The sequence below is a fragment of the Bacillus methanolicus genome (genome assembly GCF_028888695.1).
Lineage (GTDB): Bacteria > Bacillota > Bacilli > Bacillales > Cytobacillaceae > Bacillus_Z > Bacillus_Z methanolicus_B.
Genome location: NZ_PNFF01000001.1, coordinates 603,529 through 661,199 on the forward strand (window position 1 = coordinate 603,529; position 57,671 = coordinate 661,199).

Here is a 57,671-nt window from a genome sequence, read left to right on the forward strand (position 1 = left end):
TTGTGCTTCTTTTTCAGTATCCCCTGGAGTAACAATGCAAAGAATATTGTATAAATCTGATAATTCAACTTCAATATTAAATTTTTCCCTTAACCATTTTTCAGCATCATATCCGGTTATTCCTAAATCTTTAACAGAAATAGTCAATTTTGTCGGATCATAATCAAATGTTGCTTTTGAACCAAGGATTTCATCGCCTACACAATATAAGTGTTCAATTTCATTTATTTTTTTTCGCATTGATTGTGCAAGCTCAATCGTCTTATCCAACAATTGTTTTCCCTCTGTGGCAAGTCTCTTTCTCGCTACATCTAAGGAAGCAAGGAGTAAATAAGAAGTCGATGTTGTTGTCAACATGCTCAAAATCGATTGAACTCTTTTCGGAGAAATAAGACCTTCACGTACGTTCAGGATGGAACTTTGAGTCATTGAACCTCCAAGTTTATGAACGCTTGACGCTGCCATGTCTGCACCTGCCTGCATAGCCGAGAGAGGCAGATCATCATGGAAATGGATATGAGTACCATGGGCCTCATCAACAAGAACAGGAACATTATATTCATGCGCAATCGAAACGATTTCTTTTAAATCGGCAACCATACCGAAATAAGTAGGATTAATCACAAGTACGCCTTTTGCATCCGGATGCTGCTCGAGAGCCTTTGCTACTGCTTCTGTTGTAATTCCGTGCGAAATTCCGAGGTTTTCATCAATTTCCGGGTGAATAAAAATAGGGACAGCTCCTGAGAAAACAATCGCAGACATTACAGATTTATGGACGTTTCTAGGAACGATAATTTTATCGCCGGGTCCGCAAACCGACATAACCATTGTCATAATTACACCACTAGTTCCTTGCACAGAGAAAAATGTATGATCCGCTCCAAATGCTTCAGCGGCAAGATCCTGGGCTTCCTTTATAATTCCTTTAGGCTGATGGAGATCATCAAGAGGCCCGATATTTATTAAATCAATTGATAATGCATTATCTCCTATAAAATTCCGAAATTCCGGGTCGATTCCGGCACCTTTTTTATGTCCGGGAATATGAAATTGAACCGGATTTTTTTTGGCATGTTGTATTAAACCGCTAAATAACGGTGTATGAGATTGATGCAATGTTGTCACACCTCTTTATTTATAATCAATGAAGAAAAAGTCATAAAACATATGAATTATAGCATCTATCACTTTCTTTGCAAAGGGAGAAAGTTGTAAAATCAGCTGTTATTTTTCACCTTTAAAGAAAGGTCGTTTTAGTTTTTGAAATAGACAGGAAAATAACACGAAAGTATCGAATAACTTCACTAAGAATTGATTGGAGGATAAAGAATGAATTGGAATACTAGAGTTACTGACTTATTGAACATTCAATATCCAATTATACAGGGTGGATTAGCTTATTTAGCTTATTCAGAGTTGGCTGCGGCAGTTTCAAATGCCGGAGGATTAGGGCAAATTACTGCTATGTCACTCGGAAGCCCACAAGCTTTAAAAGAAGAAATTCAAAAGGTAAGAGCTTTAACAGATAAACCTTTTGGTGTAAACTTTGCAATCGGGCAGCATGGCAGACCGTTTTCTGATATGCTCGAAGTTGCAATACAAGAACAGGTTCCGGTTATCTCCATGACAGGCGGAAATCCGGCACCTATTTTTGAACAATTGAAAGGAACGAATATAAAAAAACTTGTACTTGTTGCTGCAAAGAGACAGGCACAGAAAGCAGAAGAGCTGGGTGCTGATGCCATTATGGTAGTTGGACATGAAGGAGGCGGCCACCTCGGCAGAAATGATATTGGAACGATGGTTCTCGTTCCTCAAGTTGTCGATGCAGTCAGTATTCCAGTCATTGCATCTGGTGGAATTGGCGACGGAAGAGGACTTATGGCTGCACTCAGTCTTGGGGCAGAAGGAATTGAAATGGGCACAAGATTTATTGCAACAAAAGAATGTGTCCATGCACATGTAAAATATAAAAAACAGCTGGTAGACGGTACGGAAAATGATACGGTTGTTATTAAGAGGTCTTTAGGTGCTCCTGCAAGAGCCATCTTAAATTCATGGACTGAAAAGATTTTAGAAATTGAAAAAGAAAACGGAGGCTATGAAGCATTAAAGGACTATATAAGCGGAACAGCGAACAAACGATTTATATATGAAGGAAATATAGATGAAGGTTTTGCATGGGCAGGTCAAGTTATGGGGCTGATTAAAGACATTCCATCAGTTAAGGAGCTTATTGATCGGATGATTCGGGAAGGAGAAGAAATCCGTAAACGGTGGATTGATTAAACCGATTTAAAAAAGGTTCTTTTCGAGCAATATAAATATAGATTTACAAAATGCCTGACAACAGGAGTGTTGAAATTGGAATATCATTATCCGATTGATTATGATTGGTCCACGCAAGAAATTGTGGATGTAATTAAGTTTTATGAAGCTGTGGAGAAAGCCTATGAAAAAGGGATAAACCGCGACGAACTGCTTAATGCTTACCGACGTTTTAAAGAAATAGTTCCAGGAAAGGCCCAAGAAAAAAAGCTTTGCGGTAAATTTGAGGAATTGAGTGGCTACTCACCTTACAAAACTGTGAAAACTGTCAGAGAGGCGAATTCAGGGGAAATGATAAGAATGAGATAATTGAATAAACAAAGACAAGCGGGGAAAATACTCCATCACGGTTTACGCTAATGAATAGAGGGGTATTAGTATTATATAATCAACTTGTTGAAATCAAAAAAATTACCCGCTTGTAATTTTTTTAATTGGTAAAAAAGAAAAAATTGTTGCAACTAAAATGGATAGCTCATAATATAATAGTAAAAATAATCAGAAAAATTATTTCTTGAAAAAATGGAAGGGGTGTTTTTTCATGAAGCAATTAATAAATTCGTCAAGGAAGAAAAATAGAGATATGGAAAGAACAGCCGTTTTAAGGCTGGAAATGGATTATGAACTGGCAACGCTTTTTGAAGCTATAAATGAGAAAAATGAAGAAAAGAAGAATGAATGCAAGAAAAATCTGGAAAATATTAGACGGGAATTGCTCAAACTTAAGGCTTTATAAATACTGTCCGAAAAAGGAGTACATGTAAAGGGAAATGAGACAACAAAATAAGCGGCTGAAGTGTTAAAAACGAACTCCAGAATGAATATGGGGGTTCGTTTTTGTTTTCATGAATAATGTACAGGATGAAAGAAAAACAAATGATTATTTGGTTAGCCGGAAAATATAAAACTTGAAAGGTTCAATTATTTCCATTAAGCTTTTAGTAAATTTATGTGTCAATAATGATAAAGTTCTGACTTAATATGGAGCAGTTTCGTGTGACAGTTTTCTTTATTGGAGGATTAATATGACGAATTGGAAAGAAATTGATGCAAATGCAAAAACATGGATAAAAGAAGCAGGAGAAAGAATAAAGAACTCTTTTCCAAAAACATTAGATATTCAGGCAAAATCAAATCCTAATGACCTTGTTACTAATATTGATAAGGAGACAGAACAATTCTTTATTACAAAGATAAAAGAAACATATCCTGACCATTACATATTAGGAGAAGAAGGATTTGGCGATAAGCTGAATAATGAATCGGGAATCGTTTGGATTATTGATCCGATAGACGGAACGATGAACTTTATTCATCAACAGAGAAATTTTGCTATTTCTGTTGGAATTTATGAAAACGGCTCCGGCAAAATCGGATTAATTTACGATGTTGTCCATGATGAACTGTACCATGCATTTAAAGGCGAAGGTGCTTATATGAACGGAAAACCCCTTCCCCGCCTCGAGGAAGTATCTGTTTCTGAAGCGATTATTGGAATAAACGCCACATGGATTACGCCAAACAAAAGAATCGATCCTAAATATCTCGCAGCACTTGTTAAAGATGTGAGGGGAACGAGGTCGTATGGATCGGCTGCACTGGAAATTACATATGTTGCTACGGGAAGGTTGGACGCTTATATTTCTTTACGCCTTGCTCCCTGGGATTTTGCAGCAGGCATCGTGATTATTGAAGAACTTGGTGGAGTTGTGTCTTCATTGAGAGGCGAACCGATTAATATTATGGAAAAAAGCTCCTTGTTTGTCTCTAAACCCGGACTCCATGGCACGATTATGAAAAAATATTTGCGGAACGGGAATTGGTAAATAACAGAAAAAGACACAGTGAACACAAATTGAATATGTGCCGCCCTTTACAATCAAAGAGGCTGAGGGTCAGACCCCTCCAATGAAATAAAACCATCCTATAATTTTGTCTTTGTTGGAAGGTGTCAGACCTCAAAGAGTCAGCCTCTTTTCATTTTACAGCTCTCCTTTTTCTCTCATTTTCCGTTTCGTTTTAAAACCGAACCCCATGACAAACACCAGCAGCACGAACGAAGCGCTGGCCCCAGCCACGCTTCGTTCTGCAATGGAAATCCCGATCCCCATAATGCAAAAAGCTGCCGCAAAAGCAAACATTAAGAAAATCCATTTAATCTCTTTCAAAAAAGTTTCCTCCTCTGGAAAATACGAATCCATTTCTTGTTATTTTACATAAAATCTCTTTTAGTTTCTAGTAATTCTTGTGTTATAATATGTTAGTTATAATAATAATAAAAACACTTAATTATGTAATTACAGGCAGGAGTGACCTATTTGAAAATACGTGAAGATATAAGAAACATTGCGATTATTGCCCACGTTGATCATGGAAAAACAACGCTTGTTGACCAGTTGTTAAAGCAAGCCGGTACATTTCGTTCAAATGAGCATGTTGAAGAGCGTGCGATGGATTCAAATGACCTCGAAAGAGAAAGAGGCATAACGATACTTGCGAAAAATACAGCGATCCAATATAAAAACACGAAAATTAATATTCTTGATACGCCGGGGCATGCCGATTTTGGCGGTGAAGTTGAACGGATCATGAAAATGGTTGACGGAGTTCTACTGGTCGTTGATGCATACGAGGGATGTATGCCGCAAACTCGATTCGTATTAAAAAAGGCGTTAGAACAAAATTTGACCCCGATTGTCGTCGTGAATAAGATTGACAGGGCCTTTGCCCGTCCGGAAGAAGTAGTAGATGAAGTGTTAGATTTATTTATCGAACTAGATGCAAATGAAGAACAGTTAGAATTTCCAGTGATTTACGCTTCAGCAATAAACGGAACTGCGAGCACGGATCCAACAAAGCAAGATGAAAACATGCAAGCATTGTATGATGCGATTATTGAACATATTCCTGCACCGGTCGATAATCGAGAAGAACCGTTACAGTTTCAAGTATCGCTTCTTGATTACAATGACTATGTTGGAAGAATCGGAATTGGACGAATTTTCCGTGGAACGATGAAAGTGGGTCAACAAGTTGCACTAATGAAGCTTGATGGTTCAGTAAAACAATTCCGTGTGACGAAAATGTTTGGCTTCTTTGGGTTAAAGCGTCAAGAAATTCAAGAAGCATATGCCGGAGATTTAGTTGCTGTTTCCGGGATGGAAGATATCTATGTCGGAGAAACAGTTTGTCCGGTTGATTACCAAGAAGCACTTCCATTATTGAGGATTGATGAACCAACATTGCAAATGACATTTCTTGTAAACAACAGTCCGTTTGCAGGCAGAGAAGGAAAATATTTAACAGCAAGAAAAATTGAAGAAAGACTTCGTTCACAATTACAAACGGATGTTAGTTTACGAGTTGAAAATACCGACTCACCGGATGAATGGATCGTTTCCGGAAGGGGAGAGCTTCATTTATCGATTTTAATTGAAAACATGCGGCGTGAAGGTTACGAACTTCAAGTATCAAAGCCTGAAGTCATTGTAAAAGAAATTGACGGTGTACGTTGTGAACCAATTGAACGTGTACAAATCGATATTCCTGAAGAGCATACTGGAGCTGTAATGGAATCAATTGGCGCCCGAAAAGGGGAAATGCTTGATATGATTAATAACGGGAATGGTCAGGTCCGGCTGTACTTTAATGTTCCGGCCCGCGGTTTGATCGGCTACACAACAGAGTTTTTAACGCTTACGCGCGGTTACGGAATTATCAATCATACATTTGACAGTTATCAGCCAATGCAGCCCGGACAAGTCGGCGGCAGACGCCAGGGAGTGCTCGTATCTATGGAGACAGGCAAGGCCACGACATATGGTATTATGCAAGTTGAAGACCGCGGCACCATTTTTGTTGAGCCTGGTACTGAGATCTACGAAGGCATGATCGTCGGAGAACATACTCGTGAAAACGATATTACGGTTAACATTACAAAAGTTAAACAGGCGACCAATATTCGTTCTGCGACGAAAGACCAAACGGCTACGCTTAAAAAGCCAAGAATTATGACACTTGAGGAAGCTTTGGAATACTTGAATGATGACGAGTATTGTGAAGTCACTCCTAAATCAATCCGCTTGCGCAAAAAGATTCTTGATAAAAATGAACGTGAAAGAATTGCCAAGAAAAAGAAATACGCCGAATTGGGTTAAAACCAAGGGAGGTGATGAGTAATGGATGTGACGGAGCGTTTGTCCTTTTTCGCCGCTTTATTTAAGGTAAATGAAAATCCCAAGACCGGTATGTGGATGTTGTATTTAACAATTGTCTTTTTATCCATCATTGTGTATAAGCTTGGTTTTGCAAAAAAACTTCCAATATTAAAATCATTCATTATTTATCTGTTTTTAATTTTAGGATGTACGATATTGACCTTCCTAGGAGCATTCCTCCCAGTTGCTGAAGGGCTTGTTGTTGCTGCCTTAATTTTGATTATTTATAAAATTCGTCTTCGTCAGGAAAAAAAACAGGAAACGAATTCAAACTAGGAGAAACAAATGAGGTCATTACAGGATGCTTTATATAATTGGCTGACAATCAAAATTGTAAGTGATGAAAGGCCTGATGATACGGCAGCAGCAGAAACGAAGGATCTTTTTGAACGAATATTAAAAGAGGAACATGGGATAGAGGAAATCGAAATTAAGAAAGATGAAGTGATGTATGTTTTGCATTATCGTAAAGATGAAGAACGGAAAAAAGCATCGTTTCCCTGTGAGCTTATTGAAGCAATGATTAACCAGATGAATGAAGAACCGGAAAAATACCCGAATTACCCTAAATAAGAACCATCCGCCTATTATAGACGAGGCGGATGGTTTTTCTTCATTTAAGTATAAGAAAGTAAATATTTCTGGACTTTGAAAACTGTCCAGCTCCAGCGCCTAGGCCCTCGAGGTCGCCTCACGCCTGCCAATGAAGTCAAAAAACGACTTCACCGGCAGGACCTCCAGCGCTTGTCGGGCCTGAGCGAGGCGCTTGCGCTTTTCTTATTACCACTCTTCATCTTGAGAACGAGGTTTATTAAGGCGGAATTTGCCTGAAGCAATTCTTGCTTTCGTTTTCTCTTCAATTCTCTTATCGCACTGATGGCACATGTACGTATGAATCGGACGATTTCTAAGCCGTTTTGCTAAATGAGATTCATCTTCAATAGTTTCAATTTTATCGCATAAAACACATTTTACTTTCATTTCAATTACACCTCTTATTGGCTCTATTTTCGATCAAATGCACTGTATTGCTGAGAAAAAAAAGATCATTAAACCCAGAAAACGCATTATAACTAAGAGGCTGGACAAAGTGATAGCGCTTATTTATTATATTATAGAACATCATAACGTTTCGAGGGAACAATGATCAGATATACTAAGTTTAAATTCTTGGATAACAGGTAAAGTAGGAATATGTCCAAAATTCAAGGAGGATTACAATAATGGCAAATCAAGTTGAACCTAAGTTAATAAAACCTCTATACGATGAATTGCAAAAAGAGCGCTTTGTTCTTCTCGCGACTATTGATTTTGAAACAGGAGGTCCGAATGTAAGTGCCATCTCCTGGGTATTTGCAAAAGATGATGAAACGATCTATTTTGCAGTTGATAACAGATCAAGAATTGTTCAAAACATAAATAATAACAACAAAGTCGTTATCAATATTATTGCGAATGAATCTACATATTCAATTAGTGGAGAAGCAAGTGTAAAACAGGAAAAAATGGAAGGGGTTCCGCTTAAACTCGCTCTCATTGAAGTAAAGATCAAGGAAGTAAGAGATGTTATGTTTTATGGCTCAAAAATTGTAAAAGAACCTGAATATGATAAAACATATGACAAAAATGCCGCTTCCCGTTTAGACAAACAGGTAATGGATGCAATGAGAAATGCTTAGTCGCAGAGACTAAGCATTTCTCATTGCAAAAAAAGAATATATTCAATCCAGATCTTATTCTTTCTGATAATTTGATTGTTTTTGTTGTTCTTTATCCAATTCTTTTTCTTGTGACTTTTTCAATTTGTTTTTCGGTTCTTCCGTTGCGTTTTTTGGTTTTGGATCAACCATATCAGCCGGCACTTCAGGCATAAGCCGCCCGGTAATATCAGAAAGTTCGTTCATGATTCCTTGTATTGGCTCCCCATTTTCAATATCCTGAGAAATTTCCCTCAGCCGTGCATTCATATCCGGGTCAGCAACTACAACTGCTCTTGCACCATAAGGATCGTGTTTCAGGCTTTCAGCGACTGAATATTTGATGGTGCCTACTTCAGATCTCTCGATATTAGATTGAACATCAATACCGACAATTGCAAACTTTCCAAAAACAACTGCCGTGGCGTCATTTACATCCGGGTTACTTGTGGCCAGTTCAACTAAGCGGCGGGATATTTCCTGCCCGGTTTTTCTATCAACTTCTTCGATAGCAGTGTTTTTCACACTTACTAAATTTTGCTTTTCTTCTGCTCCTTCGTTTTGTGTATTACAGGCTGCAATAGTTAAAAGTAAAAAAACTAAAAGCAAACATCTGTTCATATAGAACACCTCCGTCTTCATTAAAAAACCTATTAATAAACCGATCAAAAACAATATTTAAATAAAGGATTTACTAACAATTATTGTGCAAATTTTCGTCTATCTTTATTCGGGCAAACATATATTTTACAAAAGCACAATCCCACCCAGAAAATTTATTTTAGAAATAGAAGAGCGGGAGGCATCAGTTTGAGTAAAATATACGTGTTAGATACGAATGTCTTGTTACAAGAACCGTTTTCGATTTTCTCGTTTGAAGATAACGATGTGGTTATACCTGCTGTTGTTCTCGAGGAAGTGGATTCAAAAAAGAGATATATGGACGAGATAGGCAGAAATGCAAGGCAGGTTTCAAGACTGATCGACAGTTTTAGAGAAACTGGAAAACTGCATGAAAAGATTCCCCTTGAAAATGGAGGCACTTTAAGAATCGAACTGAATCATCGCTCTTTTCATCAGCTCCAAGAAATCTTTGTAGAAAAAACAAACGATAACCGCATATTGGCTGTAGCAAAAAATTTGTCTCTGGAAGAACAGACGAAAGAAAATGGGAAAACGGTCATACTAGTAAGCAAGGATGCACTTGTCAGAGTAAAAGCGGATGCCATCGGTCTAATAGCAGAGGATTTTTTGAGTGACAGGGTAGTCGAAGTTGATCATCTTTATACGGGTTTCTTAAATGTGTTTATTGATGCGGCTCTTTTAGTAAAATTCTATGAAAATGGAGAATTGCTTTTATCGGAAATTGCTAATCACCCTTTTTTTCCAAATCAATTTTTGATTATGAAAGATTCCCTCGGAAGTTCGTCATCTGCACTTGGGATTGTTGACCAGACAGGCAAAAAGGTGAAAAGGCTTGTTTTTGACCATGAACAAATATGGGGAATTCGCCCGAGGAATGTACAGCAGACTATGGCAATTGAGCTTCTCTTGCGAAGGGATCTGCCCCTTGTGACTTTAACAGGGAAGGCGGGAACTGGAAAAACGTTACTCGCTCTTGCTTCAGGATTATTGCAAACGGAGGATTTGCAGCAATATAAAAAACTTCTAGTTGCAAGGCCTATCGTGCCTGTTGGAAAAGATCTTGGATTTTTGCCGGGAGAAAAGCAGGAAAAACTAAGGCCTTGGATGCAGCCTATTTTTGATAATCTTGAATTTTTGTTCAACACAAAAAAGCCCGGCGAATTGGATGCAATTTTAGCAGGAATGGGCTCCATTGAAGTGGAAGCGTTAACTTATATCAGAGGCAGAAGCATACCTGATCAATATATTATTATTGATGAAGCCCAAAACTTGACAAAACATGAAGTAAAGACCATTTTAACAAGAGTAGGGGAAGGAAGCAAAATTGTTTTGATGGGGGATCCGGAGCAAATTGATCATCCTTATTTAGATGCGTATAACAATGGTCTTACATATGTTGTAGAAAAATTCAAAGACCAAACGATATCTGGACATGTGAAGCTTATAAAAGGAGAACGGTCAGGTCTTGCTCAACTGGCGGCGGACTTGCTGTAAGTTTTAAGGAAAGCCCCTTTCCGGCCATCTTTTGAATGATGGACAAGAAAAGGGTCGAAGGATCATCATAAAAATGAAAGAAATACAAGAAACGATTGGTTTCTTTACAGTACTGTAAATCCCTTAACGTTTTTAATCGGTGCATCTTTATTTGAACCATCGCCATAGTAAACGTGAACGGGTCCGTCTTCTTTCAATGGTTTTCCATCTTTCGAAAAACCAAGTATTAATTCAAAGCCCTTCTCAAGCGGCAATTTTACATCCGATGAATCTGTTTCAATGACAAGCCACTCAGCGTCATCTGCAGGTTCGGCATTGTTTAAAAATGATTTAAATGGAATTCCAAATGTGCCGGTTAAGATTTTTTCTTTCTCAAATTTTTTTTCTGATTTTAATGTGGGTGGATAGACTGCTCCTTCCATTATTTCTCTGTCCCAGTGCTTTGAGATGGATTTCGTATATTCTTCGAGGTCATCATCTTCTTGATTTTGAGAAATAAAGTATGTATTTAAGTCAACGCGCCTATCGTCAAAAATCCATACGCCCGGATCCATTGTGATATTGAATTTTACTTTCCCTTTTATTGTAATGATATTTTCCATTTTCTCCACCTCTATTTGAGTTTCATTCTTTTAAGTATACATAGATTTTCATCAATTGTCATATTACACAATAACAGATAAAAGGGTCAGTAATATGCTTAATGAAACATATCTTTTATTGCCGTTAAAAGAAAAAATGGCACCTTATTATTCTTGCTTTTTTGGACGTTAAACGGTAAACTTAAAAGATAGGATCGGGTAATGGCTCGGAAACGGGGGGATCAATGTTGGCGTTTGAAATGATGGTTAATCATCAAGAAAAGGCACTTGCCCTATTAAAGGCTGACGCTGATAAAATCTTAAAGCTGATAAAGGTGCAAATGGATAACCTTACAATGCCTCAATGCCCTCTTTATGAAGAGGTGCTGGATACGCAAATGTTTGGATTATCCAGAGAAATAGACTTTGCTGTCCGGCTTGGTTTGGTGGATGAAAAAGAAGGAAAAGCGATCCTCGATCAACTCGAAAGAGAGCTTTCCATTCTTCATGAGGCATCACAAAGAAAATAACATTGAAAAACTCAAACATATTCATTAGAATTTGTTTGAGTTTTTTTATAATTGCATTCATAATTAATCGAAAATAGTATATTTAGTAGTCTGGAAGAATTTACTTTTCTTTTGTGTCATATTATTTTATTTATAGTATAACATTATTGTGGAAAAATAATAATTAATATGTTACATTTAATGTGACTCTTCTCATTTCACGTAATATATCTAATCATATCGTTAGAAATACTTTATGCATTTAAGGAAAGAGGCTTAATGTTTAAAAAAATTTTAAAATCTTATGATTACTCTTTGATTATTGTCATGGTACTTTTATCTTTATTTGGATTAGTGATGGTTTATAGTGCTAGTATGGTTTGGGCTGTACAAAGATATGGCCTGCCAAGTGACTATTTTTATCAAAAACAAAAGTTGTTTTTGATCGGAGCATTTATTGTTTTTTTGATTGTTGCCCTGTTTCCTTATAAGGCGATGAAAAGCAATAAAATACTTGGTTTTATTGTATTGATGTCTTTATTTGGCTTAGGAGCACTCTTTGTTTTTGGACATATCGCAGGCAACGCACAAAGCTGGTTCAAAATCGGGCAATTGAGCCTGCAGCCGTCTGAATTTACGAAAATAGCTGTAATTATTTATTTGTCTGCAGTTTATGCTAAGAAACAATCATACATAAATGAATTTAACAAAGGGGTCGTACCCCCGTTAGTTTACCTTGTTCTCGTTTGTATTTTAGTAGCTATTCAACCTGATTTTGGTACAGCTGTTATCATTTTTTTAATCGCTGCAGCCATTATTTTATCATCGGGTATGAATTGGAAAAATATTTTTAAACTAATTCTGATAGGAATATTGGTAGTATCTCCAGTTGCTTTAGTCATGAAAGATAATCTTTTTACAAAAGAACAGCTGGAAAGATTTGAAGCCGTGAAAAATCCATTTGAAGATGAACTTGACACAGGATTTCATCTTTCCAACTCTTTTCTCGCGATCGGTTCAGGAGGAATAAACGGTCTTGGATTGGGAAAAAGCATTCAAAAGCTGGGCTATTTGCCGGAATCCCATACAGATTTTATCATGGCGGTCATTGCTGAAGAACTGGGAGTATGGGGTGTCAGCTTTGTTATATTATCTTTAGGATATATAGTTTTAAGAGGTATTTATATAGGCCTTAAATGCAGAGACCCTTTTGGCAGCTTGCTTGCTATCGGAATCTCAAGCATGATAGGCATCCAATCCTTTATTAATCTTGCCGGGATATCTGGTTTGATTCCTCTTACGGGTGTTCCTCTGCCGTTTATCAGCTATGGAGGGTCGTCATTGTTGCAGTTGTCGATTGCGATGGGGATTTTAGTAAATGTCTCAATGTTTGTGAATTATGAAAGAAAATATAAAAAGAATAATGAAAAAAAGATAGTTGCATAAAAGACAACTCCAATCAAATCTGCTTTCAATCAATTCCACAGGCTCTCGTGCCTTAAATGGTTTTGAATAAATATAAAAATACATAAAAGAAGAGGTGTTCTAATGAAAAGACGCATTAACAAGGTATTAGTTGCGAACAGAGGTGAAATCGCCATCCGGGTGTTTAGAGCTTGTACGGAGCTCAACATTCGGACAGTAGCCATCTATTCGAAAGAAGACTCCGGTTCATATCATAGGTACAAAGCTGATGAAGCGTATCTGGTAGGAGAAGGAAAAAAACCGATTGATGCCTACCTTGATATAGAAGGTATTATCGAAATTGCCAAAGCTTGCGGAGCCGATGCCATCCACCCCGGATATGGATTCCTTTCCGAGAATATTGAGTTTGCCAAGCGATGTGCTGAAGAAGGAATCATTTTTATCGGTCCTGAAGCAAAACATCTTGATATGTTTGGAGATAAAGTCAAAGCTAGGGAGCAGGCACAGCTTGCCGAAATCCCGGTTATTCCTGGCAGCAACGGGCCGGTAAAAGGGCTGGAAGAAGTGATTCAATTTGGAAAAACATATGGTTTTCCAATTATCATTAAAGCTGCCCTAGGAGGCGGCGGCCGAGGAATGAGAATCGTAAGAAGCCTTGAAGAAGTTAGAGAGGCTTATGAACGTGCAAAATCTGAGGCAAAGGCCGCTTTTGGCAGCGACCAAGTTTATGTAGAGAAATTTATTGAAAAACCGAAGCATATTGAAGTTCAAATCATCGGTGATGAACATGGAAATATCGTACATTTGTATGAACGTGACTGTTCGGTCCAGCGCCGCCATCAAAAAGTGGTCGAAGTAGCGCCATGTGTTTCTATTTCAAACGAACTTCGAGAAAGAATATGTGAAGCTGCCGTCAGGTTAATGAAAAATGTAAATTATGTCAATGCAGGAACAGTCGAATTCCTATTGTCAGGTGATGATTTTTACTTTATTGAAGTGAATCCGCGCATCCAAGTAGAACATACAATTACCGAAATGGTAACCGGAGTCGATATTGTCCAAACACAAATTCTAGTTGCGGAAGGACATGAACTGCACGGAGAAAAAATAGGGATTCCAGAACAAAAAGATATTCACATTAATGGTTATGCAATTCAAGCTCGCGTCACAACAGAAGATCCGCTTAATAACTTTATGCCTGATACCGGAAAAATCATGGCTTACCGTTCAGGCGGCGGTTTTGGTGTCCGCCTTGATGCAGGAAATGGGTTTCAGGGTGCGGTTATTACGCCATACTATGACTCATTGCTTGTAAAACTATCGACTCATGCAATGACATTTGAAAAAGCTGCGGCAAAAATGGTCCGAAACTTAAGAGAATTTAGAATCCGCGGAATAAAGACAAATATTCCTTTTCTTGAGAATGTTGTGAAACATGAAAAATTCCGTACCGGACAATACGATACTTCGTTTATCGACACAACACCGGAGCTATTCTTGTTCCCTAAAAGTAAAGACCGGGGTACAAAAATGCTGACTTACATCGGTAATGTAACAGTAAACGGGTTTCCGGGCATTGAAAAAAGGAAAAAGCCGGTATTTGATAAACCTAGAATTCCTAAGCTGAAATATAGTACAGAATATAAAAATGGAACAAAGCAAATTCTTGATGAACATGGGGCGGACGGTCTAGTCAAATGGGTGAAAGAACAAAAAGAAGTTCTGCTAACTGATACGACATTCCGTGATGCTCATCAATCTCTATTAGCAACTAGAATCCGAACAACAGATATAAGCCATATCGCAGAGCCTGCTGCAAAATTATTGCCTGAACTTTTCTCATTCGAAATGTGGGGAGGGGCTACTTTTGACGTCGCCTATCGGTTCTTAAAGGAGGATCCGTGGGAAAGGCTGATAAAATTAAGAAAGCAAATTCCAAACGTTCTTTTACAAATGTTATTAAGGGCGTCAAATGCAGTTGGCTATAAAAACTATCCTGACAATGTCATTAGGGAATTTGTAGAGAAATCTGCCCATGCCGGAATCGATGTATTCCGAATTTTTGATAGCTTAAACTGGGTTAAAGGAATGGAAGTTGCCATTGATGCAGTAAGGCAGTCTGGAAAAATTGCAGAAGCGGCAATTTGCTACACAGGGGATATTTCAGATCCGACAAGAACAAAGTATGATTTGAATTATTATAAAGAATTGGCGGTTGAACTTGAAAAACAAGGCGCACATATTTTGGGAATTAAAGATATGGCGGGACTTTTAAAACCTCAGGCAGCCTATCGCTTAATATCAGAATTAAAAGAAACTGTAAGCATTCCAATCCATCTTCATACTCATGATACAAGTGGAAACGGAATTTACATGTATGCGAAAGCAATTGAAGCCGGGGTTGATATTGTCGATGTTGCACTAAGTTCCATGGCCGGTTTAACTTCTCAGCCTAGTGCAAATACTCTTTATTATGCATTAGAAGGTACTGAAAGAAAACCGAACGTCAAAATTGAAGCACTGGAACAGCTTTCTCATTACTGGGAAGATGTACGGAAATATTACCATGATTTTGAAAGCGGGATGATGTCACCACATACAGAAGTGTATCAGCATGAAATGCCGGGAGGACAATACAGCAACTTGCAGCAGCAAGCAAAAGCAGTCGGGCTCGGGGACAAATGGGACCAAGTGAAAGAAATGTATTCTCGCGTGAACCAAATGTTCGGAGATATTGTCAAAGTTACTCCTTCCTCAAAAGTGGTTGGGGATATGGCATTATTTATGGTGCAAAACGAGTTGACAGAAGAAGATATTTTAACTAGAGGAGAATCTCTTGATTTTCCTGACTCAGTGGTAGAACTATTTGAAGGGTATTTAGGACAACCTCACGGCGGATTTCCGAAAGAACTTCAAAAAATCATTCTCAAAGGCAAAGAGCCGATCACAGTCCGTCCGGGCGAATTGCTTGAAGATGTTGATTTTGAGGCGCTCAAAGAAGAGTTATTTAAAGAAATTGGAAGACCGGTTACAAGCTTTGAAGTAATTGCCTATGCCTTATATCCGAAAGTCTTTTTGGAATATATTCAAACGGTAGAAAAATTTGGGGATGTCTCTGTCCTCGATACACCAACGTTCTTATATGGAATGAGACTGGGTGAGGAAATTGAAGTTGAAATTGAAACAGGTAAAACACTTATTGTTAAGCTTGTTTCAATTGGACAAGCACAAGCAGACGGCACAAGGGTTGTCTACTTCGAACTAAACGGTCAGCCAAGGGAAGTTATTATTAAAGATGAAAGCATTAAAACGGCAGTAGCTTCGAAGGTTAAAGCAGATCCAAAGAATGAATCACACATCGGCGCTACGATGCCTGGAACAGTTATCAAAGTTCTAGTCAATAAAGGAGAAAAAGTTGAAAGAGGAGATCATCTCGTAATAACGGAAGCGATGAAAATGGAAACGACCGTTCAAGCGCCATTTTCCGGAATTGTAAAGGATATATTCGTCAACAATGGCGATGCAATTCAAACAGGAGATTTATTAATTGAACTGGCAAAATCATAAATTTATGCGAATCATCCTTACTTATTATATAAAAGTAAGGTAAGGACAAAAGAAAAAGACCTGTTCCCGTTCATAGCGGGAGCAGGTCTTATTTAATTTCGACCGAAAACGGGGAGATGGAAACAGGCTTTGTTTGACTTTCCGTCTGCGTATTTTTTATTTCTAATGCGTTTTTTTTGCTTCTTGAAGTTAACAGAATAAAATAACTTAAGACACCAAATAAGCAGGAAATAAAGAATGCGTGTGCCAGTGCAATATAAAGATTTAGCCTTGTTAAGACAATAAGTGCTCCAGATGCTACCTGGAGGGTTACAAGAATAAAAGAGATAATCCAGCCCCAATAAACAACTTTTTGGTGTTTATAATTTCTAACAGCCAATAAGGTGACATAGCCAATCCATATAAAAATAATTCCTGCTGCTACTCTGTGTCCCATTTGGACCCATTCATAAAAATTAGCAGGCAATGATAGTGATGTATTCAAGCAAAGCGGCCAATCCCTGCAAACAAGACTGGCGTTAACATGTCTGACCAGAGCTCCTGAATAAACGACAATAATACTGTACGTTGTAATGCCGATCATATGCCTTATCATTCTTTTATCAAGTACAAGTTTCTCGGCTTTAAATTTATGATCTACCTCAAAGATCAGCAAAGTTAATAGAAATACTGCTGCAAAGGAAACAAGAGATATGCCGAAATGAAGGGCAAGAACAAAATCGGATTGACCCCAAATGACGGCTGCTGCCCCAATAAGGCCTTGAAGGATAAGAAAGAAAACTGACAAAAATGAAAGAAACTTTGTCTCCCGTATATGCCCGATTGACCGCCATGACCAAATAGACAAGATCAACACCATTATGCCTACAATTCCTGATACTAGCCGATGGGCAAGTTCAATGATAAGTTCAATTGTAATATTACTCGGAATAAATTCACCGTTGCAGAGCGGCCATGATCTCCCGCACCCCATGCCTGAGTCCGTTTTTGTTACAAGGGCACCGCCCAGCAAAATAAGCAGCATTCCGACAGTAGTTAGAACGGCGAACCATTTAATGGATTTTCTCACTGTATTTCCACCTTCTTAACTTTAATAAGTACGTGCATTTATTTTAGCCATTTATTCAATGATTTTTGTAATCAGAATGATAGTAGCATACACTTTTCAGATAGTACATAATAAATCATATTTTTACAACTGTATATAGCTTCAAATATCACTGTAATTATAGTAAAAACGGTTGAAAATTGAAAGAGAGTTTGTTAGTAATATTAAAAGAGGGAATCTGTGGGCAGTCTACCTTTTCTTATAATCCCGACACTTAGGATGTAAAAGTACATATTCGAACCGAAGCGGCCGTATTAAATTATTTAGTTACTTTAAATTACGGTGGAAAAATGACATTTTTAACAATCGAAAGAGATGTTTGACACAATTTAGTCATAATTTATTCGAAAAATATTCACAAAAACCTACAAAAATATGATTTAATATACATTGAACGTCATTATTTTCTATACAAATATTTAACAATATTTTTACGGTATTAATAGTGAAAGCAATTTTATTCTTGTTTCTCAAGTTGTTTTATATTTCCCAAGTTTTTATGGCAAATATAGCAATAAGCATAAAAATCCTTTATAGTAGGGGTAGTGCCTAATAAAAAAAAGCTATATTTGCAATGCGGGAAAAGGAGGAAAAGCTATGACTGACCCAAAGGCTTTTCGCGAAGCTGCGATTGATCCCAGCGAGCGAAGCCTGGAACCTGATATCCCTGAAACAACTGCTTGGAGGGATTTCCTTTCTTTAATTAAAATCGGAATTGTTAATTCTAACATGATCACGACCTTTACTGGTCTGTGGCTTGCTCTTTATTTTACGAACCAAAGTTTTTTAAACAATCTTGATCTTGTTCTGTTTACACTGATTGGTTCCTCGCTGATTATCGCCGGTTCCTGTGCCATTAATAACTATATCGACCGCGATATCGATCATTTGATGGAACGAACGAAGGGAAGACCGACTGTAACAGGAAAGGTTGCTCCGGCAAAGGTCGTTTTTCTCGGAGTTTTGCTTATCAGCCTCGGAACAATATTCTTGTTAATGACAACATTAACTGCGGCTATTATAGGTTTGATAGGTGTTTTCAGTTATGTTTATTTATATACGATATGGTCTAAACGACAATATGTATCAAACACGGTTATTGGCAGCATTTCAGGTGCAGTTCCGCCTCTGATCGGTTGGGCGGCGATCGATGCGAATCTTGATCCTGTAGCTTGGTATTTGTTTTTGATTATGTTTATTTGGCAGCCGCCGCATTTTTATGCTCTTGCAATGAGAAGAGTAGAAGAATACAGAGCAGCCGGAATTCCAATGCTGCCAGTTGTCAGAGGTTTTGATGTTACGAAGAAACATATTATGTTGTGGGTTGCTGCACTTTTGCCGCTGCCGTTCTTACTGACATCACTTGGAATACCGTTTTTAGTTCTTGCAACAGCTTTGAATATTGGCTGGCTTGCATTGGGATTTTTCGGGTATAAGAAAAAAGATGATGTAAAATGGGCAACATCAATGTTTGTATACTCACTCCAATATTTGACAATTATGTTTGTAGCAATGGTAATAGTCACACTAATATAAATTGACTTTGTTAGGAAATTCTTTCTGTACATTTTTTACCGGAGAGAATTTTTCCATATATTATTGATCAAACAATTCAAAAGAAATTTTTCACGAAAGAGGGGTTTGATTAAGCTATGAAAAGGCTTGCAAAATGGCGCCTGCTGTCAATATTTGCACTAATGGCGCTCGTTCTGGCCGGCTGTGGTGAACCGTATTTATCAGCACTAAAGCCTGCCGGAGAAGTTGCGAAAACGCAATTTAATTTAATGATTTTAGCCACATCAATTATGGTAGGGGTCATACTCGTAGTTACAATAATTTTTATTATTGTAATGATCCGCTTCCGTCGTAAAGATGACAGAATACCAAAACAAGTTGAGGGAAGCCATAAACTTGAAATTATTTGGACTGTTATTCCGATTATCTTGCTTCTTATCCTTGCAGTTCCAACGGTTGCTGCAACATTTAAGCTTGCTGATGTATCGCCGATGGAGAAAAAAAATAAGGAAGGCAAAACGGATGCACTTGTTGTTAATGTCCGTGCAAGTTTATACTGGTGGGAATTTGAATATCCAAATGAAGGGATCATTACAAGCCAGGATTTAGTTGTTCCTACCGGTGAAAGAGTTTACTTTAATCTGAAAGCTTCAGATGTTAAGCACTCTTTCTGGATTCCTGCTGTTGGAGGAAAATTGGACAATAACACAGAAAACATCAATAAGTTCTGGTTAGAGTTTGATCCTGAAAAATCAAACGAAGCAGGCAACTTATTTTATGGAAAATGTGCTGAGCTCTGCGGACCTTCGCATGCTCTGATGGACTTTAAAGTAAAAGCAGTTTCCCGTGCAGAATTTGATCAGTGGGTAAAAGATATGCAGTCTGTAAAAGAGCCTGAAAAAGCACAGACCGACTTAGCGAGTGAAGGTCAGGAAATCTTTAACAAAAGTTGTATAGGTTGCCACGCAGTAACTCCGGCAAATACGACTCCTGAGGCGGCCCGTCAGGCTCCAAACTTGACTAACTTCGGTGAACGTTCACGTATTGCGGGAGTACTTGAACATAATAAAGAACAATTAAAAAATTGGTTAAGAGATCCTGAGGCTTACAAGCCTGGAAACAAAATGACTGGTACATACGGCCAGTTAAATGAACATCAGATTGATGCACTTGCAGAATACTTAATGAATTTGAAAGTACAGGACTAATGGGGATTAGTTAAAGAGGGAGGTAAAACTGTGAGTACCTATGCTCAGAAAAGAGGATTCGGAGCAGTCTTATGGGACTATCTGACAACTGTCGACCATAAGAAAATCGCAATCCTTTATCTAATAGCTGGTGGATTTTTCTTTCTGCTTGGCGGTATTGAAGCCTTGATTGTCCGTATTCAGCTTGCAGTGCCAAATAACGACTTTGTAAGTGCCGGTTTATTTAATGAAATTATGACCATGCACGGTACAACAATGATTTTCTTGGCTGCTATGCCGCTCGTATTTGCTTTCATTAACGCGATCATGCCTTTACAAATTGGGGCCCGCGATGTTGCGTTCCCATTTATTAACGCGTTAGGTTTTTGGCTGTTTGTTTTTGGAGGTATTTTCTTAAACCTTTCTTGGTTCTTGGGAGGAGCTCCTGATGCCGGATGGACTTCATATGCTTCTTTGTCACTTGCATCTGAAGGACACGGAATTGATTTCTATACATTAGGTTTGCAGATTTCAGGTTTTGGTACATTAATGGGCGGAATTAACTTCCTTGTTACCATTATCAATATGCGTGCTCCTGGTATGACTTTTATGCGCATGCCGTTGTTTACATGGTCGTCATTTGTCGCGTCTGCCTTAATCTTATTTGCATTTCCGCCGTTAACTATCGGAATATTCTTATTAATGTTTGACCGTTTGTTCGGTTCCAACTTCTTTGACCCGGCTGCAGGGGGGAATACGATTATCTATGAACATTTCTTCTGGATTTTCGGGCACCCTGAAGTTTATGTTTTAATATTGCCTGCATTCGGAATTTTCTCTGAAATCATTTCTACGTTTTCGAGAAAACGTTTATTCGGATATTCGTCAATGGTCTTTGCGCTAGTTCTAATCGGATTTTTAGGATTTATGGTTTGGGCCCATCATATGTTTACAACAGGTATGGGGCCGATTGCCAATGCCATCTTCGCTGTTGCAACAATGGCCATTGCCGTTCCTACAGGTATTAAGATTTTTAACTGGTTATTTACGATGTGGGGCGGAAGCATTAAATTTACAACCCCAATGATATGGGCTGTTGCATTTATTCCGTCATTCGTTATGGGCGGGGTAACAGGAGTTATGTTAGCTTCAGCTGCTGCTGACTACCAATATCATGACACTTACTTTGTTGTTGCCCACTTCCACTATGTAATTGTTGGCGGTGTTGTATTCTCATTATTTGCCGGAGCACATTTTTATTGGCCTAAAATGTTTGGCAAAATGTTAAATGAGTTCTTAGGAAAAATTACTTTTGTCTTGTTCTTTGTCGGTTTCCATTTAACATTCTTTGTCCAACACTTCCTTGGATTAATGGGAATGCCTCGACGTGTCTTTACGTTCTTGCCTGGACAAGGATTGGACACAGGGAACTTTATCAGTTCAATTGGTGCATTGCTTATGGGTGCAGCCGTTATTGTAATGCTAATTAACATCGTTATCACAAGTGTTAAAAAGCAAACAGTCGGCAATGACCCTTGGGAAGACGGACGTACATTAGAATGGGCGATCCCTTCTCCACCGCCATTTTATAACTTTAAACAATTGCCGCTTATTCGCGGTTTGGATGCTTATTGGCTGGAAAAAATGGAAGGAAAAAAAGGCATGATTCCGGCTGAACCGCTTGGAGATATTCATATGCCAAATTCATCCTTTGTTCCATTTATGATTTCGCTCGGTTTATTTATTGCCGCATTTGGGGCAATGTACCGTTCTGATTATTCTTGGGGACTTCCAGTGCTTATTATCGGCTTGGTCGTTACGTTTGGATCTATGGCGTTCCGATCTATTAAGGATGATCATGGTTTCCATATTCATAAAGAAGATTTAATTGATGATGATAAGAAGGGGGTTAAGGCATAATGCAAGCTGAAGAAAAATTTACAGTTGAAACGTGGCCTGCTTCGCCTGAAAGGGCTACCCTCGAAGGAAGAAACAAATTTTTAGGATTTTGGTTTTTCTTAGGAGGAGAGACGGTCCTCTTTGCGTCTCTCTTCGCTACCTATCTTGCATTAAAGGATAAAGTTCCTAATGGAGATCACGCGTTAGCGAAAGACATGTTTGAATTACCGCTGACATTCGTGATGACAATGCTGTTGTTAACTAGCTCATTAACAAGCGTTTACGCGATGTATCACATGAAGAACTTCCAATTCAAAAAAATGCTCCTTTGGCTTGGAATTACCGTTCTTCTTGGCGCAGGCTTCCTTGGTCTGGAAGTTTATGAATTTAATCATTATGTACATGAATATCATCACACTTTTACAAGCAGTGCATTTGGTTCAGCATTCTATACATTGGTCGGTTTCCATGGAGCTCACGTTTTATTCGGATTAGGGTGGATCCTTACATTAATGATCCGCAATGCGAATCGGGGATTAAACTTGTACAACGCACCAAAGTTTTATGTAGCAAGCCTTTACTGGCACTTTATTGACGTTGTGTGGGTATTTATCTTCACAGTAGTATATCTAATGGGAATGGTGGGATAAACTGATGACGAACCAGCAACTCAATTCAGGTAACCCAAGAGTAGACATTGAATATCGCCGTAAAAAAAATGCAGAAGAGATGAGAGATCAAATTATCTCTTTCACCATAATGATATTTTTAACTCTTATCGCATTTGCAGCAGTTGCCTATGAAAAATTTTCCGGATGGTTTACAGTACCGTTTATCATTCTTTTAGCAGTAGTTCAAGTTATTTTCCAGCTCTATTATTTCATGCATATGAAAGAAAGAGGCCATGAATCACCTGCACTTTTCCTGTACTCAGGGGTATTGGTTGCGGCAATAACTGTACTAGCTTTAATGACTGTCGTTTGGTGGTAAAAAAAGAAAATCGGCTATTTAGCCGATTTTCTTTTTAAGGGAATAATAACATTATGGTAACTTCTTCTTTCATTGCGGAAATACTTTTCTAAGGGTAAAATATACTTGAACTTTTCATATGAATGGGGTGATTCTACCTTGCCATTAAGCTTATTTGGTTTTCGGGCATTATGGAGCCCATATTTTTTTATCGCATTATCGCTCGTCGTTGCAGCCTTTTTTCTGATAACAGTGAAATATCGGGATCGTTTTGTTGGGAGCGAACCTTTGACAAAAAAAGAAGGAACGTTATTTGTTACTTCGATTGTTCTTTTGTATATTATTAAAGGTTCACCTATTGATCTTTTGGGGCATCTTACTTTTTCTGCACATATGATTCAAATGGCTGTAGTAAATATTGTCATTCCTCCAATTCTAATGATTTCGATACCAAAATGGCTATGGAAAAAAGTTATAAACTTAAAAGGAATTAAACCGTTATTTCGCTTTTTTTCGAAGCCATTGATTGCCGTAGTTTTATTTAATGGAATATTCTCATTCTACCATATCCCGCTTATTTTTGATGCGGTAAAAACAAATATGTGGCTGCATGCCGGATATAATACGTTGTTGTTTATTTTGGCAGTCTTGATGTGGTGGCCTTTATTAAATAAGCTCGAAGAATACCAGATATTAAATGGATTAAGAAAAGTTGGATATATTTTTGCTAATGGTGCATTGCTGCTACCTTCATGCGCACTGATCATTTTTGCTGATTCACCATTGTATGCGACATTTTCAGATCCAAGCATGTGGGCGAAGTCGCTTTCATTATGCGTGCCGTCAACAACATTGTCAGGACTGAATTTAAGTGGTCCTGAAATGTTCACCTCATTATCTTTGCTTAATGATCAGCGCCTTGGCGGCATTTTAATGAAAATTACTCAAGAAATTGTATTTAGTGTTGTGCTTGCGAAAGTATTCATTGACTGGTATCGAAAAGAACAGTATGAACCAGACCCGGAGTCAAACGAGTATTTACCACCTCATCCAATTAAACAATAACAGGGGCTGACTCTTTATTTTAGAGTCAGCTTTTTTACAGTGAGATACCATAATATGTAAGATTTTTTACAATATTTTTAAAACTCAGCCTCTATGATTGAAAAAAGGATCATGTTTATTAGAATGATTATGTACGCAAATAAGACAATCACTGCAGTTCGACTTTGTAAAAAACATGAAAAGGTATATTAATTTTAACAAAGGACAGAGAGGACAACGCTATGGAATCATTGCCGATATTACCTACCATAAGTACTTTGTTTATTGTATTAAGTGCAGTTGCGATTGCAATAGGGTGGATTCAAATTAAGCAGAGGAGAATTGAAGCTCATAAGAAAACAATGTTTTTGGCAGCTGTATTTGCTCTTCTCTTTTTTCTGATTTATGCTGCAAGAACAATCTTCATCGGAAATACTGCTTTCGGCGGGCCGGAGGACATTAAAATCTACTATACATTGTTCCTCATTTTTCATATTATTTTGGCAACAGCAGGAGCTGTATTTGGAATTGTAACCCTTCTGACAGGCTATAACAACAAATTAGCTAAGCACAGAAAACTAGGACCTGTAACAAGCATTATTTGGTTTTTTACGGCCATAACGGGAGTAGCGGTTTACTTATTGCTTTACGTTATTTACAGAGGCGGGGAAACGACCTCAGTGATTAAAGCAATTCTGGGATTCTAATTAAGTTGGAATGGCGGGATATGAATAGACCCGCCATTCTTAGATTAAATTTTAAAATTAAGTTTGATAATCCCTGCTTCTCTTGCGGAATTAAACGCAATAAGCAAAAGAGGTCCAATAAACAATCCAAGGACGCCCAGCAGTTTTAATCCCAAATACATAGCAATTAATGTAGCTAATGGTGATAAGCTGATTTGGCTGCCCATAACCTTTGGTTCTAAAGTACGTCTGATGATCAGCAAAATCACTGCAAGTACAGCCAGTTTCATACCAAGTGCAACATTATCAGTTAGAATATGAAATAGTGCCCATGGCCCGAGAACGGTTATGGAACCGATAACCGGGATGAAATCAATCAACCAAATAATGAGTGCCATGATGAGTGCAATTTTAGGTGTAATCATCATTAAACCGAGAAGAGAGATAATAAAAACGATCACACTTACGAGAAACTGGGCTTTCAGAAATCCGAAAACAACGTAGGAAAGGCGAGATGTCATAAAATGAACTTTATCGGCAGTTTTTTCTGTTAAATGATTATTGATTCCTTCACGCAACCGCGGCAAATCGATCAGAAAGAGAAAAAGTGCAACTAAGTATACTAGAAAACTGATAAAAAAGTTCGGAATATTCGCAAGAAATGTCTTTATATTATTGATATTTACATATGCCAAGAGGTCGTTTTTTAGGTTGTTTAAAAAATTCTGAACTCTCTTGCTGGTTTCATTCACAAATTCACTTGGAAGATCTTGCGCAGCATTTATAATGTTTGCTTCAACTCTGAGCCATGCTTTAGATATTTCATTTACATAAAACGGAGCATTTTCTGCAATTTTTATAGCTTCGGTAATTACTTTTGTGGTAATAAAATATCCGATCATGCCTAGAAAAAGAAGAAATAGAAAAAACACAACAATAACCGAAAAGCGGCGGTTTAACCTTAAGCGTATTTGAAAAAGCCTTACTAGCGGTTCTAATAACAATGCGGTTATCAATGCTGTGATAAGCGGTACTGATACTGGCATGATGAAATAAAAAAAGATGATAGAAATTACGAGCCCTAGGATAATAAGCAAATTACGTTTCTTAAAAAATCCGGACAAGACAGAACTCCTTTCAGATCATGGTCTTCATTCAGGTCAAAATCATTTTTTATATCAATTAAATTATATTATGTATGTCATATTTAAAACAATTATCAACATTGGAAAAATGGATCAAAAAATATTTTTTTGGGAGAACGGATTTTGATGGAAAACTGCTACAGCTCAGAATAAGAAAAACCGGGGAAAGATACCCGGTTTTTCTTATTGTTTAGCGAATTTTTCAATTTCGACTTTTACACCTGCAAGAATTTTTTCACATTGACTTACAAGTGTTTTAGGGAAATTTTCGCCTTCTCCGTATTCTACACCATGAGGATAATAATATTTGCCAAGTAGCGGTGTCATTAGTTGGATCGTTGCTTTATGGGTGTCTACGTCCCCTTCAACAGCAAAACCAAATACTCGAAGGTAGAAAGTGCCTTCTTTAAGCTCAAATTTGCGGTCATATGTAACACGTTCATAATCCCACTGGCCTTCGCGCACAAAATTGAAATTTGACATAACATCATCTAAATAGTTTAAATCTGCTTTTAAACCTTCTAAGCCAGTATTTTCAAATTTCATGAATGTCCCTCCTAGAAAACAATCCGTCAATAACGAATATTTAAACAACATTATCTCAAATTTAATAATAGTAGAAAATTGAAGAAGTTGCAATGAATACATAACATAAAAGATAACATAGTTCTTTCACAAATAGAGAGCGACCCCGATAAAAGCAAAAAATGGAAAGTATAAAACTGAATTGATTAAAAACATGACAACGAAGTGTCAGAAATAAGCAATAAAAAGTAAACGAGTATATTGCGCATAATTTTTTCTACATATAGAAATGCTAAATGAGTGTAAAGCAACTATAAAAAGAATAAAGGAGGAAAACAGATGGAAAAAATACGCGATTTGATGACAACCGATGTTGAAACTTGTTCTTTGTTAGATAATGTTTATGAAGTGGCTGTAAAAATGAAAGATTTGAATGTGGGAGCAATTCCGGTTGTGGATAATGGAAAGCTAGTTGGTATGATTACAGACCGTGATATCGTCGTAAGATGTATTGCGGAAAAAAATCCGCCATCATCAAAAGTAGAAGACGTTATGAGCAGGCAATTGGTGACTGTTACTCCGGAATCTTCTACAAGAGAAGCGGCACAGCTCATGGCAAAAAATCAAATTCGCCGTTTGCCAGTTGTTGAAGGAGATAAACTTGCAGGGATCGTTTCACTCGGAGATTTTGCTGTCAGACAATTAACAGATGACCAAGCTAAAGAAGCTCTCTCTGAAATATCTGAACAACACGGCCAACAGCCTCATTAAGAAAAAGGCACCTTAAGGTGTCTTTTTCTTTCTTTTAAAATATAATGCCATTATTCCAATGAATTCACAATCGTTCTATGAAAAATAAAAATTATACATGATATAATATTTCTAGATGTTCAACATAAATAGCTTATATAGATGGAGAAATTATGGAAAGGAGGTATACTTCTGCGCATTTTATTTCGTATCTTAATTTTAGTATCCATGTTTCTGATTTTCAATATTTATTTTGAGTTTTCGAAAGAAGAAGGCAATGAAGGATTGGTTAATAAAGGCAAAATATCTCCGAATTTAGTTTCTCCCAATTTTCAAACTGAAGGAGATGAGAAAAACTCTCCAGCGTTAAAATCTCCAAAAGAGGGCCTTTTAACATTGATAGGAAAAGATGCTGAATCATTAAAGACAGTTCTTGGGGAACCTAACAGGATTGACCCATCATATTATGATTATGAATGGTGGATTTACAACAAAAATCCAAATAAATATGTTCAGGCCGGCGTTGAAAACGGTAAAGTGGTTACGATCTATGCCATTGGTTCCGAAACGAATGTAGCTCCCTTTACGATCGGGCAGCCAATTGAACAAATTCATAATTCCGTATTAATTGAACCGAGTGTAAACTTGGAATATGAAAATAATTCTTACCGATTTGAACTTTCTGAAGAGGATATTAATACACGGCCGCTTGTTCAAATTGGCGGGCATTTTGCAGAGCTTTATATTGATCGATTTACAGGTATCCTTTCAAGTGTTAGATTTTTGGACGCTAAGACATTGATTAAGCACCGTCCATATGAACTTGTATACCGAGGCAAATTAATTGAGTCAAGTCCTGATGATGGAATGGAAAAAATAGAGCGGGGAATGGAACAACAAATATTTGATATTACTAATATCATTCGTTTAAGGTATGACTTGAACACATTGAAATGGGATGAAAAAACGGCTGAAGTGGCATATTCGCATAGCAAGGATATGTATGAAAGCGGAGAATTCTCCCATACTTCCGAAAAATATGGGGATTTATCAAACAGATTAAAGGCAGCTGACGTTTTTTATCAGCTTGCAGGAGAGAATATTGCAGCCAATTATGTCGATGGCCCGGCAGTTGTCGAAGGATGGCTGAACAGCAAAGACCATCGGGAAACATTATTAAACAGTGAATTTACCCATCTTGGGGTAGGTGTGTATCAAAAACATTATACGCAAAACTTTATTCAAGTTTGGAAAAAGTAACACCGGCATTATTTCGATCATACTTAATGATACAGTTTTTTGATCTGGTCTCAAGCTTTTTCTTGCGAACCATTTTTTTAGTTTTTTCATATCGTATTTATAGGCATATGCAACGATAAGAGGTGAATATATTGGCTAAGAAAAAGCTTGATCCATCTGTCGAAAAGTTTAAAGCGTTTGTACAATCTAATCCAAAAATCATATTAAAAGTTCGAAAAGGTGAAGCCACTTGGCAAGAACTATTTGAAGATTGGTATCTGCTAGGTGAAGATGACCCCCGCTGGGATTCGTACCGATCAGAACAAAATGAACCGAAAGAATCTGTAACGGACAAGAAGGATGATTGGAAGGCACATTTAATAGGATTGTTCAAAAAGATGGACGCTAATCAAATCGAGCAGCATATTCATCATTTAAGCCAAGCGCTTGGAGCAATCCAAGGAGTTATTGGACAATTTCAGGAAGGCTCCAAAACAAAAAGCACTTCCGAAAAGGTGCAGCCCCCCCATCCTTTCCAATTTAGAAAAGATTGATAAAAGGAGCCAAGTCAAATGCGGAATGAAATTGTTGATCTTTTAGACAGCAATCAGGAACTGAAACAATTTATCCGTGAACAGCCTCAGTGGTACCGGACATTATCAAGAAATCCTGAAAAAATACAGACAATGCAAATTGCCTCCATGCATTACTATAGAAAGACAATTCCCCATAAGGTAGAAATGATTACGAACGGAGTTCAAATGGCTTCAATGATGATGCACATGTTCCAAATGATGAATTCAAATTCATAAAACGAGCTTTCTCAAAAGAATGAGAGAGCTCTTTTTTTATTGAGTAAAGAGAAACAGGAATGTAAACAATACAAACAAAAAGGAGTGAAGACATATGCGGTATATGAAGAACGCCTTATTCATAATAATATTTTCAAGTTTATTGCCCGCTTGCCATAAAGATATACCTGAACCGGAAACAAATATCTCAATATTGCCAATTGAATATGTAAATGCGGCCGGTGATCAGCCCGTATCGGTTCTTGAAGATGGAGGGGACAAGACTTTTTTTGTCCGCCATCATATAAGAGGCGAGAATCTCTATATTGAATGTATGGTTTCCGGCATATCCTTTAGGAGTAATCATACTGGTAATACGGGGAAAATTATTTTGTCTATTGATGGAAAAAAGACGAAAGAAATTTCTTCAGCAGCTTTTATTGTTAAAGGCTTAAACCCGGGAACACATCGAGTCAGATTGGAAGTAGTAAAAACAAACAATGAGCCTTATCATCTAATAAAAGAGTTTTATGCAACCATTCCATAAGGTGTAATGTTTCGTTATTTTGCTGTTTCATGATAAAATAGGATTCGGAGGTGAGCGTTTTTGCTTGCTACAAGTGAACGAGTAATTCTATTAGAAGAGGCAGAAGAGCTGGCAAAGATGGTGTTGCAATCAGAAGCAGCTGAAGAGTATCGCTTGCGTTTAAATAAATTAAAAACAGATAAGGAAACTCAGAGAAAGATCCGTGCTTTTGTCAAATTGAAAGAATTGTACGAAGAGGTACAGCGGTTTGGCAAGTATCATCCCGATTATAAAAAAGTGACGGAAGAAATCCGGGATGCGAAGCGAACAATGGATCTTGATGAAAACGTATATTTATTTAAAAAAGCAGAAAATGAACTTCAAGGTTTGTTGGACGAAATAGCTGTTATCATCGGTCATTCCGTTTCCGAACATATAAAAGTACCGACTGGGAATCCTTTTTTCGACAGCCTTTCCGGCTGCGGCGGCGGCTGCGGAACCGGCAGCAGCTGCGGCTGTTCAGCTTAAAGGGGCTGACTCATAAGGGTCTGATCCCTCCGGCAATGGCAATATATAGAATGGCTTTTTAAGAGTTTAACTATATGTTGTATTGGGGAGGGGTCTGACCCTTTTTATAAGTTTCTGTCCAGTCATTGATTAACAGCATTTTCGTATGCTAGACTAATAAAAACAAACGCTTTGCTGAAGGGGAAAAATGATATGTTTGTTCAAAGGCAAGGAATTATTGTTTGGCTGTATTCACTCAAACATGCAAAAATGTTAAGAAGATTCGGAAATGTTCATTACGTTTCCAAACGGTTAAAATATGTTGTCTTATATTGTAATCAAGAAGAAACAGAGATGCTTATAGAAAAACTGCAATCTTTTCCATTTGTGAAAAAGGTTGAACCATCATATAAACCATTTTTAAAGATGGAATATGAAAATTCAAAGCCTGATAAGGCAAAAGAATATGATTATAAAATGGGTATTTAAAAAAGGGCTGACTCCCACCGGAAATGACAACATATAGAAAAATTTTTTAGTGGAGGGTCTGCCCTTTTTTATGTTTTAATCTAAAGGCGGTATGTAGCGGTTCATTCGCAAGATTCCGATTAAATGCTGATAAAATAGTTCTTTTTCAGGAAACATTGTCGATGGCTTTATATTTAATTCAATAATTTCTTTATTAAGGCTTTTGGCAGTTTCTGAAAATAATTCATATCTTTTATTCGGAGTTTCATGTGGATAAGGAATTCCTTCCCTGCAAATATAGAGAGGCTGAAAATTACCGCTTTCAGCCGGATTTAAAATCACTACCAATGAGGTTGCTTTTTTGCCATTGATCACCGTATGCATGGCCATCATATGCCTGAGCCGGTATTCATTCACTTTTGCCAGTTCAATTAATTCGTATATATCAGAGTATCCTTCTCCCAGTTCGATAAATCGTTGAATCAACCCCAACTACCTCCTTTTTTTGATTCCACATTAACATCAATACTTTATCATTTTCAGTTTGAAAATAGAAGTAGCATGGAAAGACTTATATCGGTTAAAAAAGCAATTTTCGCTATTATTAAACACAATTTGTATGACGGAACTGCCTTGATTTGTTATTGTTAAGATAAGACATTGGTTAAGGAGAATTCCGATGTTTAGGACATCATTTTTTATTTTCATAATCTTATCAGCTGCAATTGGAGGCATATTGTTCTGGCAATGGAAAGCTTATTCCGATAACAATGGAGCACCCGGTCATTTGCAGACGGAATCTGCATTGCAGCAAATAACTGTTGAATCGGCAGCCAATGAGTTGAAAATCTCACAGTCCATTAGCGGGCTTATTGATGGAAAAGAGTACAAAGTTTCTATCCCGGAAAAAGTGTCTTCATGGAATTGCTTGAAGGTTGGTGGAAATCCTTGCGATTCTAAAGATCAATTGCCTGATACTTACATGGCGGAAGATGGAAAAATCGTTTTTTCTTATTCGATTTTTTTTAAAAAGAATTTATCTGCTCTATTGTTGAATAATTGGATAATCTCATTGCCTGACGTTTCTATTGATCACACAAAATTGGAAATTATTGATTATGCCAGAAGAGGGGGTTCATGGGCAGCAGGACTTCCTTTAAAAGGTTATAAGCATTTTGACTTTATTGACTACTTTGTATTTGAAGGAGAAAGTGAGTCATTTTCATTATATTGGCAGAAAGAACCGTTGCATGAAGTAAAAAATGTGCCTGAAATAAGATTGTTGGCGGAATCAAAAAATACAAAACCTGTCACTATAACCTCACTAAACTCTCTTTCTGATTTTCCATATTTGACCGTTGTGGTTACGGACAACTATCCGGAAACAGACGGAGAAGGTGTCATTGTTGTTAAAAAAAACATTCAGCGAGATGTTTTAGTTAGAAAAGTTTTTGATCATTATTTCCGAGCAAAGTTCAGCAAGGCGGAAATTGAAGAGAAATGGCTTGCAGATGTGCTGGCTGATTGTTTTACAAAACAAAAAAGCCGTTCTGTGAAAGGGGAAAAAATTATACAAGAGCTGACTGCAAAGCTTTCTGATCGTGAATTGAATGCATTTTTGTCTTCCGTCATTCAAGAAAAGGCTGTTTTATCAGCAAAAATTTTGGATGAACGATTATCAAAACAAAAAGGATTAAAAACGCAATTTTTTACTTTGAATAAAAACGAAGATGCTTCATTTGTTCCATTATACTTTTTTGATTCGAGAAAAGTATTTATAAATGGAAAAGAAAGAAAGGGCATTGAGATATTATATCAGAATGAGAAGCGTTTATTTCCGCTTATAGAAATACTTGCAGGTCTTGGGTATGAAGTAAAACATTTTGCAGACGAAAAAACATTGGTTTTAAATAAAGGGAAAAACAAATACCGGTTTTATACCGATCGTAATATTTTTGTATACAATAAAGAGGATTACGGACTTCTGGAAAACCCGTTTCTTTTGATAAACGGTAAAGTTTATATTGAAGAAAAATGGCTTATGGCCTTGTTTAAGATCTATATAAAAGAAAATAAGCATCAAATTAATATCTTTTCTTCATAGAAAACGTGCATGAGTTTTAAACTCCCAACCCCTATAACATGGAAAAAAGAAAAAACCCTGCAGAAACCTGCAGGGTCCTTCTATATCCTTATTAAAGGACAGAAGGCAAAGGGAGAGGAGAAACCGGAGGAAGAACTTATGGGGAAACGTAAGTCTTCTCCGCGGTTGGCAACAACACCATCGAATAGATGTTGTTAGTAACATTATTTCCACAATCTTTCGGGTTATACACTATGAAGACAATTATTTCTTGAATGTTTATAGTAGTTGGCTAAAAAAATCAATTGTGTTAGGATAATGGAGAAAACTTTACAATAAGGGCAAACTTAGTGGTGATCACCGATGAGAGTAGTTTCAGGAGCCTGTAAGGGCAGGATTTTAAAGGCCGTTCCAGGGAGTTCAACCAGGCCTACAACAGATAAAGTAAAAGAAGCAATATTCAATATGATCGGCCCATACTTTGATGGCGGGCTAGGCTTGGATTTGTTTGCAGGCAGCGGAGGATTAGGAATCGAAGCTTTAAGCAGAGGATTAAATAAGGTTATCTTTGTTGATAAAGACAAAAAAGCAATACAGATCATTCATGAAAATATTAAAAGCTGCGGTTTGGAGAAACAAGCGGAAGTTTATCGAAATGATGCGGAAAGAGCTCTAAAAGCAATTATCAAGCGAGGACTTGTTTTCGATTTCATTTTTCTTGATCCCCCATATAAGAAACAGCAGCTTCCTAAGATTTTGGAAACAATTGATAAGGAAAATCTACTTTCGGAGAATGGTGCGATCGTTTGTGAACATAGCGCGGATGAAAGTTTGCCTGAAACAGCAGGCAATTTCATTCGAAAAAAATATGAACAATATGGCATCATTGCTGTTTCCATCTATATTTATCGTTCTGAACATTAAGGAGGTATTTATTTGGCGAGCATAGCGGTTTGTCCAGGGAGTTTTGATCCGATTACATACGGACACCTGGACATTATTACAAGAGGTGCAAAAGTTTTTGATGAATTATATGTCGTCGTGTTGAATAATTCATCGAAAACCCCCTTGTTTACCATAGAGGAAAGAATTCATTTAATTAAAGAAGTAACGAAAGACATCGCTAATGTGAAAGTCGATTTCTACCAGGGATTGCTCGTTGACTACGCAAAGAGCGTAAATGCAAACGCTATCATAAGGGGGCTTCGGGCAGTGTCCGATTTTGAATATGAAATGCAGATAACTTCTATGAACAGGATTTTAAATGAAAATATTGAAACAATTTTTATGATGACGAAAAATCAATATTCTTTTTTAAGTTCAAGCATTGTAAAAGAAGTTGCAAAATACAGCGGAAATATTTCGGAACTTGTTCCGCCGATTGTGGAACATGCATTGAAAGAAAAGTTTACTTCCTGATAAAGAGGGGCCTGACCTTTTGCTTTGAGTCAGCCCCTTTTCGGTTGAAAAAATTTTTTAAAATTTTCTTTTAGTATAGATCATGATATAAATAAGAAGGGAAAAAATTGTAATGATGGGCCCAGTTTCCACTATTCCATAATAAAGTTCGCGAAAGAATGAACCTTCCTTAAATAACAAAACCGGGATAGCGTTGGAAGGTTGCTCTTTATCGTAGTATTTTTCAAAAATAGGTTCCCAAAGAAGGAATGCATAAAGACTGGAAAAGATGCCATGAAGAATTCTTGAAAAGAAAAACGGCTTAAACCTAATATCAGTTTGTGCTAAAATGCTTGCTACTTGGGCTTGGACGCTAAAACCGCTAAACGCAAGGATAAAACTCGTGATCATAACTTGCTGAAGGACTGTTGCTTCTTGAACCTGGCTTGTCATTTGACTGCCAAGAGTAATTTCGAAAAGGCCTGAAATTAACGGAATGCTTAGCGTCTCAGGGAATTGCAGGAATTTTAATACAAATTCAATGATATTTGCGAGAAACGATGTTATGTGCAAATGAAATAATAGCTTATTAATCACGGAAAATAATATGATAAACCCGCCAATCATTAATAATGTTTGTATAGAAGACATAACTGCGTCACCCAGCAACTTGCCAATCGGACGGTTATCTTTAATTCTTGTTCGGTGCAAAGTTGACAACGCGGATCGGACTGAAAACTTCTTCTTTTTAAATTCTTTGTCAGTGGCAATCTCATCTCCGTAGAACCTCATGAGCAAACCGACCGTGATATTTCCTAAATAATGTGATAATGCTAAAATAACTCCTAATTGGGCATTATAAAAAAAACCGACTGAAACAGCGCCAAAAATAAACAAAGGGTTCGATGAGTTTGTAAAGGATACAAGCCTTTCTGCTTCAATTTTGCTCAGCTGCCCCTCTTGTCTCAGTCTTGCTGTAAGCTTCGCCCCGGCAGGATAGCCGGATGCCATACCCATAGCCCAAACAAATCCTCCTACTCCCGGAACTTTAAACAGCGGCCTCATTAATGGTTCCAGCAATACCCCGATAAATTTGACAACCCCAAAGCCAATCAGCATTTCTGAAACAATAAAAAACGGCAAAAGGGAGGGGAAAACAATTTCCCACCACATATTTAATCCTCTGATTGATGCATCCACTGATTCCTGCGGGAAAGATATAAGGGATACTGCCATAAATGAAACCGAAACCGCCAAGAAAATCGATTTAAATTTTGATCGAAACAATTAAGGAGCCCCCCTCCAAAGCTGCCATACTGTGCAACTTGTTCAAACAATGTTAAAATATGTATTAGTTAAATTTCAACAATTACAAAGAGCGCTTGTGCTTTTCGATACTTGTCCCCATATACCTCAATATACTCATAGAACTTTAAAATAGACCATATGTTTAAAACATGAATAGATGAAATGCCTTAAAAAAGGAGGATATCTCTTGCGTCGTCCGAAAATAGGATTGGCACTTGGTTCGGGTGGAGCGCGAGGATTTGCCCATCTAGGTGTTATCAAAGTGTTAAAAGCAGAAGGAATACCGATTGATTTTCTTGCCGGCAGCAGCATGGGGGCCATGGTTGGATGTTTATATGCTGCAGGTCTTGATATTGAGCAATTATATAAATTAGCCGGGGCATTCAAGAGAAAATATTATTTAGATTTTACCGTGCCGAAAATGGGATTTATAGCAGGAAAAAAGGTAAAGGAATTGATTCGTGTTTTTACCCATGGCAAAAATATTGAACAGCTTGAAATCCCGGTCGGGGTAGTGGCAACCGATTTAATGACAGGGGAAAAAGTTGTTTTTCGTCAAGGTCCGATCGCGGATGCAGTACGCGCCAGCATATCCATACCGGGAATTTTTGTTCCAGAAAAACTAAACGGGAGATTGCTCGTTGATGGCGGAGTTGTTGACAGAATTCCTGTGTCGGTTGTCAAGGAAATGGGAGCGGATTTGATCATAGCTGTCGATGTTTCACATGTGAAAACAAATACCGAAATTACGTCGATTTTTGATGTTATTATGCAGAGTGTTGATATTATGCAAAAAGAATTAGTGATGAGTCGCGAAATTGCTTCAGACGTGATGATCCGGCCCCGGGTTGAAAATTATAGTTCGCGTTCCTTTACTAATATCGATGAAATTATTTCAATCGGGGAAGAAGAAGCACGAAAACAAATCGGCAAAATTAAAAGTGTTATTGAACGGTGGAAGGAGCCTTCTATAGAATGAGCAGAAAAATTTATATACGAAACTTCCTCATTGCTGCAATCATCTTTTTAGCCAGCACTTTTTATTATTTGCCTTACTATGTGTCAAAGCCCGGCATGGCAAAAGAATTGGAACCGATTATTGAAGTGGATGGCGGCTACGATGAAGAAGGAAGCTTAATGTTAACCACTGTAAGAATGGGACGAGCTAATATTTACTCTTATATTTTTGCGAAACTAAGCAAGTATCAGGAAATCTTTCCTGCTGAGATGATTAAATATGAGCATGAGACTGATGAAGAATTCACGCTTCGCCAGTTAAGGGCAATGGATACATCCAAATTATCGGCGATTGAAGTTGCTTATAAAAAAGCCGGGATTCCGGTTGAATACCGATATAAAGGCGTCTATGTAATGAGTGTCCTTCCCGGTATGCCTGCTGAAGGAAAATTGAAGCCTGGAGACAGGATTTTTAAAGTTAATGACGTGATGTTCAAGTCTTCTGATGAATTTAGACAGTATGTTAGCAAAAAGAAGAAGGGCGACAAGATTCAAATCTCTTATGTACGTAATGGCAAAGCCGATCGCGCAACACTTCAGGTCATGCCTTTTCCCGATAACCATGATCAATTAGGGATCGGCATTGTTCTCGAGGATGATAAGGAAATCATTGTTGAACCAGATGTCAAAGTCAATACTGATGAAATCGGCGGTCCTTCTGCCGGACTGATGTTTGCCTTAGAAATCTATAATCAATTAACGAAAGATGATTTAACTCACGGGTTTGAAATTGCCGGTACGGGAACTATTTCGCCCGACGGAACAGTTGGAAGAATCGGAGGCATTGAGCAGAAAATCGTAGCTGCGGATAAAGCAGGTGCTGATATATTTCTTGCCCCAAATGAAAAAGGCGCAAATGGATCAAATTATGAAATAGCGGTCAAGACTGCAAAAGAAATTGGAACTGATATGAAAATTGTTCCTGTCGACACGTTTGAAGAGGCGGTTTCCTATCTGGAAAATTTAAAAGAAAAATAAAAAGACAGCGGTTTCCCTTATCGGGAAAGCTGTCTATTTATTTTGAGACAAATAAATTGGCGGGTGATTGAACTCAGCCTGCAAAAGTTTTGTTTGAAATTTATGCCCGGCTCCAAGGGCATAAATCCTTGAACTGCGTATATCCAATTCAATTTGGTTATTATAAAAGGAAGACAATTTTGATATAATCGGAATATCTGATTGATGTTTAAATTTGTTCAAATAATCTCTTCCTTTTTCGGTCATTCCTAAAAGCCGCAGATAGCTTACTTTTGATTGATTCATTTCAGATTTTTTTGCATTTGTTAAAATATGGACGCATGTTCTCTGCAGTCTTGTCCACGTATACCGCTTTGTTTTTATTTTTTCCATGAAATCATAAAAGCTATCTGCATGGAGGGCAAAGGAAATCAATCTATTTTCAAGACCTTCTTCCACTTCATAAACAGCCTTTAACTCATCTTGGTTCGTTTGCAAAAGTTTATAGCGGAGATAAGGCCAATAGTTCTCCCAGCTGTGAAGCTGTCCAAACTCTTTTATATATTTATTAAGAAGTTGAAACGTATGCTCCGGAACATATTGTTTAATTTGCGACATTTCATTTTTTTCAGAAAATAACGCTTTTCGGATACTTGTTGCACTTGCAATCGTTTGCGAAGAAAAATGCTCATCATGATAATCCGCGTTTTTCCGTTTAATTGTATAGGCTTGCATATCAAAACCTTGGTCATCAATTGCTTTTAAATAATGAAACCCTAGAATATTGTTGGGTTTTGATAAATCAACGATTTCCTCATCAGCCGGCAAATCTTGAAAGGCGAAGGACATCGCTTTTGGATAACTGACCCCTTTTTCGATATGATGCTTTATTTGCTGCTGAAACAGTTGGTTATGTCTTTTCATATATCTTAATGTCGCCTGAAAATCAGCCACACTTCCGGATTCACTCCCGAAACAAATGCTGTTGCATCCGGCTTTATAAAGAATTTCTACTGCTCCTTTTGCAAATGTTTCCGCTTTTTGCACAGCAAATTGGTAAGGAAGTTCAAATACGATATCAACGCCGCCTTTTAAAGCCATTTCAGCACGGACCCATTTCGATAAGAGGGCAGGTTCCCCGCGCTGCAGGAAGTTTCCGCTCATGACAGCGATCACGAGATCTGCACCAGTTTCTTCCCGTGTTTTTTTGACATGATAGGCATGACCGTTATGAAAAGGATTGTATTCAACAATAACACCGACTGCATTCATCATTCGTTACTCCCTATAAAATTGGTATTTGAGATAATGAACAAAAAATTAGTTTAAATTAATGAGTTATTGACTACAGTATAGTGTAAAGAAAAAATATTGACAAATAATTATATGAAAGCTATAATTACCTTTGTTGCCTTGGGGTGATTCAATTTGAAATGGACGATAAGTCAGTTGCAAAAATATCGAAACAAGGAATTTTCTGTTGATGAAACGGTAAGGGTAGATGAAATCAAAGAAATTGATACATCGATTCGAAGCGTTTCTCCGATGCATATAACCGGACGGGCAGACATTGGCACAACTAGAGTGACATTTTACTTGAAAATGAAAGGTTCTCTTGTGCTTCCTTGTTCTCGTACATTAGTTGATGTGAATTATCCAATTGATGTTGAAACAACAGAGACATTTCTGATTAACGATTCAGATTTTTATGAATCGGATGAGGAAATACATCGAGTAAAAGGTGACATAATTGATCTTATGCCGATCGTACGTGAAATCCTTTTACTTGAAGTACCGATGCAGGTATTCTGTGAAGATAGCAGCGAAGATGGCGCACCACAATCAGGTAAAGATTGGGAAGTGATCCGCGAGGAAGATAGGAAAGAAAGAATTGATCCTCGCCTAGCCGGACTTGCAAAACTGCTTGAACAGAATGATTCTTCGGATTCATAACCGAAAAGAACTATGTAAAGTGAAGAACCAGCTTTTATCTGGCCTTCATAACTTTCTTGATTCTCTTTAAGGAGGTGGGAAGAATGGCTGTACCTTTTAGAAGAACTTCAAAAACTGCGAAAAGAAAGCGCCGTACTCATTTTAAACTACAAGTTCCGGGTATGGTAGAATGCCCAAACTGCGGTGAAATGAAACTTGCTCACCGCGTATGTAAAGCATGTGGAACATATAAAGGAAATAAAGTTGTAAACAACTAATTTCATTTTGATAAAAAGCACAAGGAGAGAAAGTCCTTGTGCTTTTGTCATTTAAAAAAGGATTTACCATAAGACTTGAAAGAATACAATGAAAATTCCTAAAATAAAAGGGAATATTTATTTTCTGGAGGGCAGCAATGAAATCTTTTTTATTGGAAGAGCGGGAACAAGGATGCTTACTATTTACCATTAATAGACCTGACAAGAGAAATGCCGTAAATTTTGATGTGATGGATGGACTAAGTGAAGCGATCAATTTTGCCAAAAAACCGGGAGTGAAAGCTCTCGTTATTACCGGCGCCGGTGAAGCTGCATTTTGCTCGGGCGGCGATCTTTCTATTTTTCATCAACTGAAAACAGAAGAGGAAGCTTATGGCATGCTCTCAAAAATGTCAAATATTTTATACAGATTGTTAACCCTTCCAAAACCAACAATTGCCCTTATAAATGGAACGGCAGTTGGAGGGGGCTGTGAAATAGCTGCAGCATGTGATTTTCGCGTGGCGAAAAAAGGGCAAAAAGCAGGGTTCATACAAGGGAGTCTAGCAATTTCGACAGGATGGGGAGGCGGAACCATTTTATTTGAAAAGCTTTTGGCAGGAAATGCCTTGAAAATACTGATGGAATCGCGGCTTTTTCAAGTTGAAGAATTAGCTGAGTTTGGGTTTATCGATCACATATATGACGATGATCGTGAAGAAGTTTGCGATTCTTTCTTAAGAAAAATTCTTTCTCTTGAAACGGATGTTTTGTCAGCTTACAAAAAAATGCTAATAAGAAAGTGGACAGAATCGGGTCTTCAAAAAAGAATGGAGGAAGAAGTTCGAAACTGTGCTGTTTTGTGGGAGAAAGATGTGCACCATGAGCTAGTTGCAAAATTTTTAAAACGAAAATCTTAATTTTTGCATCTTATGGAAGAATGATATCAGTCTATCTTTTCTAGCAGTTGCATATGTATTAATAAAAACGCTAGGGGGGATATTCTGATGTCAACAACTCGACAGGATGCTTGGACACAAGATGAAGATTTATTGCTTGCAGAGGTAGTATTGCGCCATATTCGAGACGGAGGAACCCAATTACAAGCTTTTGAAGAAGTAGGCAAGCGGCTGTCAAGAACGGCTGCAGCATGCGGATTTCGCTGGAACTCAATTGTAAGAAAACAATATAAATCAGGAATAGAACTGGCAAAAAAACAGCGAAAAGAACAGAAGAATCATGCTTCAAATTTAGTAGTGAATAATGATAAGAGTATTGAAAAAAAAGATGTAATCTCTGCTGCCTTTAAGACTTTTGAGCAAAAAGAAGATCTTTCGTTTGAGACTGTCATTAACTATATAAAAGATCTTTATGAAAAAGCCGGTAAATACACTGGCGAAGAAGAAAATATCGCGAAATATGCTGATAAAATTAAAGAAATGGAGAAAAAAATGTTTTATCTTGCTGCAGAAAATGAAAAATTGGCGAAAGAGTTAAATGCGGTTAAAGAAGATTACCGCGCCTTAATTGAAATCATGGAGCGTGCTAGAAAAATGGTTGTTCTGCAGGAAGAAGACCATCAGAAAAAAGTGAAATTTCAAATGGATAAGAATGGGAACTTAGAAAGAATTGAAAAATAAAAAGAGGCTGACCCATAAGGAAAAAAGTTCCGGCCTTAAGGGGTCAGTTCCTTAATGCTATTTTGCACGAAATATAGAAAGCGGTTTTATTTTTTTTGAAAGGAATTTTTAGAATATTTAGAGAAATAAATAATATTTCAGCCAAATGGGGGCAGAAAGGGGAACGAGGGTGCAAAAAATTGTCATTGCAAACAGGGGAGAAATTGCTTCAAGAGTAATCAGAGCTTGCCATGAACTTGGAATTGATACAATTGCTGTCTATTCGGACGCCGACAAAGATTTGCCATTTGTAAAAGAGGCAAAATATGCGTTCCGTCTAGGGGAGCCGCCTGTTCATAAATCGTATCTTAATAGCGATCTCATTCTTGAGATTGCGAAATCAGAAAAAGCGGACGGCATTCATCCGGGATATGGTTTTTTATCTGAGAATGCTGATTTTGCACGCAATGTTCAGGAAGCAGGGCTTACTTTCATTGGTCCATCTCCGGAAACGATTGAACGAATGGGTGATAAAATCATCGCACGAAATACGATGGAAAAAGCAGGGGTACCCGTTGTACCGGGGAGCAGCGAAGGATTAACAACACTTGAGGAGGCTTGTGATTTTGCCGAATCAATCGGTTACCCGGTTATGTTAAAGGCAAGCGCCGGCGGTGGCGGAATCGGTATGGTGTTTTGTGAAAATGAGCAGGTACTCGCTAAGTCGTATGAGTCAACGAAAGCACGAGCGAAAACATATTTTGGCTCAGAGAAAATTTTTATCGAAAAATACATTCAAAATGCCCGTCATATCGAAGTGCAAATATTTGGCGATGTTCATGGAAATATCGTTCATTTATTTGAAAGAGATTGTTCTATCCAAAGGAGGCACCAAAAAGTCATTGAAGAAACACCATCGCCTTTCTTGTCAAAACGTACAAGAAAACAATTGTTTGCAACTGCTTTGAAAGCCGCTGCAGCCGTTCATTACGTAAATGCCGGAACAATTGAGTTTATTGTCGATGAGGAAGAAAATTTCTATTTCCTTGAAATGAACACCCGTTTGCAAGTTGAGCATCCGATCACGGAACAGATTACTGGGCTGGACCTTGTTAAATGGCAATTACTGGTGGCCAGAGGTGAAAAGCTCCCTCTTATGCAAGATGTTATAAACCGAAGCGGCCATGCGATACAATTTCGCTTATACGCGGAGGATCCATATACGTTTATGCCGTCTCCGGGCAAAATTACGACTTTTAAATGGAAAGAGTTAGAGAGGGTTCGGATTGATAACGGTTATATAGAAGGGTCAACTGTAACACCTTTTTATGATCCGTTAATTGCAAAATGTATTTTTTATTCAAACACAAGAGAAGATGTCCTAAAAAAGGCGAAAGAATTTTTTCAAAATATAGAAATTGAGGGAATCAAAACAAACATACAGCTCTTTATGAATATTATTGATGACAGCGATTTTCAAAATGGCACGTATACGACGAAATTTTTAACAGAAAAGAAATTTGCAATTAAGTAGGGGGGTCACGATGAAAGAAATCACTTCGACGATGGCCGGTACGGTATTAAATATTCTCGTAAATGTGGGGCAAGAAGTTTCTATAGGGCAAGAAGTTATCATACTCGAATCAATGAAAATGGAAATTCCTGTGGAAAGCCAAATAATTGGAAAAGTGAGCGAAATAAAAGTTAATATCGGAGATTTCGTGAATGAGGGAGACGTATTAATCTTCTTAGAGTAAAAAGTCAAGAGAATAAGACTAGTAGAGGTGGAATAGCATGGCAACTGCAAAAACAATCTCTGAAGCATTAAAAGAGAAGCAAAGAGCGATTGAATCCGGAGGCCATCCAAAGTACCATGAAAAATTAAGAGAACAAAATAAATTATTTGTTCGTGAACGTCTCAAGCTATTATTTGATGATGGAAAATATGAGGAAGATGGAAAATTCGCCAACTTTAAAGCCGGGGATTTGCCTGCAGACGGCGTTGTAACCGGAATCGGCAAAATCAACGGCCAGACTGTTTGTGTTATGGCAAATGATTCAACTGTAAAAGCCGGTTCATGGGGAGCAAGAACGGTTGAAAAAATTATTCGCATACAGGAAACTGCCGAAAAGTTAAAAGTACCAATTTTATATTTAGTAGACTCGGCCGGAGCAAGAATAACAGACCAGCTTGAGATGTTCCCGAACCGCCGCGGTGCAGGAAGAATCTTTTATAATCAAGTGAAGCTTTCCGGCATGGTGCCTCAAATCTGCCTCTTGTTCGGGCCTTCTGCTGCAGGCGGTGCCTACATTCCTGCGTTTTGTGATATTGTGATAATGGTTGATCAAAATGCATCTATGTATTTAGGTTCTCCGCGCATGGCTGAAAAAGTGATCGGCGAAAAGGTTTCACTTGAGGAAATGGGCGGTGCACGTATGCACTGTACGGTAAGCGGGTGCGGAGACATACTTGTTTATTCAGAAGAAGAAGCTATTGAGTCAGCAAGAAAATATTTAACCTATTTTCCTGCGAGCTTCAAAGAAAAACCACGGCTGATTGAAGGAGTTCAGCCGAGAGAAGGGCGTGCTTTAGAAGAGATCATACCTCAAAATCAAAATGCGCCTTTTGAAATGTATGAATGTATTGATTCTTTAATTGATGAAGGCAGTTTTTTTGAAATCAAAAAGCTGTTTGCGCCTGAACTAATTACCGGACTTGCAAGAATAAACGGGCGGGTCGTTGGAATTATTGCCAATCAGCCAAAAGTAAAAGGAGGGGTCCTGTTTGTCGATTCAGCTGATAAGGGAGCTAAGTTTATTCAGCTGTGCGACGCTTTTCATATTCCATTGTTATTTTTAGCGGATGTACCGGGTTTTATGATTGGAACAAAAGTAGAACGTGCCGGGATCATTCGCCACGGTGCAAAATTGATTGCAGCGATGAGCTCTGCAACCGTTCCAAAAATTTCAGTGATTGTCAGGAAGGCATACGGTGCCGGCCTTTACGCAATGGCAGGACCCGCATTTGAACCGGATTGCTGCATCGCGCTTCCGACGGCGCAAATTGCTGTAATGGGGCCTGAAGCTGCTGTTAATGCAGTTTATTCAAACAAATTAAATGCAATTGAAGATCCTAAGGAACGAATGGCTTTCATTCAGGAAAAACAGCAAGAGTATAAAGAGCATATCGATATTTATAAACTAGCTTCAGAGATGATTGTTGATGAAATTGTCTCCCCTGATGAATTAAGGGAAGTCCTTATCGAAAGATTTTCCTATTATGAGACAAAGGAAATGGTATTCAGCACACGAAAGCATCCTGTCTATCCGGTTTAATTATGATTGTTTGCCTTTTTCAAACCTCTTTTTTTCTTAAATTGAAAAGGGGTTTGTTTTTTATTTGAGAATTACATAACTTTTCACTTTTAAATCTGTTAAAATATTGACTAAATAATGTTTATTGAGGGGTTTTAATGAAAATAGGGGTTATTGGCGGCGGTTCAATTGGATTGCTTTTTGCTTATTACTTGAACAAATGTTTTGATACGACTATTTACACTCGAACAGATCGGCAAGCAAGGATGATAGGAGCGAAAGGCTTATTGTTTGAAAAAAACAGGAAAAAAGAAACTGTGCAAATCAAAGCGGAAAGCTTTTCAAATTGGAACGGCGAAGAAGACCTTACGATTGTAGCGGTTAAGCAATATCATCTCGAAGACGTGCTTGGTCAAATTCACGAGAGAATGAACAATAAGGGGTCTTATCTGTTTTTGCAAAATGGAATGGGCCATCTCAAACAAATTAATAAATTCACTGCAGATAATATTTATATCGGTTCTGTGGAGAATGGCGCCTACAGGGCCGGTGACCGTCATGTTCGCCATACCGGTGAAGGAGTTAATAGAGTTGCAGTCTATTTTGAAAAGAATAGCTCTCTTTTGCACGATTTTATTAAGCCGCTATCGAGCTTCTTTCCATTTGTGATGGAAGAAAATTATTACGAGATGTTGATAAAAAAACTGGTTGTCAATGCTGTGATTAACCCTCTGACGGCGATTCTTCGTGTACCTAATGGTGAATTGGTCTCCAATCCTTATTATCGTGAAAATTTTCGCGCTCTCTTTAAAGAAATAAGCGGCATTTTACATCTTGACGATGAACAAGTCTACTATCAACACGTTTTAAATGTATGCCAAAAAACGGCCAAAAATCGATCTTCCATGCTAAAAGATATTGAAGAAAATAGAATAACAGAAGTTGATTCTATTTTAGGATATTTGCTTGAAGAAGCAAAAAAACAAAACAGACATGCTCCATTAACACAACAATACTACACCCTCATAAAAGGAAAGGAGTATAGGGAGAAGGGGAATTAGGATGTCATCTTTATTATCTGCTGTTATTGCCACAATTGTAACAATTCCATTGCTTGGGTATTTAATTGTCTTTATTATCAGCAAACAGCTGACAGGAAACCATCGCCGGTCTGTGCATAAAGCAATAGATGTAAGCACGTTCTTATTCATCGTTTCGGTGCATTACTTAACAATTGTTATTTGGGAGAAATCCTTTTTAGGAATTATTTTCATAACGATCTTAATGACAGGGATTATATTTGTTTTTATTCACTGGAAAACGAAAGAGGAAATCATTTTTCTGCATTTATTCAGAGGGGTTTGGAGGTTCAATTTTTTATTGTTTTTTTCTGCATACATAGTTCTTGTTCTTTATGGCCTGATTCAAAGAGTCGCCTATTCGCTGTCATTTCCGTAAGGTTGTTTCCATTAGGCAAAGTTTTTTCCTTTTTAATTCTGTCAATGCTATACTCTTTACTGAATGAAAATCGTTTACGAGAAAGGAAGTATACTTTACATGGAGATTTTGAATCTCACAATTCCGTCTGCTAATCGATTTGCAACGGATTACATAAATCAAGAATCCTATATGAATAATTTTTTTCATTATAAATTTAATGATCCTTTTGACTATACTAAGCGATTAAAAGAGCTTCAAATACGAAATTTTCAGAGGGAGGAATTAGCGAATTATATTGAGGCTTTTATGGAACGATATCCTTCGTCCGACGCAGTAAAGCGTTCTGTAGAAAAGCTGAGGCAAAAAAACAGTGCAGTGGTGATAGGAGGACAGCAGGCCGGTATATTAACGGGGCCTCTTTATACCATTCATAAAATCATTTCCATTGTTGCTTTTGCCCGGGAAAAAGAACGGGAACTTGGCATTCCGGTCGTTCCTGTGTTTTGGATAGCCGGCGAGGATCACGATTTTTTGGAAATCAACCATGTTTACGTGTCATCGAACCAAAAAATCGAAAAATGGTCATTTCCCGAAAGGGTTATCGAAAAAAAGATGGCATCCGATATACCGCTTAATAAAGAGATTTGTTTAAAATGGATTGAAAGCATCATTGAAACATATGGTGAAACAATTTATACAAATTCACTGCTTGAATTTTTAGAACAATCTTTAAAGCATTCAAAGACATTTGTTGATTTTTTTGCTTATATGATTATGGCTCTTTTTAAAGAAACGGGTTTATTGCTTGTTGATTCAGGCGACAGGAAAATCCGCAATTTGGAAAAGGAGATTTTTGTCAGACAAATAAAAGGGTGCATTGATATTACCCAATCTGTTTTGAATCAACAGGACGAGATAAAAAAACAAGGATTAAAGCCGGCAATCGAACTAACTTCTCAAACGGCAAATTTGTTCTATTACGACCCTTCCTTGCAGGAGCGGATTTTACTCGAATACAACAGTAAAGAAGGCAAGTTTCTCGGGAAAAATGGGGCTGTTTCTTTTTCTGAAGAAGAATTAATACATATCGCATTAACGAATCCTGAATATTTGAGCAATAATGTTGTGACAAGGCCGTTGACACAAGAATGGCTTTTTCCAACTCTTGCATTTATCGGCGGTCCCGGTGAAATTGCCTATTGGGCTGAATTAAAAACCGTGTTCGAAAGATTCGAAATAAAGATGCCGCCAATTGTTCCACGTTTAAATATTACGTTATTAGAGCGGTCAATTGAAACAGATCTCAACGATTTAGGAATAGATATAAAAGAAGTATTAAGTACGGGGGTACAAAGACAAAAAGAATTATTCCTTGCCGATATTAAAGATGAAACGATTGAATCTCTGTTTTTGCAAACAAAAAAGCAGCTAATCGATCAATACGAACTGATTGAAGAACATGCAAAACATCATAATAAAGGCTTAATCCCGCTGCTAAACAAAAACCGGAGCTTTGTTTTAAAACAAATTAATTTTATGCAGAGAAAATTTGAAGAAACCGAAAGGCTTAAACACGAAATAATATTAAGAAAGTTTGACCGGATTGAAACTTCCCTAAAACCAAACGGACTTCCTCAAGAAAGGATCTGGAATATCTTATACTTTTTGAACCGATACGGTTTTCATTTATTGGATGAACTATTAAACTTGCCTTATCAATTTGATGGGACACATAAACTCATAAAAATTTAAGAGTATCAAAGTGCAAATGGGGAAAGCTTGAATAAAAAGCTTTCCCCATTTGTTTTGTAAGCGCTTTCGCTATTTTGTCAATTATTTTTTTTGGACAAATAAATGAGTCAAATTTTCGTTTTTGGAAGGAAATAAAAGTACATTGGGAGAATTAAAAAATAGGTGGTGAAAAGTGGGGGGATGTGGTACATTTGAAATAGAAAGTGGGGTTAGCGGGCATGTTCATGGGCGAGTACCATCATAACGTCGATAATAAGGGGCGTTTAATTGTTCCGGCAAAATTCCGTGAGCATCTCGGAGAAATGTTTATATTAACCCGCGGATTGGACCAATGTTTATTTGGATACCCCTTATCTGAATGGAAGCTGATAGAAGAGAAGTTAAAAGGGCTTCCACTTACCAAAAAAGACGCCCGTGCATTTACCAGATTTTTCTTTTCGGGTGCCACTGAATGCGAACTTGATAAACAAGGAAGGATCAATATTCCATCCCCGCTGATTCAATATGCAAAATTAGAAAAAGAATGTGTGATCTTAGGAGTTTCCAATCGAATTGAAATATGGAGCAAACCAATATGGGAAGAATATTTTAATGACTCGGAAGAATCTTTTGCCGAAATTGCAGAAAATATGATTGGATTCGATATATAACAGGTAATATTATATTAATATAATTTTTGCTGCAAGTTCGATTGGAAAGGTGGAAATAAATTGTTTGAACATACAACCGTGCTCCTGGAGGAAGCTGTTGGGGGGCTTGCAATAAAACCGGACGGAGTATATGTCGATTGTACACTTGGCGGAGCCGGACACAGCGAGCTGATTTTGAAACAGCTGTCTGGAAAAGGAAAACTGTTTGCTTTCGACCAGGATGAAACAGCTATAGCACATGCAAAAGTCAAACTGGCTCCATATGGAGAGAAAATAACGATTATTAAAAGCAATTTCCTTTACATTGAAGAGGAATTGTCCAAATTCGGCATCGCAAAAGTCGATGGGGTTTTATACGATCTCGGTGTTTCCTCACCACAATTGGACAACCCTGAACGGGGATTTAGCTATCATCACGATGCCCCGCTTGATATGCGGATGGATAAAGATTCGGATCTTTCTGCATTTGATATTATTAATCACTGGCCATACGAGGATTTGGTAAGGATTTTCTTTCAATACGGCGAAGAAAAGTTTTCCAAGCAAATAGCAAGAAAAATAGAGATTGCAAGGGCCAAAAAGGCCATTGAAACTACTGGAGAACTAGTTGACATTATCAAGGATGCCATACCTGCTCCTGCTAGAAGAAAAGGCGGTCATCCTGCTAAAAGAATTTTCCAGGCCGTGCGAATAGCAGTAAATGATGAACTTGGTGTTTTCGAAAAATCTTTGCAAAAGTCGATAAACCTTTTAAAAAAGGGCGGCCGAATCAGTGTTATTACATTCCATTCACTTGAGGACCGAATATGTAAAACGGTATTTAAAAATGCAAGTGAGGCCCCGAATTTGCCTCCGGGTTTGCCGATGATTCCGGATGAATTCAAACCAAAAATGAAGTTAATTACGCGCAAACCAATTGTGCCAAGTGAACGGGAATTAGAGCTAAACAACCGGGCAAGATCGGCAAAATTACGGATCGCGGAAAAATTATAAAAAATAAATAAATGAATAACAGGAGGGGAAAAAATGGGCAATTTAGCAAGAAAGTTGCATCAGGAACAACAGCAGCGCAAAAGCCAATCACCTAACAAAGCGAAAGTGAAAGTGAAAAAATCGCGGATTTCGCCCGGAGAGATTATTATAGGAACCGTTTTTACAGCATTCGTCTGTTTCGGAGCAGTGCAAATCGTTTCCAATCAAGCGGCTATCTATGAAATAAATAAAGACATACAAATTGCCGAAAAAAATATTCAAGAACAAAAGAAATTGAACAACGACTTAGAGATGCAAGTGAGCGAGTTAAGTACTTACGAGCGGATTTGGGAAAAGGCGAAAGAACTCGGCTTACAATTGAATGAAAATAATGTTAAGGTAGTGCAAGACTGATGGAAAAGAAACAACCAAATATGAATCTCGGAGCAGCGGTATTATTTATAATATTCAGCCTGCTCTTTTTTGTCTTGCTGATCAGGTTTGTTTCAATCCAAGTCACCGGTGAAGTTGCAGGACAAAATCTTGCGGCAAAGGCCCACCAGAAGTACATGAAGAAAAGTATGATTGAAGCCAAGAGAGGAACGATTTATGACCGAAGAGGGGAAGTTGTAGCCGAGGATACGATTTCATATACCCTCGTTGCTATTCTTGATAAGTCTATGAAGCCTCATTACGTGTCGAATCCGGAAATGACAGCCCGGAAATTAGCAAAATACATAGACTTAAGCAAGGATGAAATATATGAAAGATTGACTGTAAAGGGCCAATTCCAGGTTGAGTTTGGAAAAGCCGGCCGTGATCTGTCTCATCAAACAAAAAAGAAAATCGAAGCATTAAAACTGCCGGGAATTACTTTCAGAAGAGAAATGAAGCGTTTTTACCCTAACGGCGTCTTTGCTTCGCATCTTGTTGGCTTTGTGGAAACAAAAGAAAATGAGAACGGAGAAGCAAAATCGGCAGGGGTGTTAGGGATTGAAAAAACATTGAATTCGGAGCTTACAGGAAAAGACGGAGCGGTTCAGTTTGAAAGCGATTATTGGGGCTATTTGCTACCTGATGAGAAGGAAAAGATAAAACCAGCTGAAAACGGCGATGACGTCTATTTAACAATTGATAAAAAGATCCAAACTTTTCTCGAAGATGCCATGAACAAAGTTGAGAATGAATACAATCCTGCAAAAATTATTGCAGTAGTTGCCGACCCGAAAACAGGGGAAATTTTGGCCATGGGACAACGCCCGACATTTCATCCGAAAACACGCGAGGGTCTTGATAAAAGCTGGTACAATGAAGTCATTGAAAATGCATTTGAACCAGGTTCGACAATGAAAATTTTTACGCTGGCCGCAGCAATCGAAGAAAATGTATTTAATCCAAATGATTGGTTTGAGTCAGGAAGTTACCGAGTAACAAAAAACTCGCCCGTCATTCGTGACCATAACGGCAGCGGATGGGGACCCATCACGTATTTGGAGGGAATACAGCGTTCATCGAACGTTGCCGTGGCTAAAATTGTTAACGAAAAATTAGGTTTTGAAAGATTTCGAGAATACTTGACCAAATTCGGCTTTGAAAAACCGACAGGAATTGAATTGCCAAATGAAGTTACCGGAAAAATTAAGTACGAGTGGCCGATCGAAAAAATTACAACTGCCTATGGTCAAGGTACGACAGTCACGCCGATCCAGCTGATTCAGGCAGCCACTGCCGTTGCCAACGATGGAAGGATGTTGAAGCCCCATGTGATTGATAAAATCGTCGATTCACAAACGGGTGAAGTGATAAGAGAAACAAAGCCGGAAGTTGCCGGCACCCCTATTTCAAAAGAGACAGCGAAAAAAGTAAGAGATATTCTTGGAACGGTCGTGACTTCACCAAAAGGAACCGGCTATAACCGCTACAATATTGAAGGCTATGAGGTTGCCGGAAAAACCGGAACCGCGAATATACCGGGTCCGAACGGGAGGTACCTGAATGGGAATAATGATTATCTTTTTTCCTTTTTGGGCATGGCACCGAAGGATGATCCGGAACTCATCATGTATGTAGCGGTTCAGCAGCCGGAAGTCGAAAGCTATTTTGACGGGTCGAAACCTGTTTCGAAAATTTTTAACACAGTAATGAAAAGCAGTTTGCAATACTTAAATATTAAGCCTTCGAAGCAAGAAAAAGCAGTTGCTAACCTTGTTCCTGATGTAACAGGTTCATCTGTAGAAAAAGCAACGGAAACCTTGCAATCAAAAGGATTTGATATCGTTTTAACAGGGAAAGGGAAAACGATAGAGGCTCAATTACCGTCAGGAAACTCAACGATGCTTGAAGGTGAAAAAATTATTCTTAAGACAGAAGGAGATGTCACCGTTCCGGATATGACCGGCTGGTCGAGAAGAGATGTTATGAAATTTGCAAAAATAAGCGGACTCCATTTGAACTTGACCGGCAGCGGTTATGTCACCAAACAAAAACCGAATCCTGGAGTCTCTTTAAAAAAAGGAGAATACTTAATCGCGAGTTTAGAAACCCCGGAAAAGCAATTGAATCATATGATTGAACAGCAAAATGATGATGAACAGGGTGCTGAAGAAGTGCGAGATTGAAGAATGAATATCCGGCGTTTTCAAATTGTTCTAATCTAAAATGTACAAGCATATAAATGAACGAGCCGTTTAAGTGGTGCAAAGGAGGTTCGTTCATATATGCGTGTATCGAACGTGACCGTCAGGAAAAGGCTGACGATAGCATTAATAGCAGGAATATTGATATTTTTCATTATCGATCTTCGATTAGGCTATGTTCAATTTTTTCTCGGAAATATGCTGACTGACCGTGCTAAAGATTCATGGAGCAGAAATATCCCGTTTGAACCGGAACGCGGAGAGATTATGGACCGAAATGGCGTTCCTTTAGCGACAAATGTTAGTGCACCGACAGTCTATGCAGTTCCGAGGCAAATCGAGAATCCGGCTGAAACGGCGGAAAAGCTGGCGGCTGTCTTAAACATGTCAAAGGAAAAAGCATATAAGCTGATTACGAAAACTGCTTCCTCTGTCCGGATTCCCGAAGGACGCAAGATTTCCCATGAGAAGGCGAAAGAAATCCGTGCTCTCGGATTAAAAGGCGTTTATATCGGGGAGGACTCGAAACGCCATTACCCTTTTGGCAGCTATTTGTCGCACGTTCTTGGATTTGCAGGTGCTGATAACCAAGGGCTTATGGGGCTTGAACTTTATTATGATAAGGAATTAAAAGGAAAAAAAGGATCTGTTAAATTTTATGCGGATGCAAAGGGCAAGCGCATGAATGATATGGCAGACGACTACGAACCGCCGATTGACGGACTTGATTTAAAACTGACGATTGATACAAAGATCCAAACAATTGTTGAAAGAGAACTAGACATTGCCCAAGCAACATATAATCCGGATGGAATTATTGCGATTGCCATGAACCCAAATACCGGTGAAATTTTAGCTATGGCCTCGAGGCCGGATTTTGACCCGGCGAACTACAAGAATGTAGCACCTGAAATTTATAATCGGAATTTGCCGGTATGGAGCACATACGAACCGGGTTCAACATTTAAAATTATTACTCTAGCGGCTGCCCTCGAAGAAGGGAAAGTAGATTTGGAGAAAGAACATTTTCATGACCCCGGATTTGTGAAAGTGGGCGGAGCAAGGCTTCGGTGCTGGAAAAGAGGAGGACACGGTTCACAGTCGTTCCTTGAGGTTGTGCAAAATTCATGTAATCCCGGTTTCGTCGAACTTGGACAAAGGCTTGGGAAAGAAAAATTATTTTCATATATTAAAAAATTTGGTTTTGGTGAAAAGACCGGCATAGATCTCCAAGGAGAAGGAACAGGAATTCTTTTTGCCCTCGATAAGGTCGGACCGGTTGAACAAGCAACAACTGCTTTTGGCCAAGGGGTATCTGTAACCCCCATCCAGCAAGTAGCTGCCATTTCTGCTGCCATTAATGGAGGCACTTTATATACACCATATGTTGCAAAAGAATTGATTGACCCAAGAACCGGGGAAGTTGTTATGAAAAAATCTCCCTTTGCAAAACGGAAAGTTATTTCCGAGGAAACTTCAAAGAAGATACGTTACGCACTAGAAAGCGTTGTTGCCCAAGGAACGGGCGGAAAAGCATTTGTTGATGGTTATCGGGTCGGAGGAAAAACCGGAACCGCGCAAAAAGCAGTGAATGGAAGATACCTTGAAAATAATCATATTGTTTCTTTCATCGGTTTTGCCCCGGCAGATGACCCCGAGCTTGTTGTTTATGTCGGCGTTGACAATCCGAAAGGCACCGTTCAATTTGGAGGAGTTGTGTCAGCGCCGATTGTAGGGAACATTATGGGCGACAGTTTAAGAGCTATGGGTGTTAAACCGCGTAAAGATCAGATTGACAAAGAAATGACATATGCCGATCCTCGTATGATAGAAGTTCCGGATTTAGTCGGTTTATCAAAAAAGGAACTCCGGGAAGTATTCCTGAATTTCAAGATTGACGCAAGCGGTGAAGGGGATATAGTTGTAAAGCAAACACCGCAGCCGGGAGTAAAATTAAAAGAAGGATCAACGATCAGGCTATATTTCGGTAATAATTAAACGACTGGATGAATCATATGAGAAGGGCGGCAATCGAAGAAATCGCCGCCCCGTTTCCATTTTGCTTTTTCCGGAATCTTGAAGAAATAGGTTTGTATTTCCGTTAATAAAAATCACCTGCAAAAATGGCTTAATTCTTTCTTTTCATGTAAAATAATAACCGCCGTATAAAGTAAGTTACGAATGAAAAATGGCGGCCAAGAAATGTAAGATGTTATCATCATTGATTTTTGAGAGGAATGAGAAAAATGAATTTACATACATTGCTAAAATTTCTGCACCCTCTTGTTCCTTATAAGGGGGATAATCCCGAAATTACTGCGATTCATAATGATAGTCGCTTAGTTGAACCGGGGAGCCTGTTTATCTGTATTAAAGGTCATACCGTTGACGGACATGATTTTGCTCAGACTGCAGTTGAAAAAGGAGCTGCAGCCATACTCGCTGAAAGAGAGATGCAACTTGATGTACCCGTCATCATCGTAAAAGATACATACCGGGCGATGGCCGTGCTCGCTGACGCTTTTTACGGCCAGCCAAGCCATAAACTGCATTTGATCGGAATTACCGGAACGAACGGTAAGACGACAACAAGTCATTTAATCGAAAAAATCTTTTCCGATGCCGGGCAAAAAACCGGTTTAATCGGAACGATGTATACAAAAATCGGCGACGAGACTTTTGAAACGAAAAATACAACCCCTGAAAGTCTGATGCTACAAAAAACATTTAAGCAAATGATCGACAGCGGTGTCGAAACGGCTGTGATGGAAGTATCTTCACATGCGTTGGTTTATGGTCGGGTGCATGGGTGTGATTACAATGTAGCGGTTTTTACGAACCTGACACAAGATCACCTTGATTATCATAAAACAATGGATGAGTACCGCCGGGCAAAAAGTCTGCTATTCTCCCAGCTTGGAAATACTTTTAGTCATGAAAAGCCAAAATTTGCTGTTTTGAATGCCGATGATCCTGTTTCTCGGGAGTATATCCAATCAACTGCTGCTCATGTTGTCACATACGGGATTGATCAGCCAGCCGATATTAAAGCGGCTAATTTGAAGATTGCAGCTAACGGAACGGTTTTTGATTTAATCACACCGTACGGAGTCGAAAAGATTTCGATGAAGCTAATCGGAAAATTCAGCGTCTATAATGTGTTGGCAAGTATTGGCGCATGTCTTGTTTCCGGCATTCCCCTTAAGCAAATAATTAAATCGATCGAAGAAGTGGAAGGAGTGCCGGGCCGTTTCGAATTAGTAAATGCAGGACAGGATTTTGCGGTTATTGTTGATTATGCCCATACCCCGGACAGCCTTGAAAATGTGTTAAAAACTATTAAGCAATTTGCTGAGCGAAATATTTATGTCGTTGTTGGCTGCGGGGGTGACAGAGATCGTACGAAGCGCCCATTAATGGCTAAAATTGCTTGCCAATATGCAACACATCCGATTTTCACCTCGGATAATACGCGAAGTGAAGATCCACTTAAAATCATCCGTGACATGGAAGAAGGAGTTAAGGGTAAACAGTACAAGTCAATTGTTGACCGAAAAGAAGCTATTTACTATGCGATAAACAATGCTCAAAAAGGTGATGTCATCCTAATTGCCGGAAAAGGTCATGAAACGTATCAGCAAATTGGAAGCGAAGTGTTTGATTTTGATGATCGGGTTGTCGCGAAAGAGGCGATTGAGGGGCGTTAAAACATATATAGAACTGATTAAGATATAGCAGGAAGATCAGAGAGACTCCCGCACATTTCAAGAGTTTTTACAAATGATTAAACGAAAGGTATAAAGACGATGAAGCAAAGCTATGTTAAAAAATTATCTCGAAAAATAATTACTTTCAATAATGTGATAAACTTCCTTTTTCAAGACACAAAACTTCTTAATGAAAATAGTGTTACATATGATATAGCTTTGAAAACTGAAAGAGTACATCAAATTTCGGACACGGGCTCTAATTAGGAGGGAATAAAGTGCTGGAGCAAGTTATTTTTTTCACAATATTAATGGCTTTTTTAATTACAGTGATTCTGTCTCCCATTTTTATTCCTTTCTTAAGAAGGTTGAAATTTGGACAAAGCATTAGGGAAGAAGGCCCGAAGTCTCATCAAAAAAAATCAGGAACTCCGACAATGGGAGGCATTATGATACTCCTGTCTATTATAGCAACGACGTTTATTATGACAGGAAAATTCTCAGAGCCGACAATTAAAACATATTTGCTGTTGTTCGTAACACTTGGATTTGGTCTGCTCGGCTTTTTGGATGATTTTATAAAAGTGGCGATGAAGCGGAACTTAGGGTTAACATCAAAGCAAAAGCTTCTTGGCCAAATTATTATTTCCGCCGTTTTTTATTTTGTTTTAAAAACAAACGAATTTTCAACAGAAATACGCATTCCATTGACTGACTATTCTCTTGATCTTGGCTGGCTGTATGCATTCTTTATTATCTTTTGGCTAGTCGGTTTTTCGAATGCTGTCAATTTAACAGACGGATTAGACGGACTTGTTTCCGGAACGGCCGCTATTGCTTTTGGGGCATTTGCCGTGTTAGCTTGGAACCAGTCCCAGTTTGAAGTCGCAATATTTTCCGTCGCTGTTGTCGGAGCAGTTCTTGGTTTTCTAGTATTTAATGCCCATCCTGCCAAAGTGTTTATGGGAGATACAGGATCTCTTGCTCTCGGGGGAGCAATTGCATCGATCGCCATTTTGACAAAACTGGAAATTTTGTTAATCATCATTGGCGGTGTCTTTGTAATTGAAACTTTATCAGTTATTCTACAAGTGATTTCTTATAAAACAACGGGTAAAAGAATATTCAAAATGAGTCCGCTCCACCATCATTATGAGCTATCCGGATGGTCGGAGTGGCGAGTCGTTGTAACATTTTGGACGGTGGGCTTGCTATTTGCCGTTATTGGAATTTATTTAGAGGTGTGGTTGTAATTGAAATATATGAATCGATATTATCATAAAAAAATTCTTGTTTTAGGTTTAGCAAAGAGCGGAGTAAGTGCGGCATCGCTTCTGCATAAATTAGGTGCGTTTGTTACTGTCAATGACAAAAAGCCGCTGTCTGAAAACCCTGAAGCTCAAGGATTATTGGTACAGGGAATAAAAGTAATTTGCGGCGATCATCCGATTGAGCTTTTAGATGAAGGCTTTGAGTTGATTGTAAAAAATCCCGGAATTCCTTACTATAATCCGATGATCAAGGGTGCGATTGAAAAAGGAATTCCTGTTATTACAGAAGTGGAGCTTGCATATCAAATATCTGAAGCTCCATTTATAGGAATTACCGGAACGAACGGTAAGACAACGACAACGACGCTTATCTATGAAATGCTGAAAGCGGGAAATAAATATCCATTGATTGCAGGAAACATCGGAACGGTAGCTTCCGATGTGGCTCAAGAAGCCGGGAACCACAATACGATTGTGATTGAGTTGTCATCATTTCAATTAATGGGTATCGATACTTTTAAGCCCAAAATCG

Annotated in this window: 60 protein-coding genes (2 of these 60 only partly in view); 49 read left to right on the plus strand and 11 right to left on the minus strand. The window is 38.1% G+C overall.

Going from position 1 to position 57,671, the window contains the following annotated elements; translation table 11 throughout:
* Positions 1-1,119 carry the 5' portion of an aminotransferase class I/II-fold pyridoxal phosphate-dependent enzyme gene (locus C0966_RS03105; protein WP_274853736.1) on the minus strand. It extends 351 nt beyond the left edge of the window, so 1,119 of the gene's 1,470 nt are visible here — the first part of the coding sequence; the start codon lies at positions 1,117-1,119; the stop codon falls past the left edge of the window.
* A gap of 213 nt (positions 1,120-1,332) precedes the next feature.
* On the opposite strand from C0966_RS03105, the gene C0966_RS03110 reads away from it, so the two are divergent.
* From C0966_RS03110 to C0966_RS03125, 4 genes are all read left to right on the plus strand, one after another.
* Complete coding sequence (locus C0966_RS03110; RefSeq protein ID WP_274853737.1) at positions 1,333-2,292, plus strand: NAD(P)H-dependent flavin oxidoreductase; 960 nt, start codon at positions 1,333-1,335, stop codon at positions 2,290-2,292.
* A 75-nt stretch (positions 2,293-2,367) separates the two neighbouring features.
* Positions 2,368-2,640 carry a UPF0223 family protein gene (locus tag C0966_RS03115; RefSeq protein ID WP_274853738.1) on the plus strand — a complete coding sequence of 91 codons (273 nt, stop codon included), beginning with the start codon at positions 2,368-2,370 and terminating at the stop codon, positions 2,638-2,640.
* Between the two features lie 232 nt (positions 2,641-2,872).
* A complete protein-coding gene (locus C0966_RS03120; protein ID WP_274853739.1) occupies positions 2,873-3,067 on the plus strand; it encodes a hypothetical protein in 195 nt (64 codons plus the stop codon).
* A 289-nt stretch (positions 3,068-3,356) separates the two neighbouring features.
* Positions 3,357-4,157 (plus strand): inositol monophosphatase family protein, encoded by an 801-nt coding sequence (locus tag C0966_RS03125; RefSeq protein WP_274853740.1) that lies wholly within the window; start codon positions 3,357-3,359, stop codon positions 4,155-4,157.
* Positions 4,158-4,313: 156 nt separating this feature from the next.
* Here the strand turns inward: C0966_RS03125 and C0966_RS03130 are convergent, their stop codons facing one another.
* Entirely contained in the window at positions 4,314-4,499 is a 186-nt protein-coding gene (locus tag C0966_RS03130; RefSeq protein WP_274853741.1) for a YlaF family protein, read from the minus strand.
* A 150-nt stretch (positions 4,500-4,649) separates the two neighbouring features.
* Here C0966_RS03130 and typA point away from each other — a divergent pair, with 150 nt between their 5' ends.
* From typA to C0966_RS03145, 3 genes are read left to right on the plus strand one after another with little or no spacing between them, the layout of a single operon-like run.
* Positions 4,650-6,488, plus strand: a complete 1,839-nt coding sequence (gene typA, locus C0966_RS03135) for a translational GTPase TypA (protein ID WP_274853742.1) — start codon at positions 4,650-4,652, stop codon at positions 6,486-6,488.
* A gap of 21 nt (positions 6,489-6,509) precedes the next feature.
* On the plus strand, positions 6,510-6,824 hold the full coding sequence (locus C0966_RS03140) for a YlaH-like family protein (protein WP_274853743.1): 315 nt from the start codon (positions 6,510-6,512) through the stop codon (positions 6,822-6,824).
* 9 nt (positions 6,825-6,833) lie between these two features.
* Positions 6,834-7,121 (plus strand): hypothetical protein, encoded by a 288-nt coding sequence (locus tag C0966_RS03145; RefSeq protein ID WP_274853744.1) that lies wholly within the window; start codon positions 6,834-6,836, stop codon positions 7,119-7,121.
* Between the two features lie 207 nt (positions 7,122-7,328).
* Here C0966_RS03145 and C0966_RS03150 read toward each other — a convergent pair whose 3' ends face one another.
* Entirely contained in the window at positions 7,329-7,529 is a 201-nt protein-coding gene (locus C0966_RS03150) for a YlaI family protein (RefSeq protein WP_274853745.1), read from the minus strand.
* Positions 7,530-7,771: 242 nt separating this feature from the next.
* On the opposite strand from C0966_RS03150, the gene C0966_RS03155 reads away from it, so the two are divergent.
* Positions 7,772-8,227: a pyridoxamine 5'-phosphate oxidase family protein gene (locus C0966_RS03155; RefSeq protein ID WP_274853746.1), complete on the plus strand. Its 456-nt coding sequence runs from the start codon at positions 7,772-7,774 to the stop codon at positions 8,225-8,227.
* Positions 8,228-8,281: 54 nt separating this feature from the next.
* Here C0966_RS03155 and C0966_RS03160 read toward each other — a convergent pair whose 3' ends face one another.
* Complete coding sequence (locus C0966_RS03160) at positions 8,282-8,866, minus strand: YhcN/YlaJ family sporulation lipoprotein (RefSeq protein ID WP_274853747.1); 585 nt, start codon at positions 8,864-8,866, stop codon at positions 8,282-8,284.
* A 189-nt stretch (positions 8,867-9,055) separates the two neighbouring features.
* Here C0966_RS03160 and C0966_RS03165 point away from each other — a divergent pair, with 189 nt between their 5' ends.
* Positions 9,056-10,384 (plus strand): PhoH family protein, encoded by a 1,329-nt coding sequence (locus C0966_RS03165; RefSeq protein WP_274853748.1) that lies wholly within the window; start codon positions 9,056-9,058, stop codon positions 10,382-10,384.
* Between the two features lie 104 nt (positions 10,385-10,488).
* Here the strand turns inward: C0966_RS03165 and C0966_RS03170 are convergent, their stop codons facing one another.
* A complete protein-coding gene (locus tag C0966_RS03170) occupies positions 10,489-10,986 on the minus strand; it encodes a peptidyl-prolyl cis-trans isomerase (protein WP_274853749.1) in 498 nt (165 codons plus the stop codon).
* Positions 10,987-11,213: 227 nt separating this feature from the next.
* Here C0966_RS03170 and C0966_RS03175 point away from each other — a divergent pair, with 227 nt between their 5' ends.
* From C0966_RS03175 to pyc, 3 genes are all read left to right on the plus strand, one after another.
* On the plus strand, positions 11,214-11,495 hold the full coding sequence (locus tag C0966_RS03175; RefSeq protein ID WP_274853750.1) for a YlaN family protein: 282 nt from the start codon (positions 11,214-11,216) through the stop codon (positions 11,493-11,495).
* Positions 11,496-11,753: 258 nt separating this feature from the next.
* Positions 11,754-12,920: an FtsW/RodA/SpoVE family cell cycle protein gene (locus C0966_RS03180; protein ID WP_274853751.1), complete on the plus strand. Its 1,167-nt coding sequence runs from the start codon at positions 11,754-11,756 to the stop codon at positions 12,918-12,920.
* 102 nt (positions 12,921-13,022) lie between these two features.
* On the plus strand, positions 13,023-16,466 hold the full coding sequence (gene pyc / locus C0966_RS03185) for a pyruvate carboxylase (protein ID WP_274853752.1): 3,444 nt from the start codon (positions 13,023-13,025) through the stop codon (positions 16,464-16,466).
* 88 nt (positions 16,467-16,554) lie between these two features.
* Here the strand turns inward: pyc and C0966_RS03190 are convergent, their stop codons facing one another.
* Entirely contained in the window at positions 16,555-17,535 is a 981-nt protein-coding gene (locus C0966_RS03190) for a COX15/CtaA family protein (RefSeq protein ID WP_274853753.1), read from the minus strand.
* A 636-nt stretch (positions 17,536-18,171) separates the two neighbouring features.
* Here C0966_RS03190 and cyoE point away from each other — a divergent pair.
* From cyoE to C0966_RS03225, 7 genes are all read left to right on the plus strand, one after another.
* A complete protein-coding gene (gene cyoE, locus C0966_RS03195) occupies positions 18,172-19,110 on the plus strand; it encodes a heme o synthase (RefSeq protein WP_274853754.1) in 939 nt (312 codons plus the stop codon).
* 116 nt (positions 19,111-19,226) lie between these two features.
* Positions 19,227-20,297 (plus strand): cytochrome c oxidase subunit II, encoded by a 1,071-nt coding sequence (coxB, locus tag C0966_RS03200; RefSeq protein ID WP_274853755.1) that lies wholly within the window; start codon positions 19,227-19,229, stop codon positions 20,295-20,297.
* 30 nt (positions 20,298-20,327) lie between these two features.
* Positions 20,328-22,196: a cytochrome c oxidase subunit I gene (gene ctaD, locus C0966_RS03205; RefSeq protein ID WP_274853756.1), complete on the plus strand. Its 1,869-nt coding sequence runs from the start codon at positions 20,328-20,330 to the stop codon at positions 22,194-22,196.
* Entirely contained in the window at positions 22,196-22,825 is a 630-nt protein-coding gene (locus C0966_RS03210) for a cytochrome (ubi)quinol oxidase subunit III (RefSeq protein ID WP_274853757.1), read from the plus strand. The genes ctaD and C0966_RS03210 overlap by 1 nt, the downstream gene beginning before the upstream one ends.
* A gap of 4 nt (positions 22,826-22,829) precedes the next feature.
* A complete protein-coding gene (gene ctaF / locus C0966_RS03215; protein WP_274853759.1) occupies positions 22,830-23,165 on the plus strand; it encodes a cytochrome c oxidase subunit IVB in 336 nt (111 codons plus the stop codon).
* Positions 23,166-23,303: 138 nt separating this feature from the next.
* Positions 23,304-24,209: a cytochrome c oxidase assembly factor CtaG gene (gene ctaG / locus C0966_RS03220; protein ID WP_274855701.1), complete on the plus strand. Its 906-nt coding sequence runs from the start codon at positions 23,304-23,306 to the stop codon at positions 24,207-24,209.
* Between the two features lie 221 nt (positions 24,210-24,430).
* The gene (locus C0966_RS03225; RefSeq protein ID WP_274853760.1) at positions 24,431-24,895 is read left to right on the plus strand and encodes a DUF420 domain-containing protein; all 465 of its coding nucleotides are present in this window, start codon (positions 24,431-24,433) and stop codon (positions 24,893-24,895) included.
* A gap of 44 nt (positions 24,896-24,939) precedes the next feature.
* Here C0966_RS03225 and ytvI read toward each other — a convergent pair whose 3' ends face one another.
* Together ytvI and C0966_RS03235 are read right to left on the minus strand one after the other, a co-directional pair.
* Positions 24,940-25,998: a sporulation integral membrane protein YtvI gene (gene ytvI / locus C0966_RS03230; protein WP_274853761.1), complete on the minus strand. Its 1,059-nt coding sequence runs from the start codon at positions 25,996-25,998 to the stop codon at positions 24,940-24,942.
* Between the two features lie 204 nt (positions 25,999-26,202).
* Positions 26,203-26,565 carry a YugN family protein gene (locus tag C0966_RS03235; protein ID WP_274853762.1) on the minus strand — a complete coding sequence of 121 codons (363 nt, stop codon included), beginning with the start codon at positions 26,563-26,565 and terminating at the stop codon, positions 26,203-26,205.
* A 318-nt stretch (positions 26,566-26,883) separates the two neighbouring features.
* Here C0966_RS03235 and C0966_RS03240 point away from each other — a divergent pair, with 318 nt between their 5' ends.
* The 7 genes from C0966_RS03240 (at position 26,884) to C0966_RS03270 (ending at position 30,846) form a co-directional block, all read left to right on the plus strand.
* Positions 26,884-27,315, plus strand: a complete 432-nt coding sequence (locus tag C0966_RS03240) for a CBS domain-containing protein (RefSeq protein ID WP_274853763.1) — start codon at positions 26,884-26,886, stop codon at positions 27,313-27,315.
* Positions 27,316-27,456: 141 nt separating this feature from the next.
* The gene (locus tag C0966_RS03245; RefSeq protein WP_274853764.1) at positions 27,457-28,554 is read left to right on the plus strand and encodes a CAP domain-containing protein; all 1,098 of its coding nucleotides are present in this window, start codon (positions 27,457-27,459) and stop codon (positions 28,552-28,554) included.
* 122 nt (positions 28,555-28,676) lie between these two features.
* The gene (locus tag C0966_RS03250) at positions 28,677-29,087 is read left to right on the plus strand and encodes a YlbD family protein (RefSeq protein ID WP_342456712.1); all 411 of its coding nucleotides are present in this window, start codon (positions 28,677-28,679) and stop codon (positions 29,085-29,087) included.
* An 18-nt stretch (positions 29,088-29,105) separates the two neighbouring features.
* Positions 29,106-29,345, plus strand: coding sequence for a YlbE-like family protein (locus tag C0966_RS03255; RefSeq protein ID WP_274853766.1), 240 nt, complete (start codon positions 29,106-29,108; stop codon positions 29,343-29,345).
* A gap of 94 nt (positions 29,346-29,439) precedes the next feature.
* Complete coding sequence (locus C0966_RS03260) at positions 29,440-29,871, plus strand: hypothetical protein (RefSeq protein ID WP_274853767.1); 432 nt, start codon at positions 29,440-29,442, stop codon at positions 29,869-29,871.
* Between the two features lie 60 nt (positions 29,872-29,931).
* Positions 29,932-30,378 (plus strand): YlbF family regulator, encoded by a 447-nt coding sequence (locus C0966_RS03265; protein ID WP_274853768.1) that lies wholly within the window; start codon positions 29,932-29,934, stop codon positions 30,376-30,378.
* A gap of 192 nt (positions 30,379-30,570) precedes the next feature.
* On the plus strand, positions 30,571-30,846 hold the full coding sequence (locus C0966_RS03270; protein WP_274853769.1) for a YlbG family protein: 276 nt from the start codon (positions 30,571-30,573) through the stop codon (positions 30,844-30,846).
* A gap of 75 nt (positions 30,847-30,921) precedes the next feature.
* On the opposite strand, the gene C0966_RS03275 is transcribed toward C0966_RS03270, so the two are convergent.
* On the minus strand, positions 30,922-31,311 hold the full coding sequence (locus C0966_RS03275) for a DUF7147 family protein (RefSeq protein WP_274853770.1): 390 nt from the start codon (positions 31,309-31,311) through the stop codon (positions 30,922-30,924).
* Positions 31,312-31,504: 193 nt separating this feature from the next.
* Between C0966_RS03275 and C0966_RS03280 the strand changes: the two genes are divergently transcribed.
* The 3 genes from C0966_RS03280 to coaD all read left to right on the plus strand — a co-directional run bounded on the left by C0966_RS03280 (position 31,505) and on the right by coaD (position 34,327).
* Complete coding sequence (locus C0966_RS03280; RefSeq protein ID WP_274853771.1) at positions 31,505-32,929, plus strand: stalk domain-containing protein; 1,425 nt, start codon at positions 31,505-31,507, stop codon at positions 32,927-32,929.
* A 342-nt stretch (positions 32,930-33,271) separates the two neighbouring features.
* Complete coding sequence (gene rsmD / locus C0966_RS03285) at positions 33,272-33,832, plus strand: 16S rRNA (guanine(966)-N(2))-methyltransferase RsmD (protein WP_274853773.1); 561 nt, start codon at positions 33,272-33,274, stop codon at positions 33,830-33,832.
* Positions 33,833-33,844: 12 nt separating this feature from the next.
* A complete protein-coding gene (gene coaD / locus C0966_RS03290) occupies positions 33,845-34,327 on the plus strand; it encodes a pantetheine-phosphate adenylyltransferase (protein WP_274853774.1) in 483 nt (160 codons plus the stop codon).
* A 57-nt stretch (positions 34,328-34,384) separates the two neighbouring features.
* Here coaD and ylbJ read toward each other — a convergent pair whose 3' ends face one another.
* Positions 34,385-35,593, minus strand: coding sequence for a sporulation integral membrane protein YlbJ (ylbJ, locus tag C0966_RS03295; RefSeq protein WP_274853775.1), 1,209 nt, complete (start codon positions 35,591-35,593; stop codon positions 34,385-34,387).
* Between the two features lie 178 nt (positions 35,594-35,771).
* Between ylbJ and C0966_RS03300 the strand changes: the two genes are divergently transcribed.
* Together C0966_RS03300 and C0966_RS03305 are read left to right on the plus strand one after the other, a co-directional pair.
* On the plus strand, positions 35,772-36,593 hold the full coding sequence (locus C0966_RS03300) for a patatin-like phospholipase family protein (RefSeq protein ID WP_274853776.1): 822 nt from the start codon (positions 35,772-35,774) through the stop codon (positions 36,591-36,593).
* A complete protein-coding gene (locus C0966_RS03305) occupies positions 36,590-37,609 on the plus strand; it encodes a SepM family pheromone-processing serine protease (protein ID WP_274853777.1) in 1,020 nt (339 codons plus the stop codon). The genes C0966_RS03300 and C0966_RS03305 overlap by 4 nt, the downstream gene beginning before the upstream one ends.
* 33 nt (positions 37,610-37,642) lie before the next feature.
* Here the strand turns inward: C0966_RS03305 and C0966_RS03310 are convergent, their stop codons facing one another.
* A complete protein-coding gene (locus C0966_RS03310; protein ID WP_274853778.1) occupies positions 37,643-38,860 on the minus strand; it encodes a nucleotidyltransferase in 1,218 nt (405 codons plus the stop codon).
* 156 nt (positions 38,861-39,016) lie between these two features.
* On the opposite strand from C0966_RS03310, the gene C0966_RS03315 reads away from it, so the two are divergent.
* The 18 genes from C0966_RS03315 to murD all read left to right on the plus strand — a co-directional run.
* Positions 39,017-39,541, plus strand: coding sequence for a YceD family protein (locus C0966_RS03315; RefSeq protein WP_274853779.1), 525 nt, complete (start codon positions 39,017-39,019; stop codon positions 39,539-39,541).
* A gap of 83 nt (positions 39,542-39,624) precedes the next feature.
* On the plus strand, positions 39,625-39,798 hold the full coding sequence (rpmF, locus tag C0966_RS03320; protein WP_274853780.1) for a 50S ribosomal protein L32: 174 nt from the start codon (positions 39,625-39,627) through the stop codon (positions 39,796-39,798).
* 137 nt (positions 39,799-39,935) lie between these two features.
* Entirely contained in the window at positions 39,936-40,697 is a 762-nt protein-coding gene (locus tag C0966_RS03325) for an enoyl-CoA hydratase/isomerase family protein (protein ID WP_274853781.1), read from the plus strand.
* An 87-nt stretch (positions 40,698-40,784) separates the two neighbouring features.
* A complete protein-coding gene (locus C0966_RS03330; protein WP_274853782.1) occupies positions 40,785-41,417 on the plus strand; it encodes an RsfA family transcriptional regulator in 633 nt (210 codons plus the stop codon).
* 169 nt (positions 41,418-41,586) lie between these two features.
* Positions 41,587-42,930 (plus strand): acetyl-CoA carboxylase biotin carboxylase subunit, encoded by a 1,344-nt coding sequence (locus C0966_RS03335; protein ID WP_274853783.1) that lies wholly within the window; start codon positions 41,587-41,589, stop codon positions 42,928-42,930.
* Positions 42,931-42,940: 10 nt separating this feature from the next.
* Positions 42,941-43,153, plus strand: a complete 213-nt coding sequence (locus tag C0966_RS03340) for a biotin/lipoyl-containing protein (RefSeq protein ID WP_274853784.1) — start codon at positions 42,941-42,943, stop codon at positions 43,151-43,153.
* Positions 43,154-43,190: 37 nt separating this feature from the next.
* The gene (locus tag C0966_RS03345; RefSeq protein WP_274853785.1) at positions 43,191-44,732 is read left to right on the plus strand and encodes an acyl-CoA carboxylase subunit beta; all 1,542 of its coding nucleotides are present in this window, start codon (positions 43,191-43,193) and stop codon (positions 44,730-44,732) included.
* Between the two features lie 137 nt (positions 44,733-44,869).
* Positions 44,870-45,772, plus strand: coding sequence for a 2-dehydropantoate 2-reductase (locus C0966_RS03350; protein WP_274853786.1), 903 nt, complete (start codon positions 44,870-44,872; stop codon positions 45,770-45,772).
* 1 nt (position 45,773) lies between these two features.
* Positions 45,774-46,169 carry a DUF3397 domain-containing protein gene (locus C0966_RS03355; RefSeq protein WP_274853787.1) on the plus strand — a complete coding sequence of 132 codons (396 nt, stop codon included), beginning with the start codon at positions 45,774-45,776 and terminating at the stop codon, positions 46,167-46,169.
* A 99-nt stretch (positions 46,170-46,268) separates the two neighbouring features.
* A complete protein-coding gene (gene bshC, locus C0966_RS03360) occupies positions 46,269-47,903 on the plus strand; it encodes a bacillithiol biosynthesis cysteine-adding enzyme BshC (protein ID WP_274853788.1) in 1,635 nt (544 codons plus the stop codon).
* Between the two features lie 218 nt (positions 47,904-48,121).
* Positions 48,122-48,553, plus strand: a complete 432-nt coding sequence (gene mraZ / locus C0966_RS03365; RefSeq protein ID WP_274853789.1) for a division/cell wall cluster transcriptional repressor MraZ — start codon at positions 48,122-48,124, stop codon at positions 48,551-48,553.
* 60 nt (positions 48,554-48,613) lie between these two features.
* Positions 48,614-49,546: a 16S rRNA (cytosine(1402)-N(4))-methyltransferase RsmH gene (gene rsmH, locus C0966_RS03370; RefSeq protein WP_274853791.1), complete on the plus strand. Its 933-nt coding sequence runs from the start codon at positions 48,614-48,616 to the stop codon at positions 49,544-49,546.
* Positions 49,547-49,579: 33 nt separating this feature from the next.
* A complete protein-coding gene (gene ftsL / locus C0966_RS03375; protein ID WP_274853792.1) occupies positions 49,580-49,939 on the plus strand; it encodes a cell division protein FtsL in 360 nt (119 codons plus the stop codon).
* Positions 49,939-52,143, plus strand: a complete 2,205-nt coding sequence (locus tag C0966_RS03380) for a penicillin-binding protein (protein WP_274853793.1) — start codon at positions 49,939-49,941, stop codon at positions 52,141-52,143. Before ftsL ends, C0966_RS03380 begins: the two co-directional genes overlap by 1 nt.
* A gap of 99 nt (positions 52,144-52,242) precedes the next feature.
* The gene (locus C0966_RS03385; RefSeq protein ID WP_274853794.1) at positions 52,243-54,159 is read left to right on the plus strand and encodes a stage V sporulation protein D; all 1,917 of its coding nucleotides are present in this window, start codon (positions 52,243-52,245) and stop codon (positions 54,157-54,159) included.
* Between the two features lie 248 nt (positions 54,160-54,407).
* Positions 54,408-55,868, plus strand: a complete 1,461-nt coding sequence (locus C0966_RS03390; RefSeq protein WP_274853795.1) for a UDP-N-acetylmuramoyl-L-alanyl-D-glutamate--2,6-diaminopimelate ligase — start codon at positions 54,408-54,410, stop codon at positions 55,866-55,868.
* 278 nt (positions 55,869-56,146) lie between these two features.
* Positions 56,147-57,121 carry a phospho-N-acetylmuramoyl-pentapeptide-transferase gene (mraY, locus tag C0966_RS03395; RefSeq protein ID WP_274853796.1) on the plus strand — a complete coding sequence of 325 codons (975 nt, stop codon included), beginning with the start codon at positions 56,147-56,149 and terminating at the stop codon, positions 57,119-57,121.
* Positions 57,122-57,671, plus strand: the 5' portion of a protein-coding gene (gene murD / locus C0966_RS03400) for a UDP-N-acetylmuramoyl-L-alanine--D-glutamate ligase (RefSeq protein ID WP_274853797.1). The gene runs 803 nt beyond the window's last position; only the first 550 of its 1,353 coding nucleotides appear in the window; it begins with the start codon at positions 57,122-57,124; the stop codon falls past the right edge of the window.

What these genes read in the sequence shown, in the direction of transcription:
- cyoE (WP_274853754.1), top strand. Translation starts at nt 18,172, where the DNA reads ATGACTGACCCAAAGGCTTTTCGCGAAGCTGCGATTGATCCCAGCGAG.
- C0966_RS03255 (WP_274853766.1), top strand. Translation starts at nt 29,106, where the DNA reads ATGCGGAATGAAATTGTTGATCTTTTAGACAGCAATCAGGAACTGAAA.
- C0966_RS03120 (WP_274853739.1), top strand. Translation starts at nt 2,873, where the DNA reads ATGAAGCAATTAATAAATTCGTCAAGGAAGAAAAATAGAGATATGGAA.
- C0966_RS03225 (WP_274853760.1), top strand. Translation starts at nt 24,431, where the DNA reads ATGGAATCATTGCCGATATTACCTACCATAAGTACTTTGTTTATTGTA.
- C0966_RS03155 (WP_274853746.1), top strand. Translation starts at nt 7,772, where the DNA reads ATGGCAAATCAAGTTGAACCTAAGTTAATAAAACCTCTATACGATGAA.
- C0966_RS03380 (WP_274853793.1), top strand. Translation starts at nt 49,939, where the DNA reads ATGGAAAAGAAACAACCAAATATGAATCTCGGAGCAGCGGTATTATTT.
- C0966_RS03110 (WP_274853737.1), top strand. Translation starts at nt 1,333, where the DNA reads ATGAATTGGAATACTAGAGTTACTGACTTATTGAACATTCAATATCCA.
- C0966_RS03240 (WP_274853763.1), top strand. Translation starts at nt 26,884, where the DNA reads ATGGAAAAAATACGCGATTTGATGACAACCGATGTTGAAACTTGTTCT.
- rsmD (WP_274853773.1), top strand. Translation starts at nt 33,272, where the DNA reads ATGAGAGTAGTTTCAGGAGCCTGTAAGGGCAGGATTTTAAAGGCCGTT.
- C0966_RS03345 (WP_274853785.1), top strand. Translation starts at nt 43,191, where the DNA reads ATGGCAACTGCAAAAACAATCTCTGAAGCATTAAAAGAGAAGCAAAGA.
- C0966_RS03160 (WP_274853747.1), bottom strand. Translation starts at nt 8,866, where the DNA reads ATGAACAGATGTTTGCTTTTAGTTTTTTTACTTTTAACTATTGCAGCC.
- C0966_RS03330 (WP_274853782.1), top strand. Translation starts at nt 40,785, where the DNA reads ATGTCAACAACTCGACAGGATGCTTGGACACAAGATGAAGATTTATTG.
- C0966_RS03355 (WP_274853787.1), top strand. Translation starts at nt 45,774, where the DNA reads ATGTCATCTTTATTATCTGCTGTTATTGCCACAATTGTAACAATTCCA.
- ctaF (WP_274853759.1), top strand. Translation starts at nt 22,830, where the DNA reads ATGACGAACCAGCAACTCAATTCAGGTAACCCAAGAGTAGACATTGAA.
- C0966_RS03150 (WP_274853745.1), bottom strand. Translation starts at nt 7,529, where the DNA reads ATGAAAGTAAAATGTGTTTTATGCGATAAAATTGAAACTATTGAAGAT.
- C0966_RS03245 (WP_274853764.1), top strand. Translation starts at nt 27,457, where the DNA reads ATGGAGAAATTATGGAAAGGAGGTATACTTCTGCGCATTTTATTTCGT.
- C0966_RS03390 (WP_274853795.1), top strand. Translation starts at nt 54,408, where the DNA reads ATGAATTTACATACATTGCTAAAATTTCTGCACCCTCTTGTTCCTTAT.
- ftsL (WP_274853792.1), top strand. Translation starts at nt 49,580, where the DNA reads ATGGGCAATTTAGCAAGAAAGTTGCATCAGGAACAACAGCAGCGCAAA.
- pyc (WP_274853752.1), top strand. Translation starts at nt 13,023, where the DNA reads ATGAAAAGACGCATTAACAAGGTATTAGTTGCGAACAGAGGTGAAATC.
- C0966_RS03325 (WP_274853781.1), top strand. Translation starts at nt 39,936, where the DNA reads ATGAAATCTTTTTTATTGGAAGAGCGGGAACAAGGATGCTTACTATTT.
- C0966_RS03145 (WP_274853744.1), top strand. Translation starts at nt 6,834, where the DNA reads ATGAGGTCATTACAGGATGCTTTATATAATTGGCTGACAATCAAAATT.
- C0966_RS03210 (WP_274853757.1), top strand. Translation starts at nt 22,196, where the DNA reads ATGCAAGCTGAAGAAAAATTTACAGTTGAAACGTGGCCTGCTTCGCCT.
- C0966_RS03310 (WP_274853778.1), bottom strand. Translation starts at nt 38,860, where the DNA reads ATGAATGCAGTCGGTGTTATTGTTGAATACAATCCTTTTCATAACGGT.
- C0966_RS03170 (WP_274853749.1), bottom strand. Translation starts at nt 10,986, where the DNA reads ATGGAAAATATCATTACAATAAAAGGGAAAGTAAAATTCAATATCACA.
- C0966_RS03300 (WP_274853776.1), top strand. Translation starts at nt 35,772, where the DNA reads ATGAAATGCCTTAAAAAAGGAGGATATCTCTTGCGTCGTCCGAAAATA.
- C0966_RS03140 (WP_274853743.1), top strand. Translation starts at nt 6,510, where the DNA reads ATGGATGTGACGGAGCGTTTGTCCTTTTTCGCCGCTTTATTTAAGGTA.
- C0966_RS03305 (WP_274853777.1), top strand. Translation starts at nt 36,590, where the DNA reads ATGAGCAGAAAAATTTATATACGAAACTTCCTCATTGCTGCAATCATC.
- bshC (WP_274853788.1), top strand. Translation starts at nt 46,269, where the DNA reads ATGGAGATTTTGAATCTCACAATTCCGTCTGCTAATCGATTTGCAACG.
- C0966_RS03350 (WP_274853786.1), top strand. Translation starts at nt 44,870, where the DNA reads ATGAAAATAGGGGTTATTGGCGGCGGTTCAATTGGATTGCTTTTTGCT.
- C0966_RS03235 (WP_274853762.1), bottom strand. Translation starts at nt 26,565, where the DNA reads ATGAAATTTGAAAATACTGGCTTAGAAGGTTTAAAAGCAGATTTAAAC.
- C0966_RS03270 (WP_274853769.1), top strand. Translation starts at nt 30,571, where the DNA reads ATGTTTGTTCAAAGGCAAGGAATTATTGTTTGGCTGTATTCACTCAAA.
- coxB (WP_274853755.1), top strand. Translation starts at nt 19,227, where the DNA reads ATGAAAAGGCTTGCAAAATGGCGCCTGCTGTCAATATTTGCACTAATG.
- C0966_RS03180 (WP_274853751.1), top strand. Translation starts at nt 11,754, where the DNA reads ATGTTTAAAAAAATTTTAAAATCTTATGATTACTCTTTGATTATTGTC.
- C0966_RS03260 (WP_274853767.1), top strand. Translation starts at nt 29,440, where the DNA reads ATGCGGTATATGAAGAACGCCTTATTCATAATAATATTTTCAAGTTTA.
- C0966_RS03340 (WP_274853784.1), top strand. Translation starts at nt 42,941, where the DNA reads ATGAAAGAAATCACTTCGACGATGGCCGGTACGGTATTAAATATTCTC.
- C0966_RS03280 (WP_274853771.1), top strand. Translation starts at nt 31,505, where the DNA reads ATGTTTAGGACATCATTTTTTATTTTCATAATCTTATCAGCTGCAATT.
- mraZ (WP_274853789.1), top strand. Translation starts at nt 48,122, where the DNA reads ATGTTCATGGGCGAGTACCATCATAACGTCGATAATAAGGGGCGTTTA.
- rpmF (WP_274853780.1), top strand. Translation starts at nt 39,625, where the DNA reads ATGGCTGTACCTTTTAGAAGAACTTCAAAAACTGCGAAAAGAAAGCGC.
- C0966_RS03385 (WP_274853794.1), top strand. Translation starts at nt 52,243, where the DNA reads ATGCGTGTATCGAACGTGACCGTCAGGAAAAGGCTGACGATAGCATTA.
- C0966_RS03125 (WP_274853740.1), top strand. Translation starts at nt 3,357, where the DNA reads ATGACGAATTGGAAAGAAATTGATGCAAATGCAAAAACATGGATAAAA.